The 55,641-nt window shown below is 63.6% G+C and carries 51 protein-coding genes (1 of these 51 only partly in view); 20 read left to right on the top strand and 31 right to left on the bottom strand.

The window, feature by feature from the left end:
* Positions 1-742, bottom strand: partial view of a helix-turn-helix transcriptional regulator gene (locus EBS11_RS10345; protein WP_290602536.1) — the 5' portion only. The gene continues 101 nt to the left of window position 1, outside the view; the window shows 742 of its 843 coding nt (coding positions 1-742); the start codon lies at positions 740-742; the stop codon falls past the left edge of the window.
* A gap of 170 nt (positions 743-912) precedes the next feature.
* On the opposite strand from EBS11_RS10345, the gene EBS11_RS10340 reads away from it, so the two are divergent.
* Positions 913-1,341, top strand: a complete 429-nt coding sequence (locus tag EBS11_RS10340; protein WP_290602535.1) for a hypothetical protein — start codon at positions 913-915, stop codon at positions 1,339-1,341.
* 112 nt (positions 1,342-1,453) lie between these two features.
* Here the strand turns inward: EBS11_RS10340 and EBS11_RS10335 are convergent, their stop codons facing one another.
* On the bottom strand, positions 1,454-1,819 hold the full coding sequence (locus EBS11_RS10335) for a hypothetical protein (protein WP_046683244.1): 366 nt from the start codon (positions 1,817-1,819) through the stop codon (positions 1,454-1,456).
* A 311-nt stretch (positions 1,820-2,130) separates the two neighbouring features.
* Between EBS11_RS10335 and EBS11_RS10330 the strand changes: the two genes are divergently transcribed.
* Positions 2,131-3,780: a methyl-accepting chemotaxis protein gene (locus EBS11_RS10330; RefSeq protein WP_290602532.1), complete on the top strand. Its 1,650-nt coding sequence runs from the start codon at positions 2,131-2,133 to the stop codon at positions 3,778-3,780.
* A gap of 4 nt (positions 3,781-3,784) precedes the next feature.
* On the opposite strand, the gene EBS11_RS10325 is transcribed toward EBS11_RS10330, so the two are convergent.
* Positions 3,785-4,207, bottom strand: coding sequence for a hypothetical protein (locus tag EBS11_RS10325; protein ID WP_290602530.1), 423 nt, complete (start codon positions 4,205-4,207; stop codon positions 3,785-3,787).
* Between the two features lie 209 nt (positions 4,208-4,416).
* On the opposite strand from EBS11_RS10325, the gene EBS11_RS10320 reads away from it, so the two are divergent.
* Complete coding sequence (locus tag EBS11_RS10320; RefSeq protein WP_290602529.1) at positions 4,417-5,115, top strand: glutathione binding-like protein; 699 nt, start codon at positions 4,417-4,419, stop codon at positions 5,113-5,115.
* A 7-nt stretch (positions 5,116-5,122) separates the two neighbouring features.
* Here the strand turns inward: EBS11_RS10320 and uraH are convergent, their stop codons facing one another.
* Positions 5,123-5,530 carry a hydroxyisourate hydrolase gene (gene uraH / locus EBS11_RS10315; protein ID WP_290602527.1) on the bottom strand — a complete coding sequence of 136 codons (408 nt, stop codon included), beginning with the start codon at positions 5,528-5,530 and terminating at the stop codon, positions 5,123-5,125.
* An 11-nt stretch (positions 5,531-5,541) separates the two neighbouring features.
* Complete coding sequence (locus tag EBS11_RS10310; protein ID WP_290602526.1) at positions 5,542-6,036, bottom strand: heme-binding protein; 495 nt, start codon at positions 6,034-6,036, stop codon at positions 5,542-5,544.
* Positions 6,037-6,177: 141 nt separating this feature from the next.
* Here EBS11_RS10310 and EBS11_RS10305 point away from each other — a divergent pair, with 141 nt between their 5' ends.
* Both EBS11_RS10305 and EBS11_RS10300 read left to right on the top strand, forming a co-directional pair.
* Positions 6,178-6,888 carry a heavy metal response regulator transcription factor gene (locus EBS11_RS10305; protein ID WP_290602525.1) on the top strand — a complete coding sequence of 237 codons (711 nt, stop codon included), beginning with the start codon at positions 6,178-6,180 and terminating at the stop codon, positions 6,886-6,888.
* The gene (locus EBS11_RS10300) at positions 6,885-8,300 is read left to right on the top strand and encodes a heavy metal sensor histidine kinase (RefSeq protein ID WP_290602524.1); all 1,416 of its coding nucleotides are present in this window, start codon (positions 6,885-6,887) and stop codon (positions 8,298-8,300) included. The genes EBS11_RS10305 and EBS11_RS10300 overlap by 4 nt, the downstream gene beginning before the upstream one ends.
* 69 nt (positions 8,301-8,369) lie before the next feature.
* Here the strand turns inward: EBS11_RS10300 and EBS11_RS10295 are convergent, their stop codons facing one another.
* The 3 genes from EBS11_RS10295 to EBS11_RS10285 all read right to left on the bottom strand — a co-directional run bounded on the left by EBS11_RS10295 (position 8,370) and on the right by EBS11_RS10285 (position 14,705).
* On the bottom strand, positions 8,370-11,708 hold the full coding sequence (locus tag EBS11_RS10295; RefSeq protein WP_290602523.1) for an AAA domain-containing protein: 3,339 nt from the start codon (positions 11,706-11,708) through the stop codon (positions 8,370-8,372).
* Between the two features lie 175 nt (positions 11,709-11,883).
* Positions 11,884-13,593 (bottom strand): methyl-accepting chemotaxis protein, encoded by a 1,710-nt coding sequence (locus EBS11_RS10290; RefSeq protein ID WP_290602522.1) that lies wholly within the window; start codon positions 13,591-13,593, stop codon positions 11,884-11,886.
* A 221-nt stretch (positions 13,594-13,814) separates the two neighbouring features.
* A complete protein-coding gene (locus EBS11_RS10285; protein WP_290602520.1) occupies positions 13,815-14,705 on the bottom strand; it encodes a LysR family transcriptional regulator in 891 nt (296 codons plus the stop codon).
* 126 nt (positions 14,706-14,831) lie between these two features.
* On the opposite strand from EBS11_RS10285, the gene EBS11_RS10280 reads away from it, so the two are divergent.
* Both EBS11_RS10280 and EBS11_RS10275 read left to right on the top strand, forming a co-directional pair.
* Positions 14,832-16,025, top strand: a complete 1,194-nt coding sequence (locus EBS11_RS10280) for a serine hydrolase domain-containing protein (protein WP_290602589.1) — start codon at positions 14,832-14,834, stop codon at positions 16,023-16,025.
* The gene (locus tag EBS11_RS10275; protein WP_290602519.1) at positions 16,022-17,212 is read left to right on the top strand and encodes an MFS transporter; all 1,191 of its coding nucleotides are present in this window, start codon (positions 16,022-16,024) and stop codon (positions 17,210-17,212) included. Before EBS11_RS10280 ends, EBS11_RS10275 begins: the two co-directional genes overlap by 4 nt.
* Here EBS11_RS10275 and EBS11_RS10270 read toward each other — a convergent pair.
* The 3 genes from EBS11_RS10270 to EBS11_RS10260 form a co-directional block, all read right to left on the bottom strand.
* Complete coding sequence (locus tag EBS11_RS10270) at positions 17,177-17,722, bottom strand: DinB family protein (protein WP_290602518.1); 546 nt, start codon at positions 17,720-17,722, stop codon at positions 17,177-17,179. The genes EBS11_RS10275 and EBS11_RS10270 overlap by 36 nt on opposite strands.
* Positions 17,723-17,753: 31 nt before the next feature.
* On the bottom strand, positions 17,754-18,353 hold the full coding sequence (locus EBS11_RS10265) for a MarC family protein (protein WP_290602516.1): 600 nt from the start codon (positions 18,351-18,353) through the stop codon (positions 17,754-17,756).
* Positions 18,354-18,471: 118 nt separating this feature from the next.
* On the bottom strand, positions 18,472-19,260 hold the full coding sequence (locus EBS11_RS10260) for a helix-turn-helix transcriptional regulator (RefSeq protein ID WP_290602515.1): 789 nt from the start codon (positions 19,258-19,260) through the stop codon (positions 18,472-18,474).
* Between the two features lie 101 nt (positions 19,261-19,361).
* Here EBS11_RS10260 and EBS11_RS10255 point away from each other — a divergent pair, with 101 nt between their 5' ends.
* Both EBS11_RS10255 and EBS11_RS10250 read left to right on the top strand, forming a co-directional pair.
* Positions 19,362-20,276, top strand: coding sequence for a DMT family transporter (locus EBS11_RS10255; protein ID WP_290602514.1), 915 nt, complete (start codon positions 19,362-19,364; stop codon positions 20,274-20,276).
* A 419-nt stretch (positions 20,277-20,695) separates the two neighbouring features.
* Positions 20,696-22,411: a methyl-accepting chemotaxis protein gene (locus tag EBS11_RS10250; protein ID WP_290602513.1), complete on the top strand. Its 1,716-nt coding sequence runs from the start codon at positions 20,696-20,698 to the stop codon at positions 22,409-22,411.
* Positions 22,412-22,424: 13 nt separating this feature from the next.
* Here the strand turns inward: EBS11_RS10250 and EBS11_RS10245 are convergent, their stop codons facing one another.
* The 7 genes from EBS11_RS10245 to dnaA form a co-directional block, all read right to left on the bottom strand.
* Positions 22,425-23,576 carry an AI-2E family transporter gene (locus EBS11_RS10245; RefSeq protein ID WP_290602512.1) on the bottom strand — a complete coding sequence of 384 codons (1,152 nt, stop codon included), beginning with the start codon at positions 23,574-23,576 and terminating at the stop codon, positions 22,425-22,427.
* A 257-nt stretch (positions 23,577-23,833) separates the two neighbouring features.
* A complete protein-coding gene (locus tag EBS11_RS10240; protein ID WP_290602511.1) occupies positions 23,834-24,895 on the bottom strand; it encodes a GGDEF domain-containing protein in 1,062 nt (353 codons plus the stop codon).
* A gap of 205 nt (positions 24,896-25,100) precedes the next feature.
* A complete protein-coding gene (locus EBS11_RS10235) occupies positions 25,101-26,021 on the bottom strand; it encodes a bifunctional helix-turn-helix transcriptional regulator/GNAT family N-acetyltransferase (RefSeq protein WP_290602509.1) in 921 nt (306 codons plus the stop codon).
* A 117-nt stretch (positions 26,022-26,138) separates the two neighbouring features.
* On the bottom strand, positions 26,139-27,419 hold the full coding sequence (locus tag EBS11_RS10230; protein WP_290602507.1) for a serine hydrolase domain-containing protein: 1,281 nt from the start codon (positions 27,417-27,419) through the stop codon (positions 26,139-26,141).
* A gap of 23 nt (positions 27,420-27,442) precedes the next feature.
* The gene (gene gyrB, locus EBS11_RS10225) at positions 27,443-29,941 is read right to left on the bottom strand and encodes a DNA topoisomerase (ATP-hydrolyzing) subunit B (protein WP_290602505.1); all 2,499 of its coding nucleotides are present in this window, start codon (positions 29,939-29,941) and stop codon (positions 27,443-27,445) included.
* An 82-nt stretch (positions 29,942-30,023) separates the two neighbouring features.
* The gene (gene dnaN, locus EBS11_RS10220) at positions 30,024-31,130 is read right to left on the bottom strand and encodes a DNA polymerase III subunit beta (protein ID WP_034754341.1); all 1,107 of its coding nucleotides are present in this window, start codon (positions 31,128-31,130) and stop codon (positions 30,024-30,026) included.
* A 141-nt stretch (positions 31,131-31,271) separates the two neighbouring features.
* Positions 31,272-32,666 (bottom strand): chromosomal replication initiator protein DnaA, encoded by a 1,395-nt coding sequence (gene dnaA, locus EBS11_RS10215; protein WP_034754339.1) that lies wholly within the window; start codon positions 32,664-32,666, stop codon positions 31,272-31,274.
* 501 nt (positions 32,667-33,167) lie between these two features.
* Here dnaA and rpmH point away from each other — a divergent pair.
* The 7 genes from rpmH to EBS11_RS10180 all read left to right on the top strand — a co-directional run bounded on the left by rpmH (position 33,168) and on the right by EBS11_RS10180 (position 37,928).
* A complete protein-coding gene (rpmH, locus tag EBS11_RS10210) occupies positions 33,168-33,302 on the top strand; it encodes a 50S ribosomal protein L34 (RefSeq protein WP_010401996.1) in 135 nt (44 codons plus the stop codon).
* An 8-nt stretch (positions 33,303-33,310) separates the two neighbouring features.
* Positions 33,311-33,763 carry a ribonuclease P protein component gene (gene rnpA, locus EBS11_RS10205; RefSeq protein ID WP_290602493.1) on the top strand — a complete coding sequence of 151 codons (453 nt, stop codon included), beginning with the start codon at positions 33,311-33,313 and terminating at the stop codon, positions 33,761-33,763.
* Positions 33,760-34,020 carry a membrane protein insertion efficiency factor YidD gene (gene yidD / locus EBS11_RS10200; RefSeq protein ID WP_290602492.1) on the top strand — a complete coding sequence of 87 codons (261 nt, stop codon included), beginning with the start codon at positions 33,760-33,762 and terminating at the stop codon, positions 34,018-34,020. The genes rnpA and yidD overlap by 4 nt, the downstream gene beginning before the upstream one ends.
* An 11-nt stretch (positions 34,021-34,031) precedes the next feature.
* Positions 34,032-35,756, top strand: a complete 1,725-nt coding sequence (yidC, locus tag EBS11_RS10195; RefSeq protein ID WP_290602491.1) for a membrane protein insertase YidC — start codon at positions 34,032-34,034, stop codon at positions 35,754-35,756.
* Between the two features lie 187 nt (positions 35,757-35,943).
* Positions 35,944-37,323 carry a tRNA uridine-5-carboxymethylaminomethyl(34) synthesis GTPase MnmE gene (gene mnmE, locus EBS11_RS10190; RefSeq protein WP_290602489.1) on the top strand — a complete coding sequence of 460 codons (1,380 nt, stop codon included), beginning with the start codon at positions 35,944-35,946 and terminating at the stop codon, positions 37,321-37,323.
* A gap of 9 nt (positions 37,324-37,332) precedes the next feature.
* The gene (locus tag EBS11_RS10185; RefSeq protein WP_290602488.1) at positions 37,333-37,638 is read left to right on the top strand and encodes a hypothetical protein; all 306 of its coding nucleotides are present in this window, start codon (positions 37,333-37,335) and stop codon (positions 37,636-37,638) included.
* Between the two features lie 92 nt (positions 37,639-37,730).
* Positions 37,731-37,928: a hypothetical protein gene (locus EBS11_RS10180; protein WP_290602486.1), complete on the top strand. Its 198-nt coding sequence runs from the start codon at positions 37,731-37,733 to the stop codon at positions 37,926-37,928.
* 13 nt (positions 37,929-37,941) lie between these two features.
* Here EBS11_RS10180 and EBS11_RS10175 read toward each other — a convergent pair whose 3' ends face one another.
* On the bottom strand, positions 37,942-38,574 hold the full coding sequence (locus EBS11_RS10175; protein WP_290602484.1) for an Hpt domain-containing protein: 633 nt from the start codon (positions 38,572-38,574) through the stop codon (positions 37,942-37,944).
* A 104-nt stretch (positions 38,575-38,678) separates the two neighbouring features.
* A complete protein-coding gene (locus EBS11_RS10170) occupies positions 38,679-39,632 on the bottom strand; it encodes a CAP domain-containing protein (RefSeq protein ID WP_365955182.1) in 954 nt (317 codons plus the stop codon).
* 341 nt (positions 39,633-39,973) lie between these two features.
* Here EBS11_RS10170 and pssA point away from each other — a divergent pair, with 341 nt between their 5' ends.
* Entirely contained in the window at positions 39,974-40,759 is a 786-nt protein-coding gene (gene pssA / locus EBS11_RS10165) for a CDP-diacylglycerol--serine O-phosphatidyltransferase (protein WP_290602587.1), read from the top strand.
* A gap of 150 nt (positions 40,760-40,909) precedes the next feature.
* Here the strand turns inward: pssA and EBS11_RS10160 are convergent, their stop codons facing one another.
* Positions 40,910-41,836 carry an aldo/keto reductase gene (locus EBS11_RS10160; RefSeq protein ID WP_290602482.1) on the bottom strand — a complete coding sequence of 309 codons (927 nt, stop codon included), beginning with the start codon at positions 41,834-41,836 and terminating at the stop codon, positions 40,910-40,912.
* Positions 41,837-41,884: 48 nt separating this feature from the next.
* Complete coding sequence (locus tag EBS11_RS10155) at positions 41,885-42,448, bottom strand: TetR/AcrR family transcriptional regulator (protein ID WP_290602481.1); 564 nt, start codon at positions 42,446-42,448, stop codon at positions 41,885-41,887.
* Between the two features lie 225 nt (positions 42,449-42,673).
* On the opposite strand from EBS11_RS10155, the gene EBS11_RS10150 reads away from it, so the two are divergent.
* From EBS11_RS10150 to EBS11_RS10140, 3 genes are read left to right on the top strand one after another with little or no spacing between them, the layout of a single operon-like run.
* Positions 42,674-43,366, top strand: coding sequence for a gluconate 2-dehydrogenase subunit 3 family protein (locus tag EBS11_RS10150; RefSeq protein WP_290602479.1), 693 nt, complete (start codon positions 42,674-42,676; stop codon positions 43,364-43,366).
* 51 nt (positions 43,367-43,417) lie between these two features.
* Positions 43,418-45,205, top strand: coding sequence for a GMC family oxidoreductase (locus EBS11_RS10145; protein ID WP_290602478.1), 1,788 nt, complete (start codon positions 43,418-43,420; stop codon positions 45,203-45,205).
* Positions 45,206-45,219: 14 nt separating this feature from the next.
* On the top strand, positions 45,220-46,635 hold the full coding sequence (locus EBS11_RS10140; RefSeq protein ID WP_290602477.1) for a cytochrome c: 1,416 nt from the start codon (positions 45,220-45,222) through the stop codon (positions 46,633-46,635).
* Between the two features lie 83 nt (positions 46,636-46,718).
* On the opposite strand, the gene EBS11_RS10135 is transcribed toward EBS11_RS10140, so the two are convergent.
* The 9 genes from EBS11_RS10135 to EBS11_RS10095 all read right to left on the bottom strand — a co-directional run bounded on the left by EBS11_RS10135 (position 46,719) and on the right by EBS11_RS10095 (position 55,399).
* Positions 46,719-47,864, bottom strand: a complete 1,146-nt coding sequence (locus EBS11_RS10135) for a D-alanyl-D-alanine carboxypeptidase family protein (RefSeq protein ID WP_290602469.1) — start codon at positions 47,862-47,864, stop codon at positions 46,719-46,721.
* Positions 47,865-47,977: 113 nt separating this feature from the next.
* Positions 47,978-48,631, bottom strand: a complete 654-nt coding sequence (locus tag EBS11_RS10130; protein ID WP_290602466.1) for an alpha/beta hydrolase — start codon at positions 48,629-48,631, stop codon at positions 47,978-47,980.
* Between the two features lie 35 nt (positions 48,632-48,666).
* Positions 48,667-48,984 carry a ferredoxin gene (locus EBS11_RS10125; RefSeq protein ID WP_034781335.1) on the bottom strand — a complete coding sequence of 106 codons (318 nt, stop codon included), beginning with the start codon at positions 48,982-48,984 and terminating at the stop codon, positions 48,667-48,669.
* 40 nt (positions 48,985-49,024) lie between these two features.
* On the bottom strand, positions 49,025-50,206 hold the full coding sequence (locus EBS11_RS10120; protein ID WP_290602458.1) for a VanZ family protein: 1,182 nt from the start codon (positions 50,204-50,206) through the stop codon (positions 49,025-49,027).
* Positions 50,203-50,817: an ABC-type transport auxiliary lipoprotein family protein gene (locus tag EBS11_RS10115; protein WP_290602452.1), complete on the bottom strand. Its 615-nt coding sequence runs from the start codon at positions 50,815-50,817 to the stop codon at positions 50,203-50,205. Before EBS11_RS10115 ends, EBS11_RS10120 begins: the two co-directional genes overlap by 4 nt.
* A 12-nt stretch (positions 50,818-50,829) precedes the next feature.
* Positions 50,830-51,789 (bottom strand): MlaD family protein, encoded by a 960-nt coding sequence (locus EBS11_RS10110; protein WP_290602450.1) that lies wholly within the window; start codon positions 51,787-51,789, stop codon positions 50,830-50,832.
* Positions 51,789-52,688 carry an ATP-binding cassette domain-containing protein gene (locus EBS11_RS10105; RefSeq protein ID WP_290602448.1) on the bottom strand — a complete coding sequence of 300 codons (900 nt, stop codon included), beginning with the start codon at positions 52,686-52,688 and terminating at the stop codon, positions 51,789-51,791. The genes EBS11_RS10110 and EBS11_RS10105 overlap by 1 nt, the downstream gene beginning before the upstream one ends.
* Positions 52,688-53,821, bottom strand: coding sequence for an ABC transporter permease (locus EBS11_RS10100; protein WP_290602446.1), 1,134 nt, complete (start codon positions 53,819-53,821; stop codon positions 52,688-52,690). The genes EBS11_RS10105 and EBS11_RS10100 overlap by 1 nt, the downstream gene beginning before the upstream one ends.
* 57 nt (positions 53,822-53,878) lie before the next feature.
* Entirely contained in the window at positions 53,879-55,399 is a 1,521-nt protein-coding gene (locus EBS11_RS10095) for a radical SAM protein (protein WP_290602445.1), read from the bottom strand.
* Positions 55,400-55,641 lie beyond the last annotated feature (242 nt).

Below are 55,641 nucleotides of genomic sequence, written 5' to 3'. Positions count from 1 at the left end.
GTTCCAGCGCCACGGCTTTCACGCTGTGGCCTTGCGCCAGCCGTTGCAAGGCCAGGATGACGTGCAGCTGCCGGCGCCAGCGGCCCACGCTCATGCCCATTTCCTGCAGCGACTGCCGGGTCATGCTGCGCTCGCTCATGCCGATGCGGCTAGCCCATTCGGCCAGCGTGCTTTTGTCGGCCGGCTGCGCCAGCAGCAGCGCGGCCAGGCGGCGCAGGCGCGCGTCGCGCGGTATCGGCAAGTGCAAGTCTTCCACGGGCGCGGCCGCCAGCTCGTCGAGCAGGGTGGCCACCAGGCGTTCCTGCGCGCCATGCAGCACCGTCAGGGTGGGGAAAGCGGCCGCCTTGGCGATCAGCTCGCGCAGCAGGGGCGAGACGGCCACGGTGCAGCAGACGGCGGGCAGGGCCGGCGCCATGGCCGGCTCGACGAACAGACAATAGCATTCCGCCTCGCCCACGCCCTGCGCCGCGTGCATCAGGCCGCCCGGTATCCACACGGCGCACTGGGGCGGCACGATCCATACCCCGCTTTCTACCTCGCAATGAATCACGCCCCGCGTGGCATACAGCAGCTGCCCCTTGCGGTGCCGGTGCGGCGCCTGCTCGCCGTCCTCGCGCACGCTGGCCAGGCCCACGGCCAGCAAGGGACGCAGCACGCCATCGACGTCGAAATCGAAGATGGAGGCAGCGGCATCCAGGCCCAGCCGGGCGGTGAGCATGTTGGGCAGCAGAGGATGAGGCATGGGAGAACTTTGGCTGGATTGAATAATATTGTGGCTATTTTATGCAATGACGTGCGGCGCCGCCACCGGTATCGTGTGGCTATCCGCAGCCCCGCTTCAACGGCAACCGCCGCCGCCCGTGTTCTGATGAAGGTGAGGAGGAACGGCAACCCCCTTTGAAGGAGTCACCCATGCAACTCGATATCACCCATTTTCCCCTCGTCTGGATGCGCCGCGAAGCCGCATCCGGCGTCCCGCCCGACGTGCTGTTCGCCCAGTTCGATGCGCTGCTGGCGCGCCGGCAGGCCTTTGTCATCCTCAGCGAGGAAGGTTTTGACGAGGACGGGCACGAGCACCCGCAGGAAGAACGCAAGCGCGCATCGCTCTGGATGAAGCGGAACAAGGCCGCCATCCGCGCCTACATCCAGGGCATGGTACTGGTCGAACCGAGCGCCGCCAAGCGCCTGGCCGGCAAGGCCTTTGCCGTCATGTTCGGCAAGTTCTGGGGCTACCCCCTGCACTTCGGCACCAGCCGCGACGACGCGCTCGACATCGCCCAGCATTTGCTCAAGGCCTGGCTGCCGCCCCACAATGATCCGACAAGGCCTCACGACGCCTGACCCAACCGTCGCGAGCGGAAGGGAGAGGTAGCCGAGAAGCGCAACCGTACTCTAGTACGGTGAGCATCGCAGGCTGCCTATACCGACGCGCAGCAGGTTGGGTCAGGTGGGACTAGTAGCGGTAGTCGTTGATGAAATGCTTGGTGAAGTTGTACTTGCTGCCGCCGTCGAGCAGGTCGACCAGGCGTTTCGGTGCCGAGGCCGACATGAAGGCGTCGGCCGCGCCGCCCGTGCTGCGAAATTTCATGCCGGGGCTGAGGATCTGGTTGGCGCCGATCTTCAGGTGCTGGAAGCTCTTCGTCTTTTCATTGTTGAGGATGAAGTGCAATTCCTGCTTGAAGGTAAGGAAGGGAATCTTCAGCCACCAGCCTTCGTCCGTGCCATAGCTGGCGACGCTGGCAAAGTGCGTGTTCTTGTCCGTCAGGGTGGGTTTGCCCAGGCGGTCATTGATGCGTTTCATGGCTTCATTCTTGGTCATGCTGTTCTTTCGCGATTCATCGTGTATCCGGTGTGCATTTTGACACACGCGCGCCGCCCCCGCCGGCCTTGCGGCACGGGAGCCGCGTGCCGTGCTGCCGCAATGCAGCATCAATTCTCATCAATTGTCGCAACGCATTAACAACACCGGGCAAAATTCATTGCTTCCCGGCATTGTAAATATCGGTAGTTCGAGCGTATGCTGGAGACGTCTGAACGGTGCCGCCAGAGCGCCGTCGCCGCCGCATTGCTGGCCGCAGAGCCGGATGCGGACTTGCCCCCTTCGCCGCACATACAGTTGGAGACAGCCACATGAAGAAATTGACGTTCCAGCAAAAGTTATGGATTCCCCTGATTTGCAGCCTGTTATGCATCACCGTCATCTTCGTCTATAACGCCCTGGAAATCCGCAAGATCCGCATCGAGGAGCGCAGCGCCGACCTGAGCAACGCTGCCGACCTGGGCCTGGGCGCCGTGAAGATGTTCGGCGACCTGGCCGCCAGCGGTGCCCTGACGAAGGAAGAGGCGCAAAAGCAGGCCACGGCCGTCATCAAGAGCATGCGCTTCGGCGAGACCGGCTATCTGTCCATCATCAACCTCGACGCCGTCGTCGTGATGAATCCTGCCGCGCCGCAAACGAATGGCAAGAACATGTCGGATTTCAAGGATGCCAACGGCACCTATCTGTACCGTGACATCGTTGCCGTCGGCAAGAGCGACGCGGGCAAGGGCTTCGTCCACTACTATTTCCCCCGTCCCGGCCAGAAGAACGCCGAACCGAAGATGAGCCGCGTGGTGGCCTACAAGCCGTGGGCCTGGACCATCGTCGTGGGCGTGTACATGGACGATATCGACGCCGCCTTCCGCCAGTCCCTGCTGACCTCGCTGGGCGTGCTGCTGCTCGTGTGCGCGCTGCTGGCCGCCGTCGTCGTGGCCATCAACCGCAGCCTGCGCCATGCGCTGGGCGGCGACCCCGAATATGCGGCCGAAGTGGCGGGAAAGATCGCGAATAACGACCTGAGCAGCAGTGTGCGCACGCATGCGAACGACCGCCACAGCGTGCTGTACGCCATGAAGACCATGCAGACCAACCTCGTTGACGCGATCAGCGAAATCCGCCACAGCGCCGAAACCATCGCCACGGCGTCGAGCGAGATTGCCAGCGGCAATATGGACCTGTCGGCGCGCACGGAAATGCAGGCCAGTTCGCTGGAAGAGACGGCCGCCTCGATGGAAGAGCTGACGTCGACCGTCACGCAGAACGCGGGCAACGCCGTGCAGGCGAATGAACTGGCGCAGTCCGCTTCCAAAGTGGCGCGCCAGGGCGGCGACGTGGTGGCGCAGGTGATCGGCACCATGGATACCATCAACGCTTCGTCGCGCAAGATCGTCGACATCATCGGCGTCATCGACGGCATCGCCTTCCAGACGAATATCCTGGCCCTGAATGCCGCCGTGGAAGCGGCGCGCGCGGGGGAACAGGGGCGCGGCTTCGCCGTCGTGGCATCCGAGGTGCGCAACCTGGCGCAGCGCTCGGCGGGCGCGGCGAAGGAAATCAAGGAACTCATCGGCGCCTCCGTCGACAGCATCGCGGCCGGCAGTACCCTCGTCGCCCAGGCGGGCACGACCATGGACCAGGTGGTGGCCAGCGTGTCGCGCGTGACCGACATCATGGCCGACATCACGGCCGCCTCGCACGAGCAAAGCACGGGCATCGGCCACGTCAACCAGGCGATCACGGAGATGGACAGCGTGACGCAGCAGAATGCGGCGCTGGTGGAAGAGGCGGCGGCAGCGGCGTCGAGCATGCAGGACCAGGCGGCCGTGCTGGCCCAGCTGGTGGCGCGCTTCAAGCTGTCGGCGCAGGAGCATCAGGGCACGGCGCCGCGCCTGGCAGCCGTCCCGGCGGGCGTGCCACGCGCCGTGGGTCGCAAGCCGGCGCGCAGCCTGGCGGCGCGCTAGGCGTTTATTGGGCTGGCGCCGCCTGCGGCGCCGGCTCGAAGCTCAGTTTTTCATCGACGACGACGAATTTCCCGACCGGCTGGCCCAGGTCGGCTTTCGGGTCGTTTTCCATTTCCGTCAGTTCATTGCAGGTATTCGTTTCCGCCTGCCACAGCTGCTTGCCCATGCGGATGTTCCACACGCCGTCGCCGGCCGCGAACAGCTCCACCTTGATGTCGGCCGGCGCATCCGTCGACAGGGTGTGCAGGCGTTGGCATTGCGGCAAATTCGTCGCCATCAGCTGCACTTCCACCGTATCTTGCCAAAAGTACCGTTGCTGGCGGCGCACGGTCAGGGAGTGGTCCTGGCCGTCAAACATATAGATGGCGAAGTCCTGGACACAGCCTGACAGCAGGACGGACAGCGTGACGATCAGGAGTTTGCGCATGGTCGGCTTTCTTTGAAGGTTCTCTGGAATGGCGTGCTTTCATCGCGTTGGCGAGAGTGGGCGCTTGCTTGCGTGGCCGCTGGCGCCGCCGCCGTCTTGTTTTCCGCTGACGTGGCATTATATCCATGCACACCAGTTGCGGCGCGACAATAGTTCCACAATACTTATCCCGCGTCCGCCTGTCCACCCCACCGAGCGGAAAGACCACGATGATCGACCTGTATTACTGGACCACGCCCAACGGGCACAAAGTGACGATGTGCCTGGAAGAAGCGGGCATGCCTTACAACATCATTCCCGTGCATATCGGCAAGGGCGAGCAGTTCCAGCCCGAGTTTCTCGCCATCGCCCCCAACAACCGCATCCCCGCCATCGTCGACCAGGCGCCGGAAGATGGCGGCGCGCCCCTGTCCCTGTTCGAGTCGGGGGCGATCCTGCAATACCTGGCCGAGAAAAGCGGGCAATTCCTGCCCGCCGACGTGCGCGGACGCGCCGAAGTCATGCAATGGCTGTTCTGGCAAATGGGCGGCCTGGGCCCCATGGCAGGGCAGAACCACCATTTCGTGCAATACGCGCCCGAACCGATCGAGTACGCCATCACGCGCTACGTCAATGAAACGAACCGGCTATACGGCGTGCTGAACAAGCGCCTGGCGGACCGTGAGTTTGTGGCCGGCGACACCTATTCCATCGCCGACATGGCGATCTACCCGTGGATCGTGCCGCACGCGCGCCAGCGCCAGAAGCTGGAAGACTTCCCGCACCTGGCGCGCTGGTTCGCCGCCATCGCCGCCCGTCCGGCCACCGTGCGGGCGTATGCGCGCGCGGCCGAGGTCAACGTGCAGCCCACCGTCAGCGAGGACGCGAAGAGCGTGCTGTTCGGGCAGACGGCGAAGACGCTGGGCTGAGCGGCCGTCAGTTACCCCGATACGTGGAAAAACCGAAAGGACTGAGCAGCAGCGGTATGTGGTAGTGCTGGTCCGTCTTTTCCACGTGAAATTGCACGGGGATTTCCGGGAAGAAGGTTTCCTGTTTCAGGCGCGCATAGTGCTCGCCTGTCTTGAACACGATGCGGTAGTCGCCCGCCTGCATGGGCGTCTCGGCCGGATACATGGCCGCGATGCGCCCCTGCGCATTCGTCACGGCGCTGCCCAGCTGTTGCCAGCCGTCCCCTTTCTTTTGTTCCAGCGTCACCGTCACGCCGGCCGTCGGCTGGCCGCTCTGCAGGTCGAGGATGTGCACGCTCAATGGATTGGCGGCCAGGGCCAGGCCGGACAGGCTGGCGAAGGCCAGGGCGGCAGCGGTTTTGTTCAGATAGCTCATTGTCGTTGCTTTCAGGTTTGGGGGAGATCGAGCTCGGGCACGGCGGCTAAGGCGGCCAGGGCGCAGGCGCGGTCCGGCTGCGCGCCACCGCCGCCGGCCACGCCGATGGCGCCGACGATGTCGCCCTTGGCGCGCAAGGGCAGGCCGCCGCCCAGCAGCAACAGTTCCGGCACGGTCGTCAGATTGGCCATGTCCGGGTTGCCGCGCGCGGCCACGGCCAGCGCCTGCGTATCGTTTTTCGTCGACAGGGCCGTGTAGGCCTTGCGTCCGCTCGCTGCCGTGTTGTGCGGGCCCACGCCATCGGCGCGCTGCACGGTGACGATATTGCCGCCACGATCGAGCACGGTGACGGCGACGTGCCGGCCCTGCGCCTGGCACGCGGCCACGGCCGCATCGGCCAGCTTGTTGGCCGCCGCCAGCGACAGGTCATTGACCTGGCGCAATTGGGCGTGGGCGGGGCCGGTCAGCAGGCACAGTAGGGTACTGGCGAAGAACAAGGTTTTCATGTGGTGTCCATGCAAGAGAATGGCGCCAGTATGGCCAGGCTTGCCCCACGGGAAGATGATCGCCGCATGACATTTTTATCATCCGCAGCACCGGGCACGCGGCGTAGAATGGGCCAACTTCCCACAAGAAAGCCCCCAGCCATGCGCATCCTGGTCATAGAAGACGAACCGAAGACGGGCGACTACCTGCTGCGCGGCCTGGCCGAGTCCGGCTTTACGGTGAGCCTGGCGCGCAATGGCCGGGACGGCCTGCACATGGCCAGCCACGAGGCGCCCGACCTCATCGTGCTCGACGTCATGCTGCCCATCATGGATGGCTGGCAAGTGCTGCGCGCCCTGCGCCTGCAGGAGGGCGGCGCGGACGTGCCCGTCATCTTTCTCACGGCGCGCGACGAGGTGCAGGACCGGGTCAAGGGACTGGAACTGGGGGCCGACGATTACCTGGTGAAGCCGTTCGCCTTTGCGGAACTGGTGGCGCGCATCCGCACGCTGTTGCGGCGCGGCCCGCCCCGCGAGGAGGACGTGATCCGCATCGGCGACATGGAAATCGACGTGATGAAGCGCAAGGTCAGCCGGCAAGGCCAGCGCATCACCCTCACGGCCAAGGAGTTCGGCTTGCTGCATCTGCTGGCGCGGCGCCAGGGCGAAGTGCTGTCGCGCTCCATCATCGCCTCGCAAGTGTGGGACATCAATTTCGAGAGCGATACCAACGTCATCGACGCGGCCATCCGCCGCCTGCGCAGCAAGCTCGACGATCCGTTCGAGCCCAAGCTGATCCATACCTTGCGGGGCATGGGCTATGTCTGCGAATTGCGCGCCCCCAGTGCGCCCGACAGCGGCGCCGGCGCATGAAATTCTCGCAACTGCGCCGCTCGCTGACCCTGCGCGTCACGCTCGTCTTCGTGCTGATCGTGGCCCTCGTGTCGGCCGGCCTCGGCATGCATCTGTACCGCTCGTTCGTGGCGGAAATCGAGCGCCGCGACGATATTTTATTGCTGGGAAAACTGCGCCAGATCCAGCAGCTGCTCGGCAATGCGGGCACCCTGGACATCATCCGCGAGCGGCCCCAGTATTTCCGCGACACCATGAGCGGACAGGAGAATTCATTAGTGCGCATCGTGCGCGCCGATGGCACGCGTTTGATCGATGTCAATCCGAACGGCGAGAAGGTGGCGCATCCTGTGCCCGTGGCCGTCGATGCGCCCGTCACGGCCGGCGACATCGTCAGCTGGACCAGCCGCGACGGCTATCCGGCCAGGGTGGTGGCGGCCAGCGCGCGCATCGGCGACCCGGCGCAGATGGCCGACATTTCCGTCGCCCGCGTGTATGGCGACCGCACGGCCATGTTTGCCGCCTACCGCTGGCAGATTGTCGTCTCCGTGGCCGTCAGCGCGCTGGTGGCGGCGTTGCTGGCCAGCGTGATGCTGCTGCGCGGCTTGCGGCCCCTGCGCAATATCGCCGCCCACGCGGCCCTCGTGCGGCCCGGCAAGCTGGGCCAGCAGCTGGAAGCGCGCGATGCGCCGACGGAACTCTTGCCGCTGATCCACGCGTTGAACGCCATGCTGGCGCGGTTGCAGGAAGGCTATGCGCGGCTGTCGCAGTTTTCCGCCGACCTCGCGCATGAATTCCGCACGCCCGTCACGAATCTGCTGGGACAAAGCCAGGTCATGCTGGCCCGCCCCCGCAGCGCGCACGAGTATGAACAGCTCGTGTCGTCAAACGTGGAGGAGCTGGAGCGGCTGTCGCGCATGATCGACAGCATGCTGTTCCTGGCGCGGGCGCAGCAGGAAGAAATGGTCCTGATCAAGCAAAGCATGCCCGTGCAGGAGGAATTTCTGCGGCTGGCGGACTTTTTCGAAGGCCTGGCCGAAGAACGCGAGCTGGCGCTGGCCTGCCACGGCAGCGGCATGGTGACGGCCGAGCCGCAGCTGCTGCGCCGCGCACTGGGCAATTTGCTGTCGAACGCCATCCGCCACGCGGCGCCGGGCAGCACGATTTTACTGCGCTCGCATGCGGCGAACGGGGGCGTGGAATTGAGCGTAAGCAACCTCGGTCCCGCCATCCCCGCCCGCCACTTGCCGCACCTGTTCGAGCGCTTCTACCGCGCCGACCCGGCCCGCAGCGATTCGGCCGCCTCCACGGGACTGGGCCTGGCCATCGTCACGGCCATCATGCAGCTGCACGGCGGTAGCGCGACGGTCGCATCCGACGCGGCCGCCACGACGTTTACGCTCACCTTCCCGGCCCAGGGTAGGGTGGATTAGTGGGGGGTGCCGAGGCAGTGAGCATCGGAGACGGCAAATCACGACGCGCAGCAGGTTGGGTCAGGTGTTCTAGCCCATCTCCACCAAAAACTCATGCATGCCCGTATGCGGCAATTGCGCGCAGGCGGGCGCAAAATGGGGCAGCTGGCCCCACAGCAGCGGGTTGCCGACGATGTACACAAAATGCTGCGCCCGCGTCAGGGCCACGTTGAGCAGGTTCGGCGTGGCCGCCGCCCATTGCGCGGCGCCGGCCGTGCTGTCGTCGGCACCGAGGACCAGCATTACCACGCCTTGCTCCTTGCCCTGGAAGGTGTGCACGGTGCCCACCATCTGGCTGCTCCACTGGCGCAGTTCGCGCGCCGTCGGCGCCTTGCCGTAGCCGAGGCGGCGGTCCCAGTCCAGTTCCATGATGCGCGAACGCAATGCGTCGCGCACGGCCTTGAACGGGGTAATCACATACAGCTCGGGCAGTTTGCCGTCGCGGCGATACAGTTTCAGCAGCACTTCCAGCACGAAATCGAGCTGCACGGGCACCACCTGCTTGTAGCTGACGGCGCCGACGGCGTCGATCCAGCGGCTGGGACCCCGCGTCAGGCCCCGCGCGCCGGCCGGCGGCGTGCGCTCGCTCAGCCCGTAGACCATCTTGTCTTCGTAGGCGATGGCGTTGGCCAATGAAAACATCGGTTCCACGCAGCGGCGGTGCACGCGCAGGGGGCTGCCGATCCACAAGGGTTTTTCGCCGTTGGCGCCGACGACGGCGCCATAGCGGTTGGCCTTGTCGGCCAGTGTCTGCACGGAAACGGACGTGGGCGCGTAGCTGCCGTCCTGCGTGTGCGGCGACAGGGCGGACAAGGTCTGCACGAGGCGGCCCGGCACCGTGAACACAGGTTCGATCTGCAGCGGGTCGCCGACGACGACGGCGCGCCGGGCGCGCCACAGGCTGCCCAGCGCCGCCTGCGGCACGGCCTGGCCTGCTTCATCGATGAACAGCCAGCCCAGCGATTCGGGGCCCATGCCCTGGAACTGGCGCGCGAACGAGGCAAACGTGGTCGATACGACGGGCACCACCATGAACAGGCTGTGCCATACCATGGCGACGTGCGACTGGTCATAGGCGCGCTTGTTTTTCAGTAATTTCGACACGGCCAGCAAGTTGCCGCCAAAGCCGGGTCCGCCCTTCTTCGCCACTTCCGCCAACCACGCTTCATGCAGGGCCAGGGCCTTGGCGAACAGGCGCGAGCGCAGGCGCGCCAGGGCCGGTTCATGCCACAGACCGCCGATTTGCAGGGCGTCGCCGTCCAGCGCTTCCAGCGAGTCGGGGGCGAGGATGGTGGGGAAGCGCAGGCGGGCGCGGCGCAGCAGTTCCGTGCTGTCATCCCATTCGCGCTGGCGCGACTGCGCCGTGCGCAGGGCGATGTGCAGGCTGTTGCGGGCCCGCTCGCAGCGCGGCTCCAGCTCGCCCTTGAGCAGCAGCTTGATGGCCGAGACGTCGCGCGCGGCCTGGCGCTGGGCTTCGGCGTTGGCGACGACGGCGTCCCTGTAGGCGCGTGCCGGTGCCGTACGGAACAGGCGGGCAAAGAAGCCCGGCTGCGTCAGCGCCACCAGGCGTTCCTCTTCCAGCAATTCTTTCTTGCTGGCCAGCAAGGTGTCCTGCTGCGCCAGCGCGCCGGCCAGGGCGCCGTTGGCCGCATCCATCTCCTGTTCCGCCGCGATCAGCGCCTGCTGGCTGCTGTGGATGAATTCGTCCTGCGTGCAGGTGCCCACGGCTTGCCACAGGGCCGCATACTGGCCCTGTTCGGCCAGGGCTTTTTCCACCACGTGCTCCGTCTCGCGGAACTCGCGCGCCGCCTGGGCGAAGCTGACGCCCTGGTAGCCGGCCAGCCACTGGCGGATGTTCTGCGCGTTCGGCGTCTTGCGCGGCGTCGTCTTGTCCCAGTCGTCGTCGTAGAAATTGCTGATGAAGCGGCGGCGGTTGGCGCTGTTGCCCAGCGCACAAGACATCAAGCCCCACGGCGCGTCCTGTTCGCCCAGGGCGCGGTTGGCGCCATTGCCGTCGGCGACGACCCGGCGCGCCACGCTTTCAAAGTAGCGCGTGCGCGCCCATTCCTTGCCCAGCTGCTTGGGCTTCGGCAGGTCACCGGAAATGTTTTCCACCGCCGCATTGTTCGACGAGGCGACGACCATTTCAAAGCCCGTCAGTTCCGGGCGCAGGCGCGCGATGGTGATGGGGTCGCGCACGCCTTCGAAGGCGACGGCCACCTTGCCGATGAAGGCGTCGGCGGCGCGGTCCAGGCAGGACAGCACGGCGGCGCGGCGCACGATGTTGTCGGCGAACAATTCACGTAACAAGGTCGTCTTGCCCGTGCCGGGCGGACCGTTGACGGAAAAGATGCCCCGGTCATGCAGGCCCGTGCGCGCGCCGTGGATGGCGAACTGCTGCATCAGGCTCATGGCGTAGCTGGCGTCTTCCAGCCAGTGGCCCCGGTTCATGTTCGCCGGATTGAGCATGGCGGCCAGCGCCTGGCGTCCGGCCGGGCTGTACAGGTCGATGCGCTCGTCCTGCGCCAGCGGCGTCAGGTAGGCGGCCACCGTGGCGGGCAGCTTGCCGCCGCGCAAGGCGCGGATGATCTGCTCCAGGTCGTCCAGGTAAAAACTGTTGAGGATATCGATGGACGGCTCCACCGCATCGCCAAAGTCCAGGCTGCGGTTCTGGCTGGATTCGGCGCCATCGGCGTCCGCCACGGCGGCGCGTTTCTTGCGCGTGCGCAATTCCAGCACGGCCAGCGGCTGGCCGGCGGACGGGCGGAAACCGGCCCAGTCCATCAGCAGGTCGGCCAGTGCGGCGATTTCCATGCCGGACAGGGGAGAAGAGATATTGCCGGCTTCGTCCGTCACTGGCTGGGAGGCGCGGCTGGCCGCGAAGTTGCGCAGGCTGTCTTGCAGGGCCAGCTGGCTGTCGCTGAAGGCGTCCACGCTCAGGCCGGACCAGTCCGGCGTGCGGGCGCGGCCCAGCGCCCACGGCAAGGTCGACACGGACACGGGATCGAACTGCGGCTCGCCCAGCGCATTGAGGTTCAGGCGGGCAAAGCACGAGCGTCCCAGCAGCTCTGTTTTTTCCGTGTCGGCCAGGCTGTCCGGGCCGCTGGCCGGCGGGCAAGCCTTGCTGATTTCCGCCTTGTCGAAGACGCCGAGGAACAAGGAAAAGCCGTCGATTTCGCGGTCGGATGGCACTGGCCACTGGGTGGCGAATTGCGGCGGCAATTGCGCCAGCTGTTCGCGCGGCAGGAGGCGCACGGTGGACGGGTCTTCGACGTCCGTGATTTGATTCAGGTCAAACGGGATAAAGAATTCGATCTTGTGCCAATACTCCAGGATAGCCAGGAGGCGCTGCTGTTCTGCCTGATTCATGATGACCAATTATTTTGTAAAGCGAGCGAGGATTGTAAAGGGTATGCGCAGCGCATGTTTTGCACTTTTGTCTATTGCGCGCGCTTTGCCGCAAAAAAAGTGCGGCGAATGGACGAAAAAAAGCCAGGCAGCAACTTCCTGCCTGGCTGGCGTGTGCAGCGGATGTTGCTATTGGTTAAAACTCTTCCCATTCGCTGTCGGCGCCCGCATTGCTGCGGCGTGCCGGGGCGGCCGCGACGGCCTGGCGCGCGGCAGGCGTGGGCCTGGCGGCGGGGCGGGCGATGGCCGCCGCTTTCGGCGTGGCGCGCACCGTGCTCAGCTTGCTGACGGTGGCGACATGGTTGCCGGTTTTAAAGAAACCCACCACGTGGGCCAGTTCGCCCGCCTGTTCCTGCATGCTTTGCGAGGCGGCCGCCGCTTCTTCCACCAGGGCCGCGTTTTGCTGCGTCACTTCATCCATCTGGGCGATGGCCATGTTGATCTGTTCGATGCCGATGGTCTGCTCGTGCGTGGCGGAGGTGATCTCGCCCATGATGTCGGTCACGCGCACGATGCTGTCGACGATGTCGCCCATGGTCTGGCCCGCTTCATTGACGAGGCGCGAACCCGTGTCCACGTTGGCCACGGAGGCGGCGATCAGTTCCTTGATTTCCTTGGCGGCCGAGGCGGAACGGTGCGCCAGGTTGCGCACTTCTGTGGCGACGACGGCAAAGCCGCGCCCCTGCTCGCCCGCGCGGGCCGCTTCCACGGCCGCGTTCAAGGCGAGGATATTCGTCTGGAAGGCGATGCCGTCGATGACGCCGATGATGTCGACGATCTTTTTCGACGATTCATTGATGGTGCCCATGGTGTCGACCACTTGCGAGACGATGCTGCCGCCGCGCACGGCCACTTCGGACGCGCTTTTCGCCAGCTGGTTCGCCTGGCGCGCATTGTCCGCATTCTGTTTCACGGTCGAGGTCAGCTCTTCCATGGCCGACGCTGTTTCTTCCAGCGAGCTGGCCTGCTCTTCCGTGCGGGACGACAGGTCGAGGTTGCCGGCGGCAATTTCACTCGATGCCGTGGAGATCGCATCCGTGCCATGGCGCACTTGCGCCACCACGCCCAGCAAACTGGTGTTCATGGCTTTCAGCGCGCCCAGCAGGCGCCCCGTTTCATCGCTGGAGTCGACCACGATGTGCGAGGACAGGTCGCCCGAGGCCACCGTCTCGGCCACGCCCACGGCGGCATTGATGGGACGGGTGATCGAGCGCGTGATGATCCACGCCACGAAGGCGCCCAGCAGCACGGCCAGGCTGCCCAGGAGGATCATGGAGGCGCGCGCGCTGCTGCTCAGCGCTTCGGCGTCGCCGGCCGCCTGCGCCGCCAGTTCGCCTTCCAGCGCGACCAGGCTGTCGAGCGCGCCCAGGACGCGCTTCAGGCTCGGTGCGGCCTGCTGGGTCAGGAAGGCGATCGCCTCTTCCGTCTGGCCCGCATTGCGCAGCTCGATGACCTTGTTGTTCAGCGGCGCGCCCGCTTTCAGGGCGGCGTCCAGTTCGGCCATCAGCGCCGTTTCCTTGTCCGTCGTGATTTTCTTTTGCAGGATTTCCTTGGCGGCGCCGTATTTCTTGCGCGCATCGCCGATCTTCGCCAGTTCCGCCTGCACCAGCGCTTCCGTCGGCGCCACCACCACGCTGGTGATCGCCAGGGTAATGGTGCGCACGTTGTCGCTCATGGTATTGGCCGCCGCCATCTTGACGTTCTTGTCGGTGACAATGTCGTGCGTGCGGTTGCTCAATTGCCCCATGGAATACAGGCCGACCAGCAGCACGGCCACCAGCAAGCCGAGGACCACCGCGAACCCGATCCCGAGCCGGGTGCCGATTTTGAATTGTGTGAGTGACATGATTGCTTTCGTGTTGCGGAAGTGAGAGGAAGCGTTGCACCGGCCAGGCGCTGCCTTGCCACTACGGGTTTCTACGTAACGGCGGCCAGCCTGTAATTGTTCCTCAAAATTCCGCACTGCAATACAAATACTTGTATCAAGTTGCTGAAAAGTACAAGAACCGGCGGCAAATGAAATAAGTTGTCGTATGGAAACAACGAGCGCGGCGCCGGCAGGAAACATCAGCCTTCGGGAAACACGTGGGCGGCCAGGAAGTCGATGAAGGCGCGCAGTTTCGGCGTCAGGTGGCGGCTGCTGGGCCACAGGATGCGGAAGGCGCCGTCGTGCTGGCGGTGCGCTTCCAGCAGGGGCCGCAGGCGGCCAGCGGCGAGCGCCGCGCGCACGGCAAAGTCCGGCAAAGCGGCGATGCCCAGGCCATTTTCGGCAAAGTGCAGCAGGGTATCCACATTGTTGCAGTTCAATACAGCCGGCAAGCCCGCCGCCTGCAGGGCGGGCCAGTCGGGCAAGGGCCAGGCCTCGACCTTGCCGCTGCTGGGAAACTTGTACAGCAGACAGGTATGGCCCCGCAGGTCGGCCGGCTGCGCGGGCGTGCCGTGCTGCGCCAAGTAGGCGGGCGCGGCCACCAGTTGCAGCTGGAACTGGCCCAGCTGTCGGCTCATCAGGCGGCTGTCGGCGCTTTCGCCCACGCGCACGACGGCGTCGTAGCCTTCCTCGATGACGTCGACCCGGCGGTCGCTGAAATCGAGGTCCAGCTCGACCTGCGGATAGGCGCGTGCAAACGCCGCCAGCACGGGATTGAGCAGGCTGCCCACCTGGGGCAGGCTGACGCGCAGCCGGCCCTGGGGCGCGCTCTTGCTATTGGATAACTCCAGTTCGGCCGCCTCGATCTCGCCCAGGATGCGCCGGCAGCGTTCGAGAAACACGCTTCCCTCGCTCGTCAGCGCGATGCTGCGCGTGCTGCGCTGAAACAGCCGCACCCCCAGGCGCGCTTCCAGCCGCGCGATGCTTTTCCCCACGGCCGAGGCGGAAATCCCCAGCATCCGGCCCGCCGCCACAAAACTGCGCAGTTCCGCCGCCTGCACGAAGGCCGTCAATCCCGCCAGGTTATCCATGTCGCTTCCGTTTCGTCACCATTGATTGCGGATGCCAACGTCCGCACAGACGGAAACTATAGCCTGTTTTTCTTTGATCGCGCCTGCCTTACCTTGGCAGCTTGATCATTTGAAAGGCTCACCATGATGTCCGATTGCTCTCCCGCGGCCCTGTCCGCCCGCATCGATCCCTTGCTCGACGGTGTTTTGCGCCAGCAGCGCCTGGTGGGCGCCGTGGTGCTCGTGTGCCACCGTGGCCAGGAAGTGTACCGCCGCGCCGCCGGCCACCTGGACCGCGAGGCGGGCATGCCCATGCGCGACGATGCGCTGTTCCGCTTGGCATCCGTGAGCAAGCCCATCGTCTCGACGGCCGCGCTGGCGCTGGTGGGACAGCATCGTTTGGGTCTGGATGACCACGTGGCGCGCTGGCTGCCGTATTTTGCGCCGCGCCAGCCGGATGGCAGCGTGGCGCCGATTACCGTGCGTCACCTGCTCACGCACACGGCAGGGCTCGACTACGGCTTCTTCCAGCCGCCCGGTGGCGCCTATGCGCTGGCGGGTGTGTCGGACGGCATGGATGCGTCCCGTATTTCCCTGCAAGACAACCTGCGCCGCCTGGCCACGGTGCCGCTGGCCTACGCGCCCGGCACGCGCTGGGCATATTCCATCGCCACCGACGTGCTGGGCGCCGTGATCGAAGCGGTGACGGATTTACCGCTGGCGCAAGCCGTGCAACAGCTGGTGACGGCGCCGCTGGCCATGCGCGACACGGGTTTTAAGGCCACGGACCCGGCGCGCCTGGCCGTCGCCTATGCGGACCGCGCGGCGGGAGAATTGCGGCCGCGCCGTTTGCGCGACGTGGGGGACGACCATCTGCCGTTTCTCGACGGCATGGCAGGGTTTACCTTGTCGCCGGCGCGCGCGCTCGATGCGCACGCCTACCCGTCTGGCGGCGCCGGCATGGTCGGTTCGGCACCGGACTTCATGCGCCTGCTGGAATCCCTGCGGCTGGGCGGCGCGCCCTTGCTGCCGCCGGCGCTGGCGCGCCAGATGGGCGAGAGCCAGACGGGTGCGTGCGACTTGCCGTTCTGGCCGGGACGGGGCTTTGGCCTCGGTTTTACCGTGCTGACGGACGCGCAGGCCGCCGCCACGCCGGAGTCCGTGGGCAGCTGGCGCATGGGCGGCACGTATGGCCATGCGTGGTTTGTTGATCCTGCGCAAGAGCTGTCCGTGGTGGCGTTTACGAACACGGCATTGGAGGGCATGGCGGGGCCGTTCGTGATGGAGCTGTGCCAGGCCGTGTATGGCAGCAAGGAAGCTGGCGCCAGGGAAACGCCATGATCCGCCCGCACCCCATCGTCTTCCTCGCGCTGGGCCTGTTCGGCGTGTATTGCATCGAGTTTGGCGTGGTGGGCATCTTGCCGATGATCATGCAGCGCTACGCCGTGACGGCCGCGCAGGCGGGCTCGCTGGTGAGCCTGTTCGCCCTGGTGATCGCCGTGGGTGGTCCCTTTCTCGTGCTGCTGGCCACGCGCTGGCGCCGCAAGCGCGTGCTGGTCGTCTCCCTGCTGGTGTTTTCCCTGGCCAGCGTGGCGTCGGCCTATGCGCCCCGCTTCGAGGTGCTGCTGGCGCTGCGCATCGTGCCGGCCCTGTTCCACCCCGTGTATTTCTCGCTGGCCATGGTGGCCGCCACCGCCCTGTACCCGCCGCAGGACGCGGCGCGGGCCGGCGCGCATGCGTTCACGGGCACCAGCATGGGCATGGTGCTGGGCATCCCGCTCACCACCTGGATCGCCGCGCAGCTGGGCTACGAGGCGTCGTTTCTTGCCTGCGCCCTCGTCAATGCCCTGGCCGCGCTGGGCTTGTATTGCTTCTTGCCGGACACGCCGCGCGTAGCGCCCATGGCCTATGGCCGCCAGCTGGCCGTGCTGCGCAAACCCGCCCTGTGGCTCAATATCGCCGCCGCCGTGTTTGTCTTTGCCGCCATGTTTGCCGTGTACGCGTATGCGGCCGCCTACCTGCAGCAGGCAGCGGGTCTGTCGGCGCGCCAGACGGGGCTGGCGCTGGTGGTGTTTGGCGCGGGCGGCGTGGCGGGCAATCTGTTTGCCGGGAGGCAGCTGGGCACGCACGTGCTGCGCACGGTGCTGCTGCAGCCTGTGCTGCTGGGGCTGGCGTACTGGCTGCTGTACCGGCATGCGGGCGGCGATCTCGGCTGGGTCGCGCTGGGCGTCTTGCTGCTGTTCTGGGGCGCCGCGCACACGAGCGGCTTGATCGTCACGCAAGTGTGGCTCAGCAGCGAAGCGCGCGAGGCGCCCGCGTTCGCCATCGGCGTGTACATCGCCGCCATCAACCTGGGCGTGACGGTGGGCGCATTGGCTGGCGGCATGGCCATTGAACACTATGGCATGCAAGGGGCGCTGGCCTGTGGCGCGCTGCTGGGGGCGCTGGCGCTGGTCTTGATCCTGCTCAAGGCCTGGTGCTACCGCCCGTCGTCAGTCGCCGATATGGTTGGGGATGCGGAACAGTAAATCCGTGTCGCCGATGTCCACGCCCGCCTGCGACAGCAGGGTGCTGGCCTGGCCCCGGTGGTGCGTCTGGTGGTTGAAGAAATGCATCAGCAGGCTGAAGAACTCGCGCCGGTTCGGTCCCTTGCTGTTGCGGTAGTCGAGCAGGTGGTCCAGGTCGGCTTCCTGGATGGAGGCGGCCCAGGCGACGATGACTCCGTCCAGCCATTGCCGGTGCGCATGCATGGCGGCGAACTCCTCGGCCGCGTACAGCGGGTGCGTGAGCGAGGCGGGAGGCGTGATGGCGCGGATGGGGTCGAGCAGGGGAAAGCCGGCCGGGTGTTTCGCGTAGCGCTGCAGCCACAGGGTGTCGCCCACCATCACGTGGTTCAGCGTTCCCAGCAGGGAGCCGAAGAAGGCGCCTCGCTCGCGCCGCAGCTCTTCCGGCGGCAGGCCGGCCGCCGCCGCGTAGACCTTGGTATTCATCCACTGGTTGTAATCGGCCATCAGGCAAAGGTGGGCGCAACGGCTCATGCTGGACTCCTCCGGTGGATGAAGCTGTATGTTAAACGGATTTCAGGAAGGCGCGTATGCCGGCGAGCAACATTTCAATGGCCATCGCCGTCAGGATCAGGCCCATCAGGCGCTCGAAGGCCGTCATGACCCGTGGACCGAGCGCCCGCTGCAGGCGTTCGGCGCACAGGAAGACGGCCAGCCAGACGGCGGCCACGGCTGTCAAGCCCGCCACGTGGGCGATGACGTCGTTCATTTCATGCGAGGAAAACAGCAGCACGGTCGCCAGGGCCGAGGGGCCGGCCAGCGCGGGGATGGCCAGCGGCACGATGAACGGTTCGCCGCCCATCTCGTGGTCGCTATTGCCGGCGCTGGGTTGCGGAAACACCATGCGCATGGCGATCAGGAACAGGATCACGCCGCCGCCGATGCGCAGGGCGATTTCCGACAGCTGCAAGGCGTTCAGGAAATGGCGGCCGAAGAACATGAACAACAGCAAGATACCGAAGGCGATCATGCATTCGCGTACCACGACTTTCCAGCGCCGCTCGATGGGCACCCGTTTCAGGGCATTGACGAACAGGGAAACGTTGCCGAACGGGTCGGTGACGAGCAGGAGCAGGATAAAAGTCTGGAAGAAATTCTGTGTCATGGTGGCGTGGGAATAAGGTCAACACCGCTGCCAGGATGGGCACGGTGCCATAAGGCTTGCGATGATAACAAGCCCGGCGGCGATCGCCCATGATTATTGATGCATAGCAGCATTTTATTTACGCGGCGATGGGCCTGACTTGATAAAACGCCGTCGGCGTGCTGCCGAAATGTTTCCTGAACATGGCCGTGAAGGCGCTCTGGCTCGTGTAGCCATTGTCCATGGCCACGTCGATGACCTTGCCGCCATGCGCCAGCTGTTCCAGCGCCCGCAGCAGGCGCGCCTGCTGGCGCCACTGGCCAAAGCGCATGCCCGTCTGTTTCTGGAACAGGCGGTGCAGGCTGCGCTCGGTGATGGCCAGCTCCTGCGCCCAGTGGGCCACCGTCAGCTGCTCGCCCGGCTGTTCCATCAGCCGCGCGCAGATGCCGCGCAGGCGCGCGTCGGCCGGCAAGGGCAGGTACAGGGGCAGCACGGGCAGGCTGTCGAGCTCGTGCAACAGCAATTGCAGCAGATGCCAGTCGCGGCTGCCTTCCGTGAAATCGGGCGCGATGTCGACGGCCGCCACGATCAGCTGGCGCAGCAGGGGGCTGATGTCGAGCACGCAACTATGGCCCGGCAGCAAGGGCGAGCTGGCGCAGTCGATGAAGACGGTGCGCATTTTCACGGCGCCGCTCATGCGCACCTGGTGCGCCACGCCGGCCTGCAGCCACACGCCGCGCGTGGGCGGCACCACCCAGCGTCCGCCCTGCGTCTCGATGGTCATCACGCCCTCGATGGCATACAGCAACTGCGCATGCGTGTGGCGGTGCACGGAAATCACGTGGCCGTGCGCATAGTCGACGGCCAGCGCCATGGCGCGCGCCGTGACGGGCAGCAATTCCTGAAAGGCGGGGGCGGTACAATCCATGAAAGAATGTCAGTTTTGCGATAGGTATGGACATCTTAGCGCGAGAATGCGCACCGTGCCTGCGGCATGATGGTTCCCCACACCTATTTATGGAGTTCCGCATGCCCGTGCGCGCCTATCTGTATCCCTTTCTCGCCATGCTGCTGTGGGCCGGCAACGTCGTCGTCTCGAAGCTGGCCGCCTCCAGCATCGCCCCCACGGCCATCACCTTTTACCGCCTGGTGCTGGTCCTGCTGGTGATGACGCCGTTCATCGTCCGCCCCCTGTGGCGCAACCGTGCCGCCATCCGCCGCCAGTGGTGGCAGCTGGCCCTGTGCGGCGTGATGTCGATGGCGCTGTTCCAGAGCCTGTCCTACCGCGCCGCGGAAAGCACCACGGCCACCAACATGGCCATCGTCACGGCGCTGGCGCCCCTGATGACGGCCCTGCTCAGCGTGCTGCTGCTGGGCGAGCGCCTGACGCTGGGCATGGCGGCCGGCGGCGTGCTGTCGTTTGGCGGCCTGCTGTACCTGGTGGGGCGCGGCGACGTGCTGGCCTTGCTGCAGCAGGGCGTGCATGCGGGCGACGCCCTGATGCTGCTGGCCTGCCTGGTGTTTGCCCTGTACGGCGTGCTGCTGCGCCGCTGGCGCTTATCCATACCCGCGTGGCAAGCCATCTATTGCCAGGCCCTGGCGGCGTTGCTGTGCATGCTGCCCCTGTTCCTGCTGCTGCCGCCCGGCAGCGCCAGGCTCGACGCCACCACCTTGCCCCTGATCGGCTATGCGGGCATCGGCTCATCCATCGTGCTGTCCTACCTGTGGATCGAAGGCGTCAAGCTGCTGGGGCCGAACCGCTGCAGCATCTACGTCAACCTGCTGCCCTTGCTGACGGCCCTGCTGGCCATCGTCTGGCTGCACGAAAGCATGCATATATATCACCTGGTCGGCGGCGGTATCTCGCTGCTGGGCGTGCTGCTGGCGCAGACGGTGCAGCGGCCCCTGTTTGGCCGGCGCGCCGGCGTCTCCGGGCTGGCCTGAACGGCGTTGCGGGCCACGGCGTGCCCGAACAGCATGGCCGTGGCGCGTCTCTGCGGCGCGGCCCCGCTGTGGAAACGCGCCGCAGATGCCTGCCCTGGCGTGCCCGGCAAGGCATGCGGCACGCCCGTTCTGCGCAAAAAACATCACCGGCTTGTGACAATGTGTGAAAATTGACGCTGGATGTTGCTACCGGTAATCTTTCCCTGTATCTTGCAGTCAGGAAATCAAAAATACAGGAAACCTCAACCCTGTTGATCTGTATTTCACTCCTGACGATATGCGCGGGCCGCCTTCCCCCTGCCGCCGCACACGCCGTATCGACCTGTCCTGAACAATTCAAATGAACCGCCTGTCTGGCGTTTGCCGTCATCTTGTCCGGCCAGCGCGGGCATGGTTGCGCCCTTACCGAGGAAGATTGCATGCTGTCGAACATAACAATAAAAATGCGCCTGATTGCCACCATGAGTGTGCTGGGCTTGCTGATCGCCGTGCTGGGTGCCATGAGCATGATCAGCCTGAAATCGGCGAATAACAGCCTCAACGAGGTGTACAGCAACCAGCTGGCCTCGACGCAGGCGATCGGCGAATCGCAAATTGCCCTGGGCCGCGCGCGCTTCACGATGGACCGCGTGATGGTGCATCCGGACGCCGCCGATGCCAAGGAAACGCTGTCCCGTGCCGAGCAATTCCTGGAAGCGTCCAACAAGGCCTGGAAGGTGTACCTGGGCTTGCCGCAAAGCGCGGAAGAAAAACTCTTGTCCGACGACATGGACAAAAAGCGCAGCGCCTATATCAACGACGGCGTGCTGATCATGAGCAAGGCTTTGCGTGACGGCAACGTTGCGCAAGCGGACACGCTGATGATGACGGGCCTGTCGCCCCTGTACCGCACCCTGGACCAGGCGGCGGAAACCCTGACGCAGTACCAAGTGCGCTCGGCGGCCGACATGTATGCGGCCAGTCAGTCCCGCTACCATACGCAAGTGGCCCTGGCCATTGCCGGCATGGTGGTGGGCGGCTTGCTGATCATTATTTCCAGCCTCCTCTTGCTGCGCGCCATCTTTGGCCCGCTGGACCAGGCCTTGCGCCACTTCGGCGCCATTTCCGACGGCAACCTGGCCAACGACATCGTCATCACGCGCCACGACGAGATGGGCGCCTTGCTGAAGGGCTTGCAGCAGATGCAGGAACGCCTGTCGAACACGGTGCGCGGCGTGCGCGACGGCAGCGGCGCCATCGCCACGGCCAGCAATGAAATCGCCTCGGGCAACCTGGACCTGTCCAGCCGCACGGAACAGCAGGCGTCGAGCCTGGAAGAAACGGCGTCTTCGCTGGAAGAACTCACTTCCACCGTCAAGCAGAACTCGGACAATGCGCGCCAGGCCAACCAGCTGGCCGTGTCCGCCTCGGACGTGGCCGTGAAAGGTGGCGCGCTGGTGGCGCAAGTGGTCGATACCATGGGTTCCATCAGCGAATCGTCGAAAAAGATTGCCGACATCATCGGCGTCATCGACGGCATCGCCTTCCAGACGAATATCCTGGCCTTGAACGCGGCCGTGGAAGCGGCCCGCGCGGGCGAGCAGGGGCGCGGCTTTGCCGTCGTCGCGACGGAAGTGCGCAACCTGGCGCACCGCTCGGCCAGCGCCGCCAAGGACATCAAGATGCTGATCGAAGCGTCGGTGCAGAACGTGGGCGCCGGTAGCGAGCTGGTCAGCCAGACGGGCACGACGATGGACGAGATCGTTTCCAGCATCCGCCGCGTGACGGACATCATGGCGGAAATCAGCGCCGCCGGCCGCGAGCAGGAACTGGGCATCGGCCAGATCAATCAAGCCGTGGCGGAAATGGATACCGTGACGCAGCAGAATGCGGCTTTGGTGGAAGAGGCGGCGGCCGCTTCGGAAGCCATGCAGGAGCAGGCGGCGGCGCTGGCGGAAATGGTCAGCATCTTCAAGCTCGACGCCAATCATGGCGGCTCCGCGGCGGCCAAGCCTGCCTTGCGCAAGCCCGTCGTGGCCGCCGCCGCCACGGCCTTGAAGCGTCCGTCGCTGCGCCTGGCGCCGGCTCCCGCCGCCGCCAAGCCGCGTCCGGCCAAGCCGGCCGCCGACAGCAGCGGCGAGTGGGAAGAGTTTTAAGCCAGCTCTGGCGTTACTTCGGTTCCAGGGCCACCTTGCTGCCCTGTTCCTGCAATCGCGCCGCCTCGGCCAGGGCCTGGGCGCGCGCTTCCTCCGCGGCCTGTTCCGCTTTCTCCAGGGCATCGTGACGTGCCTGCAAGGCGGCGCGGGCGCGCACGAAGACGATCTTGATGGCGGCCATCACGGGCACGGACAGGAAGATGCCCACCACGCCACTCAGCTGGTCGCCGGCCAGCAAGCCGACAATCACCATCAGCGGACTCACTTCCACGCCTTCGCTCATCAGGTACGGGTTGACCACGTAATCCTGGAACAAGCGGTAGGCGGCGATAAAGCCGATCAGCCAGAACACGTGCTCGAAGCCGCTGAAGCCGGCCACGACGACGGCGATGACGGCGGCGGCCAACGGACCGGCAAACGGGATGAATTCCAGCAAGGCGGCCGCGCCGGCCAGCAGCAGGCCGTACGGCACGCCCATCAGGGAAAAGGCGATGCTGTAGGAGACGAAGGTGGCGATGGACAGCAGCAGCAGGGCGCGCACATAGCGCGACAGCAGGATGTCGAGGTCGTCGATGATGGCGCCCCAGAGTTTCTTGTTCGGACGGTTCAGCAGGGACAGCAATCCATCGCGCATGTCCGGCCCTTCCTTGATCAGCAAAAAGCTCAGCACGGGCACCAGCACCAGGTAGATCAGGTTGCTGGCCGCGTGCATCACGCCCAGGCTGATTTCCTTGGCCAGCGGCATGGCCTGGCCCGTGCCAGTGCTCAGCTGCTCCTGCATGAAGGACAAAATGCGCGCACGCAAGGGTTCCATGAATTCGGGCAGCGGGATGCGCTCGGCAAAATTATTGCCTTTTAGTAAGGTTGGCAACTGATCACTGAGCTTGATCGCCTCCTCCTCGATGCGGGCGCCGAAGATGGACCCCAGTATGGCCACCAGCAAGATGACGACCAGAAAGACGATGCCGATGGCGGCCGTGCGCGGCAGGCGCTTGGGGCCGTGGCGTTCCAGCAGCTCGATCAGCGGATACACGAGGTAGCTGAAGAAAATCGAAAAGACCACGACGATGAGGGTCGACGAGACTTTATATGTGATGAACAGCAAGAGGACGATGAGGAAGGCCGTCCACACCATTTTGGCGACGCGCAGGTTAAAACCGAACATAAGAGTTCCTTAGGACAGAATGCTATTCAAGCGTGGTGTTGCTTGATGGAGGAGGTGGGCAAGGCAGGGACCGGGCAGCGCCGCACGATCGGAAATCATACCGCAAAATGCCAAAATGCCATGTTCTTATGCGGGATGGCAATGCTTTTCCCTGTCCACCGTGCCAGTCCGCCTCGTTTCCCGCCAGCGGGCCACGCCGGTAGCTGCCTGGGCTGGCGCGCTGCGATCCTGGCATGCGAGGCAGCCGTCACGGGTGCTCAGGCGGCATTGAGCACGTAGCGGTTCTTGCCATTCTTCTTGGCCAGGTACAGCGATTCATCGGCGCGCCGGTAGCTGTGCGACAGGTCCACTTCCTTGAGCAGTTCCGCCACGCCGATGCTGACGGAAACCTTGCGCTCCGGCTCGAACGCCGCCTCGACGCTGTCGACGAGGCGTGCGGCAAAGTCGCAGGCGGCCTGCTTTTCACCCTGGTAGATGACGGCGAACTCTTCGCCCCCCAGGCGCCCGCAAAGTTGCTCGCCGGACAAGCCCGCGATTACGCCGGCGATCTTTTTCAGGACTTCGTCGCCCACGTCATGGCCGTAGACGTCGTTGATCTGCTTGAAGTCGTCGATGTCGATCATGAGGAAATACGCCGGCGCCATGCCCGTGCGCTGCAGGGCGCGCGCGCCCTGGGTAAACATGCGGCGATTGTTGAGCCCGGTCAAGCCATCCTTGTAGGCCATCGTCGCCAGGTCGCGCTGGGCGCGGTAGTTGTTGATGCGCAAGACGAGAAAATAGATGTTCAGCGCCAGGCCGATGATCACGCTGATGGTGACGGCCAGCATGGGCCAATGCTGGTCGGCCTGGCCCGCATGCACGGGAAACTGCCCCAGCCCCAGGATGGCCCACACGCCCAGCGACACGCCCAGGTAATACGCGATGCCGCTGAAGATGGGCGCCGTCGTCAGGGTAATCATCACGCCCAGGGGCAAGACCCAGAAAGCGGGGTCTTCCGTGCCCAGCATCAGCACGCGAAAGCTGAAACCGATGAACAGCACGCTGATCGTGCCGCTGGCGATGATGGCTTGCAGCGACCTGGCATACACGGTCAGCACCAGCCCCACCAGCATGCCCGTCACGCCCAGCGCCGCATGGGCGTAATCGAGCGTGGCGCGCGGCAGGGTCAGGCTGAACGTGACCAGCCAGCACGCCAGGCCAAACGTCAGGATGGCTATCGAAATGAAATGCAATTCCTTGAAAAAGCGCTGCTGCTGCTCCGGTTCTCCTGAAAAGAACAGGTAATAGAAGGCGGGAGACAGGCTGCGCGAAGTGAACATTGCATTCGTCCAGGCAGACAACAGGCCTTGCGGCGGGGATGCCTCCCGGCAAGATCCGGCGGCATGGTGCGCGCACAAAATTAGTTGCGCTCAGGAACTAGTGTACTGGTTTCTTGGCCGGAATGCTGATACGGATGCGGAAATGGGCGGCCACTGTCCTGGCGCCGCCACAGTCGGGGTCGTCCCAGGGAGCGGCACGCGCCGCTTACAGGTCGCGCGCCAGCACCTGGCCGACGAGGTCCTTGCCAAAGCTGTGATGCGCCTCTTCCTCGACCAGCTGGAAGCCCGCCTTGTCGTAGATGCGGCGCGCATCGGTGAGGATGCTGTTGGTCCACAGCACCATGCGCGCATAACCCGCCTGGCGGCTGAAGCGCAGGCACTCGTCGACCAGGCGGCTGCCGATGCCCAGGCCGCGCGCGCAGGGATCGACATACAGCAGGCGCAGCTTGGCCGTCGTGTCGTCCTGGCGCACGACGAAGACGGAACCGATCACCTTGCCATCTTTCTCGGCAATCCAGCAACGCTCCCGGGCCGGATCGAATTCGCGCACGAACTTGGCGAGGATGTCGGCCACGAGGGCCTCGTACTCGTTGTTCCAGCCATATTCCTGCCCATACAGCACGGCTTGCCGGTGGATGATCCAGCCCATGTCGCCCGGCTGCGGATTGCGCAGGAGATAGCTGGGCGATGGCTCCCCCAGCAAGCCCTCGATCTGGTTCATGGCAGCGACCAGGTCCTGCTGCGCCGTTGGCGGCAGGCGTTCCAGCATGGCGGCCACCTCGCGCCGCGACGCGTCGACCAGGGGCGCGAGGGTGCGCTGGCCCGCGTCGGTCAGCTGCAGGCGGGTGGCGCGCGCATCCGTGGGCGAGCGCGACTTGGCGATCAGCCCCTGCTTGTCGAAACCGCTGATCACCCGGCTCAGGTAGCCCGCGTTCAAGCCCAGCTCGCGGCACAGGTCCGCGCTGGTGAGATCGTTCCGATGCGCCAGCTCATACAGGATGCGCACTTCCGTCAACGAAAACGGGCTGTCGAGCAGGTGTTCATGCAGCACGCCAATCTGGCGCGTATAAAAACGGTTGAAGCGGCGCACGCTGTCCGTGCGTTCACCGAGTGGATCCGTATGCATGGGGGGCCTCCATTTGCTTGCTTATGGCAGATTATTGCTTGCTTTTAGCAAGCATGTCAATGCGTTAGGGGATGGCATCGACGCAGCGGCACGACGCTCCCCACAGCCAGGGCCGGCCTACTGCGCGCGTTCCAGGGATGCCACGGTGTCGAAGATGGGCGCCAGCGCGCTTTCCATGGCGCCGGCAGTCGCGTCGCCGCTCTGGTTGGTGATGATGAAGACCCCAAGCTGATATTGAGGAACGGCATAGGCGTAGCTTTGCGCGCGTGGCACGCCGCCATGGTGGACATAATGCGTGCCCAGCTGCCGATTGTTGCCGATGTTCCAGAAGTAGCCAATGCTGAAGTCGTCCTGGAAGCGGACCAGCGGCTTGTGCGATTCGACGACGGCGGGATGGGTGCCCAATTGCAGGCGCAGGTACTTCGCCATATCCTGCATGGTCGACTTCAGGTTGCCGGCGGCCCCCCAGGGCAGCTGTGGCATCGGCGTCGTCGCGACGGGATTGTCGCTGTGGTAGCCGGGCGCCAGCCGGCCGGTATCCTGGGGCGTGAGTCTCAGCCTGGTATCGTGCATGCCGGCTGCGCGCGTGACGAATTGCGTGAGCAGGACTTCGTAGGGCATGCCGTAGATTGTTTCGAGCGCGTGCGCAACGAGTTCGGTCCCGGCGCTTGAATAGGCGTAGTCCTTGCCCAGCGGACCCTTGATGCTGACCGTGTGCAAGTCCTGCCAGAATTGCGCCTGTCCGTAGTCGGCGTAGGCGGCATTGAGCTTGGCCGGCGTGGCGTGCGCAGTGAAATCCTGCAAGACGGTGTTCACCTGCAATGGCAGCATGCCCGGCATGGTGCTGGTGTGCGTGATCAGATGGCGCAAACGGATTGGCTGCCCCTGCGACTGCAGGTTCGGGTAGGCGGCCGGCAGGTACTGTTGTATGGGATCGTCGAGCGCCGCCTTTCCCTCGAGCACGGCGTTCGCCAGCAGCAGGCCGGCAAACGTCTTGCTGACCGAACCGATTTCATACAGCGTCGTATCGTCCGGCGGATTGGCTTTGCCCGTTTCCAGCTCGCCCTGATGCAGAATGAATTCCTGGCCGCGATAAACGCCGGCAATCGATGTCGCGTGCAGCAGTTTCGACTGCAGCAGGGTGGTCGCGGCCTGGCCCATCGCCGCAGGAATGTCAGGCGCGGGTGCCGTGGCTGCGGGCTTGCAGGCTGCCAGCATGAGTGTCATGCCAGTCATGATTGCGGCGAGTTTTGTCATCATGCGCACCATCCAGGGGGGAGGGGCATTCTCGCATAATGGATACAGCGGCGGCAGAAAAAAGTCAGCCGCAGGGTTTTTCCCCATGGGGACGGTGCTGGAAACAAAAAACGCCACCCGGAGGTGGCGTTTTCTTTGCATGCGTGATGGCATGACGCGGTGGCTTACACGTCGATATTGCCCGCGCGCAGAGCGTTGTTTTCGATGAAGTTGCGGCGTGGTTCCACGTCGTCGCCCATCAATGTCGTGAAGATTTGATCTGCCGCAATGGCGTCTTCAATCTGCACTTTCAACAGGCGGCGCACGGTCGGGTCCATCGTCGTTTCCCACAGTTGATCCGGGTTCATTTCGCCCAGACCTTTGTAGCGCTGTTTCGACACGGTGCGCTCGGCTTCGTCGCGCAGCCATTGCATGGCCTGGTGGAAGTCGACGACGGCGATTTCCTTGACGCGCTCGCCTTCGCCGCGGCGCACGAACGCGCCTTCGCCGATCAAGCCTTCGAAGGTGGCGGCGCCGTTGCTCAGCACGGCGTAGTCCGGGCCTTGTACGAAGTCCGCATCGATGGCCGTGACCTTGACGTTACCGTGGTGCATGCGCTCGATGCGCAGCATGTGCTTTTCCGACAGGTCGTCGGAGCGCACGTGCACTTGCACGGCGGTATCGTTGATGGCTGCCTGCAGGGCCTGCGCGGATGCTTCCGCCAGTTCCAGGGTCGACAGGTCCAGCTGCACGCCCGTCATGATGGCCGTCAGGGCGGCGCGGTCGATGACGCGGGTCAGACGCGTCATGATGGTGTTCGACAAGTTGAACTTGCGCACCAGCTCGGCCAGGGTGTCGCCGGAAATGCCTTCCGCGCCTTCGCGCGGCACCAGCACGGCCGTGTTCAGGGCCACCGTCATCATGTAGCTCGCTTCTTCGGCGTCATCTTTCAGATAGCGCTCGTCGCGGCCCGCCTTGACCTTGTACAGCGGCGGTTGCGCGATATAGATGTGGCCGCGTTCGACCAGCTGCGGCATCTGGCGGTAGAACAGGGTCAGCAGCAGGGTACGGATGTGGGCGCCGTCGACGTCCGCATCGGTCATGATGATGATGCGGTGGTAGCGCAGTTTTTCGACGTTGAATTCGTCCGGTCCGATCGACGTGCCCAGGGTGGCGATCAGGGTGGTGATCTGCTCGGACGACAGCATTTTCTCGAAACGGGCTTTTTCCACGTTCAAGACCTTACCGCGCAGCGGCAGGATGGCCTGGAACTTGCGGTCGCGCCCTTGTTTGGCGGAACCACCTGCGGAGTCACCCTCGACGATGTACAGTTCGCACAGGGCGGGGTCTTTTTCCTGGCAGTCGGCCAGCTTGGCCGACAGGCCCAGGCCATCCATGATGCCTTTGCGGCGCGTCAAGTCGCGGGCCTTGCGGGCCGCTTCGCGGGCGCGCGCCGCTTCGACGATCTTGCCGCAAATGATCTTGGCGTCGTTCGGTTTTTCCTGCAGGTAGTCGGCCAGGGTCTTGGCGACGATTTCTTCCACCGGGCCGCGCACTTCGGACGAGACCAGCTTGTCTTTCGTCTGCGAGGAGAACTTCGGTTCCGGCACTTTCACGGACAGGACGCAGGTCAGGCCTTCGCGCATGTCGTCGCCGTTGATTTCCACTTTCGCCTTCTTGGCGAATTCCTGCTCGTCAATGTACTTGTTGATCACGCGCGTCATGGCCGCGCGCAAGCCCGTCAGGTGGGTGCCGCCGTCGCGTTGCGGGATGTTGTTCGTAAAGCACAGCACCTGTTCATTGTAGGCATCGTTCCACTGCATCGACACGTCGACCGTGATGTTCGTGCCCTGGTCCGACAGGCGCTCGCCCGTGGCCTGGAAAATGGTCGGGTGCAGGACCGACTTGGCCTTGTTGATGTACTCGACGAAGCCGCGCGTGCCGCCTTCGAAGGCGAACACTTCTTCCTTGCCCGTGCGCTGGTCGGACAGCTTGATGTTGACGCCATTGTTCAGGAAGGACAGTTCGCGGATGCGCTTGGCCAGGATTTCGTAGTGGAATTCCACGTGCGTGAAGATTTCTTCGTCGGCCCAGAAGTGCACTTCCGTGCCGCGCTTGTCCGTGTCGCCGATGACCTTGATGGGGGACACGGCCACGCCGTCGCGCATTTCGATTTCGCGGTTCTGCGGCACGCCGCGCACGAATTCCATGAAATGGACCTTGCCATCGCGGCGGATGGTCAGTTTCAGCAATTTCGACAGACCATTGACGCAGGACACACCCACGCCGTGCAAACCGCCCGATACTTTGTAGGAGTTCTGGTCGAACTTGCCGCCCGCGTGCAGTTCGGTCATGACGATTTCCGCCGCCGAACGCTTCGGATCGTGCTTGTCGTCCATTTTCAGGCCGGTCGGCACGCCGCGGCCATTGTCGGTGATCGAGATGGAATTGTCGCTGTGGATGGTGACGTGGATTTCCGTGCAGTGGCCGGCCAGCGATTCATCGATGGAGTTGTCCAGCACTTCGAATACCAGGTGGTGCAGGCCGGTGCCGTCCGAGGTGTCGCCAATGTACATGCCCGGGCGTTTGCGCACGGCTTCCAGGCCTTCCAGGATCTGGATGGAGGCGGCGCCGTATTCTTCCGTTTTGGCCTGGATCGGGGTGTCTTGTGGATTCTCGGACATGGACTGCTTTCTCAAATAACGATTGCTGATTTTGGGGCCAGACCCGTCGGGTCTGGCCCCAGTTTTATGCTGCGGCTAAGGCTTAAATCCGCATCGGCATGACAACGTACTTGAAGTCCGCGTTGTCAGGAATGGAGATCAGTGCGGACGAGTTCGAGTCGCCCAGGGCGATGTTGACGTATTCACACTTCAGGTTGTTCAGCACGTCCAGCAGGTAGGTCACGTTGAAGCCGATGTCGACGGAGTCGCCGCCGTAGTCGATTTCCAGCTCTTCGACGGCTTCTTCCTGGTCCGCATTGGTCGAGCTGATCTTCATGCTGCCCGGGGTGATGATGCAGCGCACGCCCTTGAACTTGTCGCTGGTCATGATGGCGGCACGTTGCAGGGAACGCAGCAGCTCATCGCGGCCGATCGTGAAGTCGTTCTTGTAGCCTTTTGGAATCACGCGCGTGTAGTCGGGGAACTTGCCTTCCACCAGTTTCGAGATCAGCTCGATGTCGGCAAAGGTCAGTTTCACCTGGTTGGCGGCGATGTCCAGCTGCACCGGCTCGTCGTTCTCTTCCAGCAGGCGCTGCAGTTCGATGATGGTCTTGCGCGGAATGATGACTTCCTGGCGCGCAAAGGTTTGCTCGGTGGCCACCTGGCAAAACGCCAGGCGGTGGCCGTCGGTGGCCACGGCGATGACATTATTGCCATCCAGAACCAGCAGCAAGCCGTTCAGGTAGTAGCGGATGTCTTGCTGTGCCATCGAGAAATGCACCATGTTGAACAGGTGCTTCAGGGTTTTCTGCGGCAGGGTGACGGAGGCGTTGTAGCTTTCCGCTTGTTGCACGGTTGGAAACTCTTCCGCCGCCAGGGTTTGCAGGGCGAAGCGCGACTTGCCCGTTTGCACGGTCAGGCGCTTGTTCAGCAGGGTCATCGTGACATCGCCCGATTCGGGCAGGGCGCGCAGAATGTCCAGCAGCTTGCGCGCGGCCACGGTAGTGCCCGTGACGTCCGCGCCGGAGCCGATTTCCGCGTGCGTGGTGATCTGCACTTCGGTGTCGGTGGACAGGAAGGAGACATTTTCACCGTCTTTGCGGATGAGGATATTGGCCAGAATCGGCATAGTGTGCCGACGCTCGACAATACCGCTCACGATCTGCAGTGGCCGGAGAAGGGTATCTCGGGTGGTTTTGACCAATTGCATATTTATCCTCAATGTATAGGTATGAAGTTTAACGTAGTAATTTAACAATCATTGCAAGGGGAGCCCCGGCAGACCGGCTGCGGCGCTCTCCCAGATAATAAGGGTAAAGCACGTTTTGAGCCAGTCTTGCCCGAGCGGCGCTCAGCCCTTCAATGTTTGTTCCAGCACATGCAATTCATGGTTGCATTCCGGGTTCTTGGTGCGGTCCAGGGCGATCTTGCGCACGGCATGCAGCACCGTGGTGTGGTCGCGGCCGCCGAACAGCTCGCCGATTTCCGGCAGGCTCTTCTGTGTCAATTCCTTGGCCAGGTACATGGCGATCTGGCGCGGCCGGGCGATATTCGCGGGGCGGCGCTTCGAATACATGTCGGCCACCTTGATATTGAAGAAGTCGGCCACCGTTTTCTGGATGTTTTCCACGGAAATCTGGCGGTTCTGCACCGACAGCAAGTCCTTCAGGGCTTCCTTGACGATATCAATCGTTATATCTTTGCCATGGAAACGCGAGTACGCGAGGATCTTACGCAGCGCGCCTTCGAGTTCGCGCACGTTCGAGCGCAGGTGCTTGGCGACAAAGAAGGCCACGTCGTCGGAGAAGGTCACGCCTTCCTGCTTGGCTTTTTTCAGCAGAATGGCCACGCGCATTTCCAGCTCCGGCGGTTCGATGGCCACCGTCAGGCCCGAGTCGAAGCGCGAGATCAAACGGTCGTCCATGCCCGTGATTTCCTTCGGATACGTATCCGAAGTGATGATGATCTGTTTCTTTGCGGCAATAAGTGCCTCGAACGCGTAGAAGAACTCTTCCTGCGTGCGGCTCTTGCCGCCAAAGAACTGGATATCATCGATCAGCAGCATGTCGAGCGAGTGATAGTAGTGCTTGAAGTCGTCGAAACCCTTGCGCTGGTAAGCGGTCACTACGTCGCGAACGTACTGTTCTGCGTGGATGTAGCGGATTTTCGCGCCCGGGTTGTCGGCCATCACCTGGTTGCCGATGGCGTGGATCAAGTGGGTTTTACCGAGGCCGACGCCGCCGTAGAAGAACAGCGGGTTATACGACACGCCCGGGTTGTTCGCCACCTGGATGGCGGCGGCGCGCGCCAGCTGGTTGGCCTTGCCCGTCACGAAGCTGTCGAAGGTCAGGTCGGTGTTGATGCGGCTCTGCTCGCGGCGCGGCGCGGCGCCGATGCTCAGTTCCGGCACGCTGGGCTGCGGCTCCGCGGCGCGCGCGCTGGGCGCGCCGCCATTCGGATCGCTGGCCGGGGTGCTGGCGGCAACGGGCTTTTTCGGCAGGGCCAGGCGCGGGTCGAGTACGAACTGCACTTCCGTCGGCGCTTCGAAGTACTGAATGGCCAGGGCCGTGATGCGGCTGGCGAACTGGGTCTTGACCCAATCGAGCTTGAAGCGATTGGGCGCAGCAATGCGCAGCTTGCCCTCTTCGTAGTCGAGAGGGATAAGCGGTTTGATCCACGCACTGAATTGTTGCGGTGTCAGCTCCAGTTCCAACTGCGCGGAACAGGCCTGCCAGAAATTATCCATGTATGTCTATGTGAAAAGGTGTGGGAGGGCGTATCGATTCTGCCCTGCGGTCACCGTGTTGCAAGGCCGGCGTCGCGCGAGGGCTCGCCACACGTAACGCGCTATTCTACTCCCGACTGCGAAAGTTATCCACAGGCGCAGCGCTTATTTTTGTGTGGCGGGGTGGGGCGCCATGTGCATAAGAGGCGACTTATCCCCCGGTTATCCCGTTGCAGGCAGCGCTGGTGCGGCCTCTGGCGCAGGTGGCGGGCGGCGCGCAAATTTCCAGGCGATCACGGCAATCCTTGACAAGAGGGGGGCATATGCTGAATAATTCAGGGTTCCCCGCCCGTATTCCGTGTTTATTCATTTGGAACGACAATATGGACTAAGCGTGGATTAAGCGGGCGATGAGATTGGCCAGCTTGTGCCTTGGCATAAGTGCGCGATTGTCATTGGCACCAAAAACTGACGGGACGTCAGACCCGATTTTGCATTTTTTTTGTTTTTAGCGAGACCAACATGAAACGTACTTACCAACCTTCCGTCGTTCGCCGCAAGCGTACGCACGGCTTCCGCGCTCGTATGGCTACCCGTGGTGGCCGTGATGTGCTCAACGCACGTCGCGCAAAGGGCCGCAAACGTCTGGCCGTCTAGGCTTGTCGTTGACAGCTGATCGCGTGGCTAGCTGTACTCCAGTCGGCAATCAACGCGAAGGTTCACACGACTTCGCGCGCTTTCGGCGTATCGTTAAAACGGATGAATTTTCATCCGTTTTTCGTTTGCGCCCTTCGCAAAAAACAGCGCATTTTGTGCTGTACACCCGACACAATCAATTGCCGCATGCGCGGCTGGGCGTCGTTGTGGCCAAGCGTTTCGCGCCGCGCGCGGCGACCCGCAACACGATCAAGCGCGTCACGCGCGAGCTGTTTCGCAACAGCGCGCTGCCGCCGGTCGATTGCGTGGTGCGCCTGTCGCGCGCCGTCAACAGCAAGGATGGCCCGGCCACCACGACCCGGCTCAAAGCCGAGCTGCGGGAAGAATTGAGCCGCCTGTTCGCGGGACAAATCGCCGCCCAGGCCCGTTCTGTTGCTGCGCCACCACCCTCCGCGCCATGAAAACCCTGCTGCTGTTCCTGTTGCGTGCTTATCAGTTGCTGATCAGCCCCATGCTGGGACAGAATTGCCGTTTCTATCCGAGCTGTTCGCATTACGCGATGGAAGCGCTGCGCGTGCACGGCGCCGCCAAGGGCAGCCTGCTGGCTGCCAGGCGCGTGTGCCGCTGCCACCCCTGGAATGAAGGGGGCGTCGACCCGGTGCCGCCGGCCGATTGCAAACAATCTTCAACGACCGCTTGCGGTTGCAACCACTCCTGACAAATACCCTAATGGATATCAATAAACGTACCATCCTGTGGATCGTGTTTTCCGTCTCGCTGGTAATTCTCTGGAACGAATGGATGATCTCGAACGGCAAGCCGTCGATGTTCTCCGCGAACACGGAACAAACCGCCAAGGCGCCTGTCACCCCGGCCAAGACGGCCTTGCCTGCCGCCGGCGCGACCGCCGTGCCTGGCGAAGTGGCCGATCCCGCCGCGTTCAAGCGCGAAGTGATTACCATCACGACCGACGTCATCAAGGTCGACATCGACACCCTGGGCGGCCAGGTCAAGCGTCTGGAATTGCTGAAATTCAAGGGCGCGGGCAATCCGGGCTGGTTTGGCGGCTGCTTCGGCCTGTTCAAATGGTGCCAGCCTGACGAAGGCAAGCAAAACGAAGTGCTGTTCGACGAAGGCGCGAACCACACCTATCTGGCGCAATCGGGCCTGGTGGGCGGTCCTTTCCCTACCCACGCGAGCGGTTTCACCGTGCAGCCTGGCGTGCGCACCCTGGGTGACGGCAAGCAAGTGCAACTGGTGATGGAAGCGGTCGAAGGCGGCGTCAAGCTGACCAAGACGTTTACCTTCAAGCGCGGCGACTACGTCATCGACGTGCGCCACGACGTGGCCAACGTGGGCGCGGCCCCCGTCACGCCGCAGCTGTACCTGCAACTGACGCATGACGGCAACAAGCCCGTCGGCGATTCCTTCTTCAACAGCAGCTTCACGGGCCCGACCCTGTACACGCCGCAAGACAAGTACCAGAAGCTGACGTTCGAGAAAATCGAAAAAGCGGCCGTGGAAGACGAGAAGAAGGGCAACGACAATGCCATGAAGGCGCTGCATCCGCAGACGGCGAATGGCGGCTGGTTTGCTATTTCGCAACACTTCTTCGTGTCCGCCTTCGTACCGCCTGAAAACGCCAAGCGCGACATCTTCACGAAGAAGGTCGGCACCAACCTGTACGCCATCGGCAACGTGCTGCCTTTGCCGACCCTGGCGCCAGGCGCCTCGGCCAGCATGGACAGCAAGCTGTACTCGGGTCCGCAAATCGCCCACCTGCTCGAAGCCGTCTCGCCTGGCCTGGAACTGGTCAAGGATTATGGCTGGCTGACCATCATCGCCAAGCCGATCTTCTGGGTCATGGAACACATCCATAGCGTCCTGGGCAACTGGGGCTGGACCATCATCGCCTTCACGATCCTGATCAAACTGGCGTTCTTCCCCCTGTCGGCCGCCGGCTACCGCAGCATGGCCAAGATGAAACTGGTTACGCCGAAGATGCAAGCCATCCGCGAGCGCTACAAGGGCGACCCGCAAAAGATGAACCAGGCCACGATGGAGCTGTACAAGACGGAAAAGATCAATCCGCTGGGCGGCTGCCTGCCGATCCTGATCCAGATGCCCGTGTTTATCGCCCTGTACTGGGTGCTGAACGCGTCCGTGGAAATCCGCGGCGCGCCATGGATCGGCTGGATCACCGACCTGGCCCAGCATGACCCATGGTGCATCCTGCCCGTGCTGTACGCGATCTCGATGTACATCACGACCAAGCTGAACCCGGCCCCGGCCGATCCGATGCAAGCGAAGATGATGCTGTTCATGCCACTGGCATTCTCGGTGATGTTCTTCTTCTTCCCGTCGGGCCTGGTACTTTACTGGGTCGTCAACAACGTCCTGTCGATCGGCCAGCAATGGGTGATCACCAAGAAATACGCGCCAGCGGCCAAGTAAGTCCGGCCAGCGACCAGAAAGCCCGCCTCGCGCGGGCTTTTTTTTGACATCGTACCCAGTGGCGCCGCTGTCAAAAAAAGTGGGTTTTGCCGGCTTCCCACTGAGCCGCCCCCTTCATGTGCGCCCGGTTTGTCGCTGACAATAGCGCGGCTCCCGCAGCCTTTCCCGAATAATCTACAATATCCCCATGAAACTTGACTCTTCCCCTATCGCCGCCATCGCCACCGCTCCCGGACGCGGCGGCATCGGCGTGGTCCGCGCCTCCGGCAAAAACCTCGCTCCCCTGATGACGGCCCTGTTCGGCGCGCAGGCGCTGAAACCGCGCCACGCCACCTATCTGCCGTTTACGGAAGCGGACGGCGCCATCATCGACCAGGGCATCGCCATCCACTTCAAGGGTCCCCATTCCTACACGGGCGAAGACGTGCTGGAATTGCAGGGCCATGGCGGCCCCGTCGTGCTGCAGCTGCTGCTGGCGCGCGTGCTCGAAGCGGGCAAGGACAGCGGCCTGCGCCTGGCCGAGCCGGGCGAATTCACGCGCCGCGCCTTCCTCAATGACAAGCTTGACCTGGCGCAAGCCGAAGCCGTGGCCGACCTGATCGATGCGTCCACGGAAGCGGCGGCCAAGTCCGCCTCGCAATCGCTGTCCGGCGCGTTCTCGAACACGATTCACGCGCTGGTGGAGCAGGTGACGGGCTTGCGCATGCTGGTCGAGGCGACCCTGGACTTCCCGGAAGAAGAAATCGACTTCCTGGAAAAATCGAATGCGCGCGGTCAATTGAAGGCCGTCATCGAAGCCTTGAATAAAGTGTTTGCCCAGGCGGCGCAGGGCGCGCTGCTGCGCGAAGGCTTGAATGTCGTGCTGGCGGGCCAGCCCAACGTGGGCAAGTCGTCGCTGCTGAACGCGCTGGCGGGCGCCGACGTGGCGATTGTGACGCCGATCGCCGGCACGACGCGCGACAAGGTCAGCGAAACCATCCAGATCGAGGGCATTCCGCTCAACATCATCGACACGGCCGGCATCCGCAGCGCGGGCGACACCATCGACGCCGTCGAGCGCATCGGCATCGAGCGCACCTGGGGCGAAATCGGCAAGGCGGACGTGATTTTGCACCTGCTCGATGCCGACCATGGCCCGACTCTGGCCGATGAAACCATCGTCGCCGCCTTCCCCGAAGGCGTGCCCGTGGTGCGCGTGTGGAACAAGATCGATCTGTCCGGCCACAAGCCCGGCGTCGATGCCTTGCCGGACGCCACCCACGTGTACCTGTCGGCGCACGAGCACATCGGCATCGACCTCTTGCGCGCGGAACTGTTGCGCATCGCCGGCTGGCAGCAGACGGGCGAGTCGCTGTACCTGGCGCGCGAACGCCATTTGATCGCGCTCAAGTCGGCCGGCAAGCACTTGAATATCGCGGCCGAGCACGCGGCGCAGGACGACCAGTCGCTGGACCTGTTCGCGGAAGAACTGCGGCTGGCGCAGGTGCAGCTGTCGAGCATCACGGGCGAGTTCTCGCCCGACGATCTGCTGGGCGTGATCTTCAGCCGTTTCTGCATCGGCAAGTAAGGGCGCAACGTGAAAATCCGCATCGCCGGCATATTGTGCTGCCTGCCCTTGCTGTGCCCGGCGCAGGAAAAGCTGCCGCGCGACGTGGCGCAGTTCATTGAGCAGGCGCAAATGTGCGAGCATTTTGCCGGCGAATGGGATGACAATGACAAGGCGCGCCAGCGCGAGATCACGCAAGCCGTCGAGCAATCGTGCGGCCTGGCGCAGCGGCAATGGAAGCGCCTGGCCGCCAGGTATGCGGGGCAGCCGCGCCTGCGGAAAATCATCGATGAGCAAGCCAATGACGCCGTGCGCAGCTACCAAAAGTCAAGCTAGCATTGACGCCGTTGAGAAATGTCATGGAGTCCAAACTGCGCTGACGTAATCTTGCTGAGCGGCCTCGAAGTGCCGCTAGGAAAGGAAGCGCCATGGACAGCAAACAGCCGGACGTCGTGGAATGCGAGGAGGTGCTGGCGCGGCCATTGCCCGCCATGCCGGAATTGATCGCCTCCCTGCCGCCCAAAGGTGCGTGTTGGTACTGTGACAAGCCGCTCGATGCCGTGCGCCGCTTTTGCGGCAAGACCTGCGGCATGGCGTATGCGGAAGAGACGCAGTACAACCCTTGAGTTCGCTAGCTAGCTAGCGGCGCCGCAGCAGCGCCGCCAGGGCGCCTTCGAAATCGAACTCGTGCGCGGCGGCCGCCACTTCGTGATACACGTTCACGCCCAGGCTGGCGGCCAGCAGGCTGGCCGAATTTTCCAGGATATCGATGGCGGCCCCGTCGCCTTCGCGCAGATGGCTGGCCAGGCGCGCCAGCAGCAGCTGGATGGCGGGCGCGGCCGGGTCCGGCGCCATGTCTTGCGCCGCCGTATGCGTGTCGTCCGGCGTGCCCAGCATGCTGCTGACGGCGCCGAGCAATTGATCCTGCGCCAGTTCCAGTTGCAGCATCTGCTGTGCCAGGTCCGGCGCCTGCGCGCGCAGCGCCGCTTCCAGGGTTTCCGACAGGCTATGCACGTGGCGCGCGCCGATCATGCCGGCCGCGCCCTTCAGGGTATGGGCTTTCAAACGCGCCGAACTGTAGTTGCCGGCATCGAACTCGCTGCGGATCTGGCACGGCGTGGTGCCGTGGTCGTGCAGGAAGCGGCGCAGGATTTTCAGGTACAGGGGGCGGTCGCCCATGATGCGGCCCAGTCCATTCTCGACGTCGAGAATGCGGACCATGTCGGAGGCCGCGACGGCAGCCTCATCATCGCAAGTGGCGTGTGGTTTCATCTTGCCTGCTGTGCAGTGAGCCGAAAACTTGTCAATGGCAGTGGAACCGCTATTTTACATCCAGTCGTCCTGAACACTGCGCCCGCTTGCCGTGGCGCTCCCGTCTAGCGCGTCGTGAACGACCAGCTGCGCGTGACGTCCGCGCCATTGACTTTGCCGATGAAACTCACGTCATAGACGGTATTCGCGCTCAAGGTGGCCAGCGGAATGATGGACGCGGCCGACACGGGGGTATGCTCGTCGTTGTCGCTCTTGAGCAGGCGCACCGTCAAGTCCGCGCCAGCGCCGCGCTGGCGCACGCTGAACGTCGTCACGCTGATGGGCGTGCCGTAATTGGCATGCACGCTGATGGGGTAGCCGACCACGTCCTGGTTCGGGACGGGGTCCGGTGACTCGTTATTGCTGGAAAAACTGGTGGCCACCTTCACTTGCCCGCTGAACGGGTAGACGACGAGCTGTCCTGCCGTCAAGCCGGGGCCAAGGCGGCTGTTGCCGGCCAGGTCGGTGGTGAAATAGGCGTAGCCGCTGGTGTTGACGGCCGCGCCGGCGCCGCCTTCCTTGAACAGCGGCTCGAAAATGACGAAGCGGTGGTAGATGGCCGTGATCAATTCCTCGGCCAGGTAGAAGCCGGACGTGTTCGCCGCGCCGGCGATGACTTCGCCCTGCAGCGAGGTGGCCACGTAGCCCGCCTTGGCCAGCCGGTCGCCCAGCTTCACGCCGGTAAAGCCGGGCTTGCCGACCACTTGTTCGTGCGCCACGGTATTGTTGCTGTTCAGGTAATTCGAATGGCCCAGGGCCGCGTTGTCGATCAGGCCATTGCGCACCAGCGGCGCCAGGCCGATCTGGCTGCGGCGGTAATTGAACCAGTTGAAACCATCCGTGGCGATGTCGTTGCTGAGGGCGGGGGCGCCCGGCTCCTGGGTCAGCTGGCCGGCCGGCGTCGAGGTATTGAGCGTCGTATTGCTGCCGTTATCGCCACCGCCGCCGCAAGCGCTCAGCAAGGCGGCAATCAGCAGGGCCGGGAGGGTGTGTTTCCAACGCAGTGACGAGGCAATCAAGCTGACTCCTGTATAAGTACACCTGCCAGCACCTGCCGCGCGTCGTCATTTTCGGTCGGCGAGGCGCACCGTACCCCTGGTACAGTTGCCCTTCTCGACCACGAGTGCCGTGCGCACGCGACGGTGTTGTTCAGGCGGTATCAATGTTGTGGGGGCCGCCGTGACACCCTGGAATCGATTCTAAGGCATTTTTATATGCCGTAGAGCATTAATGAAAAGATATGTCGCCTGCATGTGCGCCGACGGTGCCGCTGCCGCACAGGGTAGAATGAGCATAGTGCAGCGCAGGCCGCCGCGCTGGTTTTTTTCCCGTTACTTTGATTGCCGATAATTTGAACACATTGCCCAAGTCGCGCCTGCAGCGCGCCAAATACGCCTTGCCCAGCATGGTGACGTTGCTGTCGATTGCCTGCGGCTTTGCCAGCATCGTCATTTCCGTCGATAACGCCACGGTGGGCGACGCGGATGCCTACCGCCTGGCCGCGGCGCTGCTGGTCCTGGCCGGCGTGTTTGACGCGCTCGACGGCTATGTGGCCCGGCTGACGGGCACCAGCTCGCAGTTCGGCGTGCAGCTCGATTCCATCGCCGACGTGATGAATTTCGGCTGCGCCCCGGCGGTCTTGTTGTATTGCTATGGCTTTGTGCAGATGGGCGTACACGATCCCCTGCTGCTGCGCTTTGGCGGCATGGCCAGCTTCTTCTTTGTTGCCTGCGGCGCCATGCGTCTGGCGCGCTTCAATGTGAACGTGGGGCGCACCGATCCCCTGTATTTTGTCGGCATGCCGATCACGGCCGGTGCCGCCTGCGTGGCGGCCGTGGTGGTGGCCTGGCCGGCGCCCATCAATTCCATGCTGCACAGCTATCTGCTGATGCTGCTGCTGGTGGGCGTGGGTAGCCTGATGGTGTCGACCCTGCGTTTCCCCAGCTCCAAGCAAAAGAAAAGCCTGGCCGCGCTGCTGGTACTGATCGTGGCCATCGCCCTGCTGGTGTGGCTCAAGACGAGTTTCTTTGCCCTCTTCTTCGCCGTCTACATCGCCGCCACCCTGGCCCTGAACCTGGCCTGGCACCTGGGCTGGCGCGGCATTGCGCTACCGCAGGTATTCAACGACCCTGACGAGATCGACTAGAACGCCTAACAACCTACTGCGCGTCGCGATTTGCGGCCTGCGATGCTCACTGACTCGGCGTCCCCGTGCATTCGCACAGCTGCGCTTCTTTGGCCAACGGGGGCGCCGAGCCTCACTGCCGCTCGCTACGGTTGTTAGACCTTCTAAGTATTAAGCCACCTCGTGCCCGCGCGCGGCGCGCAGGATGGCGAACCAGTCGCTGCGGCTGAGCGAAAACTGCGTGCCTTCCACGGCCACGCCCACGGCTTCGATGCGGCCCGTGCCCGTCAGCGGCAGGGGGCGGCAAGGCAGTTGCATGATCCACGCAAATACCACGCTGGCAAACGGACGCTGCAGCTGGTCGGCGATCTGCTTGATGACATTGCGCAAATTCTCCACGTTCGCATCACCGCCCTGGAACAGGCGCCCGCCCGCCAGCGGCGACCAGATCATCGGCGCCACCCCCACGTCCTGCAAGCCGTCGAAGGTTTCGTCGAACAGGGGCGCCACGTGCAGCGGCGAAAATTCGACCTGGTTCGTCACGAGGGGGAAGCGCCGCTGCAGGCATTCGAACTGGTGGCGGCTGAAATTCGAGACGCCAAAGTGCAGCACCTTGCCCGACGCTTGTAACTGGGTAAACGCGCCGGCGATCTCGTCGAAATCCATCAGCGGGTCGGGACGGTGGATCAGCAGCAAGTCCAGGCGGTCCGTCTGCAACTGGCGCAAGCTGTGTTCCACGGAACTGGTGATGTGCGCCGCGCTCGTGTCGTAATGCTGGATGGCATGGCCCGGGCGGTGCGGCGAGAGCAGCTTGATGCCGCATTTGCTGACCAGCTCCATCTTGTCGCGCAAGCCCGGCTGCAGGGCCAGCGCTTCGCCGAACAGGCCTTCCGCGCTGTAATCGCCATAGATGTCGGCATGGTCGAAACTCGTCACGCCCAGCGCCAGGCATTGCTCGATGAAGGCCAGGCGCTGCTGCGCCGACATATTCCACTCGCCGATGCGCCACATGCCGGCCACGATGCGCGACAGTTCGGGACCGTTGCTGCTCAAACGGCTGCGCGGCGCTTGCAGGCTGGCGGGAAATACATGGCTCATGGGCTGGCTTTCAGATGGGGAAGGGATCATCGTTATGATTATATCCAGCTACAGCATGCTGCGTATGAAGCGGCAGCAGCGTTCCTGCAAGGCTTCGTCAAGCACGCCGCCCAGCTGCATCTGGTAGACGAGCGCCGATTGCAGCATGAAGGCGAACAGGCGCAGGTCGAGGTCGGCCCGCACGCCGATCTGCGTCAGGCGCTGCACCACGAGGGCGATCCATGGGGCGACGATCTGTTCGCGGAAACGCCGCTGCGCCGCCGGGTCGTCGTGGATCAGCACCAGCAGGTCGCAGGTGAAGCGGCCATCGGCGTTCAGGTTGTCGAAGATGCGCGCGCAGATCGCCTCGATTTCCTGGCCTTCCGGCATGTCGAGGGCACGCTGCAGCTTTTCCGCCGTGCGCTTGACGAGCGCGTCGAGCAGCATTTCTTCGCGGCGCGGCCAGCGCCGGTAAATCGTCTGGCGTCCCACGCCGGCCGCGTCGGCCACCATCTGTATCGTTACCGCTTCCAGTCCATGTTGCCGGACCAGCATGACGATCGCTTCCAGCACGGCATCTTCCACGCCCGCCTTGCGCGGGCGGCCACGCGCCGGCGCCTCTTTTTTAATCACGTTGAGCCTGTCTCTGAATGTTTCTTTTAATTATGGTACGATGCGCACCGTAAATGCAAAACAAGCGCTTGTCAATCATGTTGGTCAACTAACCAAGAGGCAGATAGATGAGCGCTGCGATACCCTGGCCTATCCCACGTGAAATCTGCACGCTCAGCGGCGCTTGCCCGCATTGCTCTTCCCCCATCCATCATTGTGGCGGCTCGTGCCGCCTGAGGAAAACCTATGAAAACCATCGGGATTTCGCCCCATCGGCGTAATTTCTTGCGCAAGGCCGTCGGCGCCGCGCCTGCCGTGGCCCTGCTGGCCGGTGCCGGCGGCGGACTGGCCATGGCCGTCTCCAAGGACCAGCCTGCCTACAAACCGCGCTTTTTCGACGCCACCGAATGGGCCACCTTGAGCGCGCTGGTCGACCGCCTGATCCCCGCCGATGGCGAAGGCCCGGGCGCGCTGGAAGCGGGCGCCCATGAATTCATCGATTTGCAGATGAACACGCCTTACGCCTACGGCGCCCTGTGGTACATGCAGGGACCGTTCGTGCCGTCGATCGAACAGTTCGGCTACCAGTTCCACATGGCGCCGCGCGAGCTGTACAGGAGCGCCCTGGCGGGCGTGAACGCGGCCGTGCATAAACAGTCGGGCAAGCCTTTCGTGCAGCTGGCCGCGGCCGAGCGCGACGCCGTCATCACGCAATTGCAGAAGGGCAGCCTGGACATCGGCGAAGTGCCCTCGAAGACCTTCTTCAACCAGCTGCTGCAGAACACGCGCGAAGGCTATTTCTGCGACCCCGTGCACGGCGGTAACAAGGACATGCTGGCCTGGAAGATGGTCGGATTCCCTGGCGCGCGCGCCGACTACATGGACTGGGTCGAGCAGTACGGCAAGAAATACCCATTGCCGCCCGTCTCCATCGCCTAAGCCTGTCATCGCATTGTTGTTGTACTAGATCAAAGAAAAAGAAAAACCATCATGAGTGATATCACACCAGATTTGAAAATGAAGCCTGTCGATGCCGTCATTGTCGGCTTCGGCTGGACCGGCGCCATCATGGCCAAGGAATTGACGGAAGCGGGCCTGAACGTGGTCGCGCTGGAACGCGGCGAGTACCGCGACACCTATCCCGACGGCGCCTATCCGAAGACCCTCGACGAGCTGACCTACATCCAGCGCACCAAGCTGTTTCAGGACATGTCGAAGAGCACGTTCACCTTCCGCCACAGCATCACGGGCGTGGCCGTGCCCTACCGCCAGATCGGCGCCTTCAAGCCGGGCACGGGCGTGGGCGGGGCGGGCCTGCACTGGTCGGGCATGCACTGGCGCGTCCTGCCGGAAGAACTGCAGATCCGCAGCCACTACGAACGCCGCTATGGCAAGAAATTCATCCCCGAAGGCATGACGATCCAGGACTTTGGCGTGACCTACGCCGAGCTGGAGCCGCACTTCGATTTCGTCGAGAAAGTCTTCGGCACCTCGGGCCAGGCCTACAAGGTCAACGGCATCGTCGTCGGCGACGGCAATGTGTTCGAGGGCGACCGCTCCGACAATTACGCGCTGGCGCCGCAGAAAGTGCCGTACACGGCGGAACTGTTCCGCCGCGCGGCCAAATCCGTCGGCTACCACCCCTTCGTCAACGCCTCGTCGAACGCCTCCGGCCCGTACACGAACCCGTACGGTTGCCAGATGGGACCGTGCAACTTCTGCGGTTTCTGCTCCGGCTACGCCTGCTACAACTATTCCAAGGCTTCGCCCAACGTCAACATCATGCCGGCCCTGCGCATGGTGGCCAACTTCGAGCTGCGCGCCAACTGCAACGTCGTGCGCATCAACCTCGACGGCAGCAAGAAGCGCGCGACGGGCGTGACCTACATCAATGCGGATGGCAAGGCCGTCGAGCAGCCGGCCGAGCTGGTCATCGCCAGCGCCTTTGCCTACAACAACGCGCACCTGTTCCTGCTGTCGGGCATCGGCAAGCCGTACGATCCCGTCAGCAACGAGGGCGTGGTGGGACGCAACATCGCCTACCAGATGATGTCCACCATCCAGACCTTCTTCAAGGAAGACACGAATACGAACCCCTTCATCGGCGCCGGCGGCACCGGCGTCGCGCTCGATGACTGGAATGGCGACAATTTCGACCATGGCCCGCTGGGTTTTGTCGGCGGCTCGCCCGCCTGGTGCAACCCGGCCGGCTCGAAACCGATCTCCGGCATCGCCACGCCGGACGGCACGCCCGCCTGGGGTTCTGCCTGGAAAAAGGCCGTCAAGAAGAGCTACCTGAACACGGTGTCTTTCGATTGCCACGGCGCCAACATGACCTACCGTGACTGCTACGTCGACCTCGACCCGACCTACACGGACAAGTTTGGCCAGCAATTGCTGCGCTTTACCTTCGACTGGAAGGAAAACGACATCAAGATGAGCCGTTTCGTCACGGACAAGATGATGAAGGTGGCCGAAGCCATGAATCCGGAAGCGATCAAGGTGTCCGTCAAGAGCGTGGGCGACCACCTGGACTTGCGCAACTACCAGACCACCCACTGGGCGGGCGGCACGGCCATGGGCGCGGACCGCAAGACCAGCGTCGTCAACCGCTACCTGCAGAGCTGGGACGTGCACAATGTGTTTGCCGTCGGTTCCAGCGTGTTCCCGGTCGGCATCGGCTACAACCCGACGGGCCTGGCCTGCGCGCTGACCTACTGGTCGGCCAAGGCCATCCGCGAGCAATACCTGCAAGATCCCCGTCCCCTGGTCGCTTGATAAAGAACAAGAAGATGAACAACACATTCACCACTACCGTGGGCGCGCTGCTGCTGGCGCTCGCCTCCAGTACTCCCAGCATCGCCTGGTCCGCCGGCGCGGTTGCTCCCGCCAGCGCCACCACCCCGAACGCCCAGCTGATACGCCAGGGCGAATACCTGGCACGCGCCGGCGACTGCATCGCCTGCCATACGGCCGGCACCAAGGGCAAGCCGTTCGCGGGCGGCCTGGGCATGGAAACGCCGATCGGCAAGGTGTATTCCACCAACATCACGCCCGATAAAAAAGCCGGCATCGGCGACTGGAGCTTTGCCGATTTCGACAAGCTGATGCGCACCGGCGTGACCAAGCACGGCTACACCGTGTATCCGGCCATGCCCTATCCCTCGTACTCGCGCCTGAGCGAGGCGGACATGCAGGCCCTGTACGCCTACTTCATGCATGGCGTGAAGGCGGAGCCGACGCCGAACAAGGCGGCCGACATTCCCTGGCCCCTGTCGATGCGTTTTCCGCTGACCATCTGGCGCTGGGCCTTCGCCCCCACGCCGCAGCCGTACAAGGTGCCGGCCACGGGCGATGCGCAACTGCTGCGCGGCGCCTACCTGGTGCAGGGCCTGGGCCACTGCGGCGCCTGCCACACGGCGCGCGGCGTGGGCATGCAGGAAAAATCGCTGACGGACGCGGGCAACACCACCTTCCTGGCCGGCGGCGGCGTGATCGACGGCTGGTCCGTGCCATCGCTGCGCAATGAACATGGCGGCGGACTGGCGCGCTGGAGCGCGGCGGAGATCGTCGAATTCCTGAAGACGGGCCGCAACAGCCATACGGCGTCGTTCGGCGCCATGAACGATGTGGTGGCCCATTCCATGCAGCACATGACGGATGGCGACCTGGCGGCGATGGCGAAGTACTTGAAGTCCCTGCCGCCATCGAACCCGGCCACGCCCGCCTTCGTGGCGGACGACAAGCTGGGCAAGCAATTGTTCAGCGGCATCGTCAATTCCACGGGTGCCCAGCTCTACCTGGACCGCTGCGCCGGCTGCCACCGTTCCGACGGCAAGGGCTACGACAAGGCGTTCCCTGCGCTGGCCGGCAACGCCGTGCTGCAGACGAACGACCCTACGTCGGCCATCAACATCGTGCTGTCGGGCGGCGCCGTGCCGGCCACGCGCACGGCGCCGTCGGCGCTGACGATGGCACCGTATGCCGACATCTTCACCGATGAGCAGACTGCGCAGGTGGTGACCTTCATCCAGACCAGCTGGGGCAACCGCGGCACGCCTGTGACGGCGGCGCAGGTGGCCAAGGTGCGCAAGCTGTCCGTGCCGGTGGAGCCATCTCAGACGGAAGCGACGTTTGCCGCCGGCCGCCACGGCACCTTCCCGCCCGTGCCGCGCGCACCGCACCTGAAGGATGCGCCGCTGAAGTAAGTTGACGTAGCGCAAGGCCAAAAAAAAATGCCCGCAGCATCTGCGGGCATTTTTTATGGGGAACGTATGGGAACGTCAGGGACTTATTTCATCCACAGACGCATCGAATCCCAGGCGCGGCCAAAGATGGTTGCCTGGTTGATCGGCTCCAGGGCCACGACGGGCAGTTCCAGCAGGACCTTGTCGTCCACCATCATTTTCAGCTTGCCGACCGGGGCGTTCTCAGCCAGTGGCGCGACCAGCGGGTCCTTGCGTTCCAGCACCGGCTTCATCTTCGCCGCCGTGCCTTTCGGGACGGTGACGAGCACGTCGCGGGCGAAACCGATTTTCACGGTGCCTTTCGAGCCTTTCCACACTTCCGGCGTGGCCACGGCCTGGCCCTTCGAGTACAGCTTGACCGTATCGAAGTTCTGGAAGCCCCAGTTCAGCAGCTTCTGGCTTTCCTGCGTGCGCGACTGGTCGGACGTGGTGCCCAGCACCACGGAGATCAGGCGGCGCTCACCCGTGCCGCCCGGACGGCGTGCCGAGGCGATCATGCAATAGCCGGCCGCTTCCGTGTGGCCCGTCTTCATGCCATCCACGGTGGGGTCCAGCCACAGCAGGCGGTTGCGGTTAGGCTGGGTAATCTTGTTGTAAGTGAAACTCTTGATGGAATCGATCTTGTAGAATTCCGGGTAGTCGGCGATCACGCGCTGGGCCAGCACGGACAGGTCTTGCGCCGTGGAATAGTTTTCCGGGCTAGGCAAGCCATGCGGATTGGCAAAACGGGTGTTTTTCAAGCCCATGCGCTGGGCTTCGCGGTTCATCAGCACGACGAACGTGCCTTCGTCGCCGGCAACGGCTTCGGCCAGCGCCACGGCGGCATCGTTACCCGACTGAATCATCAGGCCGTGCAGCAAGTCGTCGATCGACACGGGCGTGGCCGGGTCGATGAACATCTTCGAGCTGCTCGAATCGACTTTCCATGCGCGCACGGACACGTTCACTTTCTGGTCCAGCGCCAGTTTCTTTTCGCGGATGGCGGCAAACGTCAGGTAGGCCGTCATGATCTTGGTCAGCGATGCCGGCTCGATGCGGGCGTCCGGATCTTGCGAAGCAATGATCTGGCCACTGGTGGCGTCGAGCAGCAGCCAGGACTTGGCGGCGATGGTCGGCGCGGGAACGGTTTGCGCGAAGGCGGCGGATAGGAAAAATACACTGGAGGCCAGTGCCGCTAAAAGTTTTTTCATGGAGGCTGGTCTGCGAAAAAGATGAAGGCTGAGGGCCATGTTGTTGCTACTGACATGGCCGCGTGGAAAAAACGGATCAATTATAGCCGTGCAGGCGGTAGTAAGCCCACACTTCAATGATCATCTGCTGATATTGCGGGTTTGTCACCATGCCACAAGGCAATCACGAGGTTCTTGATGTGATTGAGCTTGCGGTGGAAAAAGTGGTCGGCGCCGGGGATCACGATCACGGGGATGTCCTGCGGACGGGCCCAGTCGAAGACGGCGGACAGGGGAATCGTGTCGTCCAGTTCGCCGTGGATCAAGATCGTGTCGGCCGGGATGTCGGCCATGGCCCACTTGCCGGCCGCGCTGCCGATCAGCGCCAGGCGCTCGACGGGCGTGCCGGCGGCGGCCAGGCGTTCCTGCAGCTTCGATTGCACGAAGGTGCCGAAGGAGAAGCCGGACAGGGCCACGGGCAAGCCCGGGTACAGGCCGCGCATGTGTTCGTACAGCAATTGCATGTCGTCCGTTTCGCCCACGCCATGGTCATGCACGCCTTCCGAGGCGCCGACGCCGCGGAAGTTGATGCGCGCCACCACGTAGCCGAGGGCGACAAAGGCGCGCGCCAGGGTTTGCGTGACCTTGTTGTCCATCGTGCCGCCGTACAGCGGGTGCGGATGGGCAACGAGGGCGATGCCGCGCGGGGTGTCTGCCGGGAAATCGAGCAAGCCTTCCATGCTGCCCGCATGGCCGGCGAGGGTAAATTTTTCCGAGTTTCTGTTCATGATGCTCATACTGGTGGCATTCTCTTAAATTGGCATTAAATCTTCAGGCGTTCGACGATCTTGCCGCCCACCAGGTGCGTATCGATGATTTCATCGATATCGCTGGTGTCGACGTAGGTGTACCAGGTCGCTTCCGGGTAGATCACCAGCAGCGGGCCTTCCTCGCAGCGGTCCATGCAGCCGGCCTGGTTGATGCGGATCTTGCCCGCGCCATTCATGTCCAGCTCCTTGATGCGGCGCTTGCAATGCTTTTGCGCTGCTTCCGCGCCATGGTCGCCGCAGCTGTTGCGGCCGTCTTCACGTTTGTTCATGCAGAAAAAAACGTGGCGTTCAAAATACGGTGCGTCGCTCATACTATGCTCCTGCTGATTCATCAATGCGCCATGATAGCGCTTATGGGTGGTCTTCGCGACGCTGGCGCTGCACGTCGTCCTGCCGGTTCAGGCGGTGCGAGGGCAGGCACAGGAACCACAGGGCCATGAAAGGCCACAGCAGGGCCAGGAATTGCGCCGCGCCATTAAAGTTCAGGAACTTGCCCTGTACCCAGCCTTGCAAGGTTGACATGAAATACGGGTTGATCGGCGTCGTATTCACCATCACCAGGCTCAGCAGCAAGGTGGCGGCCGCGATGCGGCGCTGCGCCACGTGGGGCGCGAACGCCAGGCCGCCCAGCATGATCAGGCCGATCAGGAAGCCGCCCTGGGCGCCCGGGGTGATCCAGACGAAGGCGTTTTGCGGGGAAAACAGCAGCGCGCTGGCCATGGAGCGCACGATCAGGGCGGCGGCGATCAGCGTCAGCATCAAAATGGCGCGCGGCGCGGCGCGGCGCAGCAGGCACAGCAAGGTGAGCACGGCACCCGTCATGCCGCAGGCCGTGATGATGGTTTCTGATAGCCAATATTGCTCGACTGTCAATATCGTGTCGGGGCGCAGGTAGGATGCCAGGTCGATTTCCATGCCCATCAGGCTGGACAGCCAGTCCGACAGGATGGGCAGCAGCTGGCCCAGGCCGAACAGATAGCCTTGCGGATAGATCTGTGCCAGTGGCCACAGGGCCACCAGCACCAGGCCCTGGCTCGCATGCTGGGCAAACCAGCGCTGGCGCAGGCGCAGCAAGTGGCTGTGGTCGAGCAGCTTGCGCGCCGTCAAGGCGCCGATGATGGAACCGATGCAGCAGCCGGCCGAATTCGTATAGAAGTCGAGATTCGAGGAAACGCGGCTGGGCAGATAGGTTTGCACGGCTTCCATGCTGCCGGAAATGAACACGCCGCACAGGGTGGCGATGACGATGGCCAGGAAACCTGTGACCCTGGGAAACAGCGAATACACGATCAGCGCGCCCAGCGGGATGTAGCCGACGACGTTGACGCCCACGTCAAAGCCCGTCCAGTAGCGGGGCATGCGCGTGTTTTCCAGGAAGGTCAGCGGCGACAGGCCATTGCTGTGCCAGCCCGTGAACGGAAACCAGCTGGCGTACACGATCAGGAAGACGTAGGCGAGCAGGGTCGCGCGCGAGACGGGCGACGAGCGTGCGGGCGGCGGCGCCGGACTGGCGGGGGAAGCTGGTGCCGTCATTCTTTCGGGATGGTCAGCGTGCCCAGCCAGGTGAGCAGGTCGGCGGCGATGGCGTCCGAGGCGGCGGCCAGCGCCTGTGCGCCCCCTTGCGCGTCGGCGCTGCCGGCCGGTCCGCTGCGGCTGAAGGTTTTCTGGTCGATCAGGCGGTGGCCGCGGAACAGCGAGGCGCGCAGCGAGACGTGGCCGCTGCTTTGCGTCTGCGTATCGAAGTTTTGCGAAAAATCATCGACGTCGATGCGCAGCAGGGGAATGCCGGCGGCCGCGTCCGTGGTCGACAGCACTTTCACGCCGCTTTGCGCCGCGCGCGTTTTCAGGCGCTGGCTCAACAGTTGCAGCGGCGGCGTGTTCCAGCGGTTGTAGGCATAGGGCCGCGACTGCTGCGCATCGGCGTACAGCAGCCGGTAATACATGCGCTGGCTATCCAGCCAGGAAGGGCCGTTGGCCTCGGCGATGACCAGCATGGGCACGGCAGGCGCGGCCGGCTGTGCGGCAGCCTGCGGCGTCACGGGGCCGAAATCGTAAAACGTGGGCAGGGGACCGCGGCTGGCGCAGCCGCCCAGCAGGAAAGCGCCGGCCAGGGCCAGCAGGGTGACGTTGCGTGGAAGTTGCATGGTGCGTTCTCCTTATTTGCCCGGCGCCGAAAAACCGGGCTCGCCCGGGCCGGGCGGAATGTCTGGGGCGCCGAACAGGATGCTCTGCGGCTGTTCATTGAGCGTGCTCATGGTGGTTTTCAGGGCGCGCATCGAGGAACGCGCCTCGCCGCTCAGTTCTATGACTTGCGGCAAGACTTCCAGCGACACGCCATTGGCCACCGTTTCCACCGAGCTGCCGACCTTGTCGACGGTGCCATTGACCTTGTCGAGCACGCCGCCGGGCGCCTGGATGTCGTTGCCCAGTTTTTTCCACGTGGCCGTCAGGTCCGACACGTTCTTGCTGGCCGTGCTGACGGCCGTCAAGGTTTGCCGCGTCTGTTCCGTCAGTTGCGGCAATTGCGTCAGGGTCGGCTCCAGCTGCTGCGGAATGGCGCCGAAGGCCTTGGCCGCCTTGCCCACTTCATTGAAGGCGCCCAGCATGGCCGCCTGGTTTTCCGGGCTCAGCAGGTTATTCACCTTGTTGGTGATCTGCTCGGCCTGGTCGAGGATGCGCTTGCCGCGCTTTTCCAGCTGGTCCAGCAAGCCCGCGCGCAGGGGAATCAGCGAAGGCTTGTCCTTGCTGGTGCCCAGCAGCTTCGAGCCCACATGCTCGTCGTCGAGCTGGATGTAGGCGATGCCCGTCACGCCCTGGTAGCCCAGGGTGGCAAAGGTGGTGTTGGTGACGGGGGTATCGGGCGCCACGCTGATGTGCACGAGGATCTGTCCCGCCTTTTGCGTGTCGAAATCGATGGCGTCGACCTTGCCCACTTCCAGGCCACGGTAGCGCACGGTCGCCTGCGGATTGAGGCCCGGCACGGACAGGGTGGTGGCGAGCAGGTACGGGACTCTTTCCACGCGGTCGCGGTTGAACCAGACGCCGAACAGAATGGCGGCCACCAGCAAAGTGAGTGTAAAAAATCCCGTCATCAGGGCGTGTGATCTGTTTTCCATTACTTCTCCGCTTTCTTGTCTGTGCCGGCGTCGTCGCCTGGCTGCGCCGCCTTGCCGTCTGCCGCCTGTTTTTCATCGAGGACGGCCAGCGCGCGCTTGCCGCGGTCGCCGAGGAAAAATTGCTTGATGAACGGGTGGTCGACTTCGATTACCTCGCGCGTGGGGCCGATGGCGATCACGTGTTTTGCCGCCAGCACGGCGATGCGCGTGGACAGGGCAAACAGGGTGTCGAGGTCATGCGTGACCATCACCACCGTCAAGCCCAGCTCGCGGTGCAGCGACTGGATCAGGGAGACGAAACTTTCCGACAAGTCCGGGTCCAGGCCCGCCGTCGGTTCGTCGAGGAACAGCAGCTTCGGTTCCAGCGCCAGGGCGCGCGCCAGGGCCACGCGCTTGATCATGCCGCCCGACAGGTCCGACGGCATTTTCAGCGCATGTTCCGGCCCCAGTCCCACCATGTTCATCTTTAATAGTACCGCGTCGCGTATCAGCGCCTCGGGCAGCACGCGCAATTCGCGCATGGGCTGGGCCACGTTGTCGAACACGGTCAGCGCCGAATACAGGGCGCCTTGCTGGAACAGCATGCCCCAGTGGTTGCGCAATTGCTGCAGCTGGTCGGAACTGGCCTGGTTGATATCCTCGCCAAAGACTTTGACGCAGCCGCGGGCCGGGTGTTCCAGGCCCAGCATCTGGCGCAGCAGCACGGTCTTGCCCGTGCCGGAGCCGCCCACGATGGAGAGAATCTCGCCCCGCTCGATTTCCAGGTTCAAGTCCTGGTGCACGACGGTGCGGCCGAACTTGGTCCACAGGTTGGTGATTTCCACCACGGACGCGCTGCCATGCAGGTTGAACTGGCCTTCCTTGCCCGTGCCGCAAGCGATATTGGTGTCGTCCGCCATCAGTAGCCCACTCCATTGAAGACGATGGCGAACACGGCGTCGGCCAGGATCACCACGGTGATGGCCGTGACGACGGCGGTGGTGGTGCCGCGCCCCAGGCTTTCCGTATTGGCCTTGATGCGCAGGCCGAAGTGGCAGGAGACGAGGGCGATCAGCATGCCGAAGATGGCGCCCTTGCCCAGGCCGATCATGTAGTTGGCCAGCGGCACGGCGTCGGGCAGCTTCTGGATGAAGTAACGCGCCGACAGATTCAGTTCCACCTTGGCCGCTACCATGCCGCCGATCAAGGCGGCCGTATCCGTCCAGATGACGAGCAGGGGCATGGAAATGGCCAGGGCCAGCACTTTCGGCATGATCAGGCGAAAGCCGTGCGAAATGCCCATCACCAGCATGGCGTCGAGCTCTTCCGTGACGCGCATGACGCCCAGCTGCGCCGTGATGGACGAGCCGGAGCGGCCCGCCACGAGGATGGCGGCCAGGAGCGGCCCCAGTTCGCGGATGATGCTCATGCCCAGCAGGTTGACCAGATAAATGTCGCCGCCAAAGGCGCGCAGCTGCTGCGCGGACAGATAGGACAGCACGACGCCGATCAGAAAGCCGACGAGGGCCGTGATGCCCAGCGCCTGGAAGCCCGCATGGAAGATGTTGGCGGAAATTTCACGCCACGGCCCGCGCATGGGGTGGCGCGCGAAGCGGCCGATATCCTGCGTCACCTGGCCCACGAGGGCGATAAAGCCCTTCAAGTGTTCGAAAAACAGCAGGATGGCCATGCCCAGCTTCATCACGGGCGTGAGGCGGTTGGCGCGCGAGGGCGGCGTTTCCAGCGGACCCGTCTCTTCGATGCGCCGGAAAAACTCTTCCAGCGACGGCGCCAGGGTCAGCTGCGCGGGGCGCCGCTTGCCCCAGGCATTCCAGAACAGCTGGGCGCCGATATGGTCCATGCTGTCGATCTGCGACAGGTCCCAGTGGGTGTTGGCGTCGCCCTGCAGGGGCTTGAGCTGGGCGTCGATGGCCTTGATGGCGTTGTCATGCGCCAGCGCGTGCACCTGCCAGGTGCCGCTGGCAGTGACGACGGCTCCCTGTTGGGAGCTGGTCTGGGAGAGGGTCAGTTTCGGCGATTGTACAGTCGGCATCGTGCCAGTTTAAGGGAGAATGGCGCAGACCGCCACCGCTGTTCGATCGCCGGCCTGTCAGGATGCCAGGTGGCGCGCCTGCCGCTGCGGCAGGGCGATGTCCGGGCGTGCCTTGGTGATGCCCGCGTCCGTTTCGGCCGGCTTGGCGTGCGCGGCCGCTTGCGCGCCGCCCGCATAGTCGCTGGCGACGAGGGCGTTGGCTTCCGCCGCGCTCATGCCGCGCGTCTGCAGCCATTGCGCCACCAGCTTGGCCAGGCGCTCCATGGCGATGCGGTGCGTGGCGTCCGTGTGCGCGTACAGCCAGTTCGAAAAGTCCATGAAATTTTCAAATGGCGCATCGCCCAGCATCCATTGCACCGTATTGGCGAAGCGGCCCGAATTGGCCACCAGATCCCAGTAGCGGGCGAAGCGCACGAGGCGCTGCATGCTCATGAAATCGAGCTGCTTATTGGCCAGGATGGTGTAGGGCGGGTGCGGGTCGAACACCATGCCGAAATTCTCCGTGTGGCGGATGATGGGCGTGCCGCGCAGCCGTTTTAATATGCCGAACTGGATTTCATGCGGTTTCAGGGCCACCAGCTTGTTGAAGCCGGCAGCAAAGCTCGCTTCATCCTCGCCCGGCAAGCCGGCGATCAAGTCCACGTGCAAGTGGGCGTTCGATTCCTCGCACAGCCAGCGGATGTTATCTGCTGCCTTTTGATTGTCCTGCTTGCGGCTGACCAGCGATTGTACGTCCGGATTGAAACTCTGGATGCCGATCTCGAACTGCAGCGCGCCGGGCGGGAACTTGCTGATGCCTTCTTTCAAGGCGTCCGGCAGATGGTCGGGTACCAGTTCGAAGTGGGCGTAGATGGGATCGTTGGGATTGGCCTCGATCATGTCCAGGAAGAACTGCATGATCTTCAGGCTGGTCTTGATGTTCAGATTGAAGGTGCGGTCGACGAACTTGAACAGGCGGGCGCCGCGCGCATGCAAGGATTCCATTTCTGCCAGGAAATTTTCCAGGGCAAAGGGCCATGCCGTCTTGTCCAGCGCGGACAGGCAGAATTCGCACTTGAACGGGCAGCCACGCGACGCTTCCACGTAGATCGTGCGGTGGCGGATATCGTCGTCCGTATATAAAGAGTAGGGCAGCTGCAGTTCCGCCAGCGGCGCCTGCACGCCTGCGTGGATCTTCATCAGCGGCTTGGGGCCATGGAGGATCTCGCCGCACAGCTTGGGGAAGGTGACGTCGCCCCAGCCCGTGATCAGGTAATCGGCCAGCTTGACGATCTCCTGCTCGCCCGCCTCATGCGACACTTCCGGCCCGCCCAGCACGATGACGACCTCAGGCGCCACGCGCTTGAGCATGGCCACCAGTTTCGTTGTTTCCTCGACGTTCCATATATACACGCCGAAACCGATGATGCGCGGCTTGTTGATCAGGATGCGTTCGACCAGCTCCGTGGTCTTGGTGCCGATGACGAATTCCTGCAGCCGTGTCTGTGCCTGCAGCGGCCCCATGTTGGCCAGCAGGTAGCGCAAGCCCAGCGAAGCGTGGGTATAGCGGGCGTTCAGGGTGGAGAGCAGGATGGTCATGACGGCAGGGATCGAGGAAAAACAGCCATTTTACGCTGCACGCGAAGATTTCTCTGGATAAAGCTTGCTTCCTGGCCAGGACTTGGCTATAGTTCGCCTCCCCAATGAGACGCACTAGTTTGCGGCACAAAAGGGACGTAGTAAAAAAGAAGGTTGACGGATTTAGCGAAATGCTTCATACTCTTCCTTCTTCGCAGCTGACAAACACAACGCTTTGTCGATAGCGCGAAAGCAGTACCGAA

It is taken from the genome of Janthinobacterium sp., assembly GCF_009923995.1.
Lineage (GTDB): Bacteria > Pseudomonadota > Gammaproteobacteria > Burkholderiales > Burkholderiaceae_D > Janthinobacterium.
Note: the sequence above shows the minus strand (reverse complement) of the source record. Positions and strands in the feature narration are given on the sequence as shown.

What these genes read in the sequence shown, in the direction of transcription:
- EBS11_RS10340 (WP_290602535.1), top strand. Translation starts at nt 913, where the DNA reads ATGCAACTCGATATCACCCATTTTCCCCTCGTCTGGATGCGCCGCGAA.
- EBS11_RS10335 (WP_046683244.1), bottom strand. Translation starts at nt 1,819, where the DNA reads ATGACCAAGAATGAAGCCATGAAACGCATCAATGACCGCCTGGGCAAA.
- EBS11_RS10330 (WP_290602532.1), top strand. Translation starts at nt 2,131, where the DNA reads ATGAAGAAATTGACGTTCCAGCAAAAGTTATGGATTCCCCTGATTTGC.
- EBS11_RS10325 (WP_290602530.1), bottom strand. Translation starts at nt 4,207, where the DNA reads ATGCGCAAACTCCTGATCGTCACGCTGTCCGTCCTGCTGTCAGGCTGT.
- EBS11_RS10320 (WP_290602529.1), top strand. Translation starts at nt 4,417, where the DNA reads ATGATCGACCTGTATTACTGGACCACGCCCAACGGGCACAAAGTGACG.
- uraH (WP_290602527.1), bottom strand. Translation starts at nt 5,530, where the DNA reads ATGAGCTATCTGAACAAAACCGCTGCCGCCCTGGCCTTCGCCAGCCTG.
- EBS11_RS10310 (WP_290602526.1), bottom strand. Translation starts at nt 6,036, where the DNA reads ATGAAAACCTTGTTCTTCGCCAGTACCCTACTGTGCCTGCTGACCGGC.
- EBS11_RS10305 (WP_290602525.1), top strand. Translation starts at nt 6,178, where the DNA reads ATGCGCATCCTGGTCATAGAAGACGAACCGAAGACGGGCGACTACCTG.
- EBS11_RS10300 (WP_290602524.1), top strand. Translation starts at nt 6,885, where the DNA reads ATGAAATTCTCGCAACTGCGCCGCTCGCTGACCCTGCGCGTCACGCTC.
- EBS11_RS10295 (WP_290602523.1), bottom strand. Translation starts at nt 11,708, where the DNA reads ATGAATCAGGCAGAACAGCAGCGCCTCCTGGCTATCCTGGAGTATTGG.
- EBS11_RS10290 (WP_290602522.1), bottom strand. Translation starts at nt 13,593, where the DNA reads ATGTCACTCACACAATTCAAAATCGGCACCCGGCTCGGGATCGGGTTC.
- EBS11_RS10285 (WP_290602520.1), bottom strand. Translation starts at nt 14,705, where the DNA reads ATGGATAACCTGGCGGGATTGACGGCCTTCGTGCAGGCGGCGGAACTG.
- EBS11_RS10280 (WP_290602589.1), top strand. Translation starts at nt 14,832, where the DNA reads ATGTCCGATTGCTCTCCCGCGGCCCTGTCCGCCCGCATCGATCCCTTG.
- EBS11_RS10275 (WP_290602519.1), top strand. Translation starts at nt 16,022, where the DNA reads ATGATCCGCCCGCACCCCATCGTCTTCCTCGCGCTGGGCCTGTTCGGC.
- EBS11_RS10270 (WP_290602518.1), bottom strand. Translation starts at nt 17,722, where the DNA reads ATGAGCCGTTGCGCCCACCTTTGCCTGATGGCCGATTACAACCAGTGG.
- EBS11_RS10265 (WP_290602516.1), bottom strand. Translation starts at nt 18,353, where the DNA reads ATGACACAGAATTTCTTCCAGACTTTTATCCTGCTCCTGCTCGTCACC.
- EBS11_RS10260 (WP_290602515.1), bottom strand. Translation starts at nt 19,260, where the DNA reads ATGGATTGTACCGCCCCCGCCTTTCAGGAATTGCTGCCCGTCACGGCG.
- EBS11_RS10255 (WP_290602514.1), top strand. Translation starts at nt 19,362, where the DNA reads ATGCCCGTGCGCGCCTATCTGTATCCCTTTCTCGCCATGCTGCTGTGG.
- EBS11_RS10250 (WP_290602513.1), top strand. Translation starts at nt 20,696, where the DNA reads ATGCTGTCGAACATAACAATAAAAATGCGCCTGATTGCCACCATGAGT.
- EBS11_RS10245 (WP_290602512.1), bottom strand. Translation starts at nt 23,576, where the DNA reads ATGTTCGGTTTTAACCTGCGCGTCGCCAAAATGGTGTGGACGGCCTTC.
- EBS11_RS10240 (WP_290602511.1), bottom strand. Translation starts at nt 24,895, where the DNA reads ATGTTCACTTCGCGCAGCCTGTCTCCCGCCTTCTATTACCTGTTCTTT.
- EBS11_RS10235 (WP_290602509.1), bottom strand. Translation starts at nt 26,021, where the DNA reads ATGCATACGGATCCACTCGGTGAACGCACGGACAGCGTGCGCCGCTTC.
- EBS11_RS10230 (WP_290602507.1), bottom strand. Translation starts at nt 27,419, where the DNA reads ATGCAAAGAAAACGCCACCTCCGGGTGGCGTTTTTTGTTTCCAGCACC.
- gyrB (WP_290602505.1), bottom strand. Translation starts at nt 29,941, where the DNA reads ATGTCCGAGAATCCACAAGACACCCCGATCCAGGCCAAAACGGAAGAA.
- dnaN (WP_034754341.1), bottom strand. Translation starts at nt 31,130, where the DNA reads ATGCAATTGGTCAAAACCACCCGAGATACCCTTCTCCGGCCACTGCAG.
- dnaA (WP_034754339.1), bottom strand. Translation starts at nt 32,666, where the DNA reads ATGGATAATTTCTGGCAGGCCTGTTCCGCGCAGTTGGAACTGGAGCTG.
- rpmH (WP_010401996.1), top strand. Translation starts at nt 33,168, where the DNA reads ATGAAACGTACTTACCAACCTTCCGTCGTTCGCCGCAAGCGTACGCAC.
- yidD (WP_290602492.1), top strand. Translation starts at nt 33,760, where the DNA reads ATGAAAACCCTGCTGCTGTTCCTGTTGCGTGCTTATCAGTTGCTGATC.
- yidC (WP_290602491.1), top strand. Translation starts at nt 34,032, where the DNA reads ATGGATATCAATAAACGTACCATCCTGTGGATCGTGTTTTCCGTCTCG.
- mnmE (WP_290602489.1), top strand. Translation starts at nt 35,944, where the DNA reads ATGAAACTTGACTCTTCCCCTATCGCCGCCATCGCCACCGCTCCCGGA.
- EBS11_RS10180 (WP_290602486.1), top strand. Translation starts at nt 37,731, where the DNA reads ATGGACAGCAAACAGCCGGACGTCGTGGAATGCGAGGAGGTGCTGGCG.
- EBS11_RS10175 (WP_290602484.1), bottom strand. Translation starts at nt 38,574, where the DNA reads ATGAAACCACACGCCACTTGCGATGATGAGGCTGCCGTCGCGGCCTCC.
- EBS11_RS10160 (WP_290602482.1), bottom strand. Translation starts at nt 41,836, where the DNA reads ATGAGCCATGTATTTCCCGCCAGCCTGCAAGCGCCGCGCAGCCGTTTG.
- EBS11_RS10150 (WP_290602479.1), top strand. Translation starts at nt 42,674, where the DNA reads ATGAAAACCATCGGGATTTCGCCCCATCGGCGTAATTTCTTGCGCAAG.
- EBS11_RS10145 (WP_290602478.1), top strand. Translation starts at nt 43,418, where the DNA reads ATGAGTGATATCACACCAGATTTGAAAATGAAGCCTGTCGATGCCGTC.
- EBS11_RS10140 (WP_290602477.1), top strand. Translation starts at nt 45,220, where the DNA reads ATGAACAACACATTCACCACTACCGTGGGCGCGCTGCTGCTGGCGCTC.
- EBS11_RS10135 (WP_290602469.1), bottom strand. Translation starts at nt 47,864, where the DNA reads ATGAAAAAACTTTTAGCGGCACTGGCCTCCAGTGTATTTTTCCTATCC.
- EBS11_RS10130 (WP_290602466.1), bottom strand. Translation starts at nt 48,631, where the DNA reads ATGAACAGAAACTCGGAAAAATTTACCCTCGCCGGCCATGCGGGCAGC.
- EBS11_RS10125 (WP_034781335.1), bottom strand. Translation starts at nt 48,984, where the DNA reads ATGAGCGACGCACCGTATTTTGAACGCCACGTTTTTTTCTGCATGAAC.
- EBS11_RS10120 (WP_290602458.1), bottom strand. Translation starts at nt 50,206, where the DNA reads ATGACGGCACCAGCTTCCCCCGCCAGTCCGGCGCCGCCGCCCGCACGC.
- EBS11_RS10115 (WP_290602452.1), bottom strand. Translation starts at nt 50,817, where the DNA reads ATGCAACTTCCACGCAACGTCACCCTGCTGGCCCTGGCCGGCGCTTTC.
- EBS11_RS10110 (WP_290602450.1), bottom strand. Translation starts at nt 51,789, where the DNA reads ATGGAAAACAGATCACACGCCCTGATGACGGGATTTTTTACACTCACT.
- EBS11_RS10105 (WP_290602448.1), bottom strand. Translation starts at nt 52,688, where the DNA reads ATGGCGGACGACACCAATATCGCTTGCGGCACGGGCAAGGAAGGCCAG.
- EBS11_RS10100 (WP_290602446.1), bottom strand. Translation starts at nt 53,821, where the DNA reads ATGCCGACTGTACAATCGCCGAAACTGACCCTCTCCCAGACCAGCTCC.
- EBS11_RS10095 (WP_290602445.1), bottom strand. Translation starts at nt 55,399, where the DNA reads ATGACCATCCTGCTCTCCACCCTGAACGCCCGCTATACCCACGCTTCG.